This is a genomic window from Bradyrhizobium sp. UFLA06-06 (assembly GCF_054820065.1).
In genome coordinates this window covers 1-57,671 of record NZ_JADFUD010000042.1, presented here as the reverse complement: position 1 = coordinate 57,671, position 57,671 = coordinate 1, and the positions used below count along the sequence as shown (strand labels likewise).

Genomic DNA, 57,671 nt, shown 5'->3' with positions numbered 1-57,671 from the left:
AAATCAAGCGCGCCGGATGGGACAATGCCCTCCTCATGGCCGCCCTCAGCCATATGCGATAGCCCTGCGGTACGGCGGGCCGGTCGTTGCGCATCCCCGGCCAGCTCCACGACCGGCCTCCCCGTACCGACCGTCCGTCTTCTCGGCAGCAAAATAGATGAGGCAACGATCGCGTGTTCGGGAACATTCCTCCATGTGGCAATACGAAGTCTCACCTTGATCGCCGCCGCCCAAATTGGAATGCTGCGCGCAGAATGCTCGGCAGACAAACTATGCCGAGCCGATTACACGCCGCTCACGGTGAATCTTGCGGAAAACAAGCTTGTTCGGCATAGTTCGGCAGTCGGCATAAACCGCAAAGCTCAATGACGTCGATCCGCAAGCCTGGCTTGCTGACGTCTTCGCCCGCATCGCCGAAATACCGCAGACCAGGTTTCACGAGCTCCTGCCCCGGCAATGAAAGCGGGCCCGTTCCGGCGACCAATCGGCTCAACCAGCCTGAAAACTATCATTCGCTGGCCGTCGTCGCGCGCGCAAGCAGACGATCCGCGACCGCCGTCGGATGCTTACGAGGCTGCTCGCAGCGTGTCCCCATTAAACACTGGCTTCGGGAGGGACAACGTCGTGTGGTTTCAAGGGTCGTATGATAGACTAGACTGTCATCCCGATCATGATACCGATCGGGCAGAGGCTGTTGAAAATCCGCCGTCCGAACTCCGTTGAGTCTGCAAAATGTCCATCGCTGGGAGCTTCTCTCGGCCGAGTTACGGCCGTTACTGCGGCACCGGAAAGATCACAGCCCCTTGTTGTCCCAGCCGTTCAATTTCGTCAGCCGAGAAGCCGCCTTCGCGGAGAATATCCCGCCCGTGCGCGCCAAGCGTCGGCGCAGGGCCGCCCGGCTGCGGTTGGGTGGCGCTCCAGGTGGAAGGCACCTGCATCTGGCGAACGCGTCCTTCGACCGGATGCTCAACCGTCTTGAAGAAGCCGACGGCATTGAGGTGAGGATCACTAAGGATCGTTTCCAGCGTATGCATCGGCATAACCGGAATGTCGGCGCGCTCCAAGAGGTCGCGCCATTCCGGGGTCGTGCGGGAAAGGAAGATGCGGCCAACTTCTTCGTAGACGTCATTGATGTGTTTGTGGCGCGCAGCGTGGTTCGCAAAGCGCGGCTGCGCGAGAAACTCGGGCTGCCCGTTTCAAAGAAGCTCCGCCATTGCTTGTCGTTGTAGATCAACACGCAGATGTAGCCATCGCTGGTTTTGTATGGACGCCGGTATTTGGAAAGCAGGCGCGGATAGCCGCCATGATCGAGCGGCGGATCGTAGCTCAAGCCGCCGAGATGATCGCTGAGTACGAATTCGGTCATCGATTCGAACATCGGCACATCGATGCGCTGACCAAGGCCAGTGCGGACTTGATGCATCAGTCCGCCGAGGACGGCGTTGACCGCCATCAGTCCTACTGCGCGATCGGCCATAGCGATTGGCACGTATCGGGGCGTGCCGTCGCCAGCGGTGGCGATGAGCGTAGGAATTGTCGGTGCGCCCTGGATGAGATCATCATACGCGGGCTTTGCAGCATAGGGGCCGGACTGCCCGTACCCGAAAACGCCGACATACACGATCTTTGAATTGATCGCGGCAAACGCCTCATAGTCTAGCATTACAGTTGCAATTTTTGCCTGAGATGGGCTTTGCGCGCGGTGGCCTAATGAGCTCTGCGCCAGGACGACCATGCGAGGATGTGGGCGTGCGGGATGCGCCGCTGGGCAAGCTTCATGGCGATGCGGCGGATTTTCTGGATCGACCAGCGGATTAAGAACGATGCTTCGATCGAGGCCGCGGTCGCGTTTTTTTGGGCAATGGCCCGGTGTTGGCCCGATGACGGATGACGGCCATCATGGCGAAGGCAAGCATGACGAGTGAGACATGGCGATGCCAGCTATGCCAGGAGCGAGTTTCGTTGTGGTCGAGACCGAGCTCGTTCTTGGCGGTTTCGAAGCTGTCCTCGATGGCCCAGCGATGACCTTCCACCGACACCAGCTTCTGCATGGACGTGCCCTTGGGACACCAAGTGGAGAAGAAGGCCAAGCTGCCGTCGGTGATGTTGCTGCGGATCAGAAGACCTCGCGTCCATTCCCCGGCAAGATCGTCGTTGTATTCACTGGCGTCGAGATCGGCCAACTCAAGATAGGCCCAGTCGTGCCAGCGCGGACCTTTGGTCCCTTCGCTGGACGACAGGCGGCGCCAGGCCTTCTTGGGAAGGCTCTGCGCGATCGCGGAGGCGGTGCCGGCGACAGGCTGCGGCTTGCCCCAGAAACGAAACACGTGATTGGAGGCAACACCGAGAACATAGCCTTTGCCTGCCTTGCGCAGCAGCGCTTCGATCCCACCCGTGCCATACACGCTGTCCGCCGCCACGAACGAGAACGGCACCTTTGCGGCGATCGCGCGAGCGATCATTTGACGCGCCATCTTGGGCTTCGTCGCAAAGCCCGCATCGTTCGGTACATGCGCTGCCTTCAGGCGAGCGGGGTCGTTCGTCCATTCCTTTGGCAGATAGAGCGCCCGGTCGACGAAGGCATGGCCATGCCGCGACACATAGCAGGCGAACACTCCAATCTGGCAATTGGTGATCTTGCCGGCCGAGCCAGTGTACTGGCGTGCGACGCCGCACGAGGCCTTGCCCTGTTTCAAAAAGCCGGTCTCATCGATAACCAGCACCGCATCCTCATCGCCAGGCGTTTCCAGCGCGTACTCACGTACAATGTCGCGCAACGCGTCGGCATCCCACTGCCCCCGACCGAGGATCGCCTGCTGGCGCCACGGGCCTGGATCGCCAGCCGCTTCCGCCCGCATCCAACCCGTCTTGCGCGGCTCGTTGCCCAACAGTCCATCGAGAAACTGCCCCACCGAGGCCGCGACCCGCTCCTGCGTAAACAGCGGACGGATGCGTTGCTTGGTATCTCGCAACGACGAAGCCCACAGCGTCAGCGTATCTTCAACCGACGCACCACCAATCATCAGATCCCGAATCATGGTCGCCCATGGATTCAGAACCTGCATGAAAATGCAACTGTAATGCTAGTCCGAGCCGTGCCATCGTCTGGGGACGCACATTGTACACGACCGCATTGGCCCGCCGCGCGAGCCGCAGCAACGCGTCGCGACCCTCCGGCTTCTTCAGGTCGATGGCGATGCTGCGCTTGCCGCGATTGGTGTTGAGGAACATGCCGCTCATGCCCGGGCTGCGGCCCAGCCCGATCTGCCGGACAACATCGCCTTCGGGGCTTTCCACCTTGATAATGTTCGCGCCCATATCTGCGAGAATCTGCGTGGCGTAGGGCCCCAAGAGAACGGTCGTCAGGTCGAGAACTGTAATGCCGCCAAGTGGATCCATGAGGGCATCGTCCCGAGTTTATTCACATATCTGCTAATGATGGTCGGAGGCCGCGAATTCCGGAGCAAAAGCGAGCACGCCGAAACCACGCCAGGGCTTGCTTAGGGATTGCCTTCATTCGTTGGAATGACGGAGATGTCGCTCATGCTTATTGTTACGCTGAGGAGATCGCCGGGCCTCGGATGGCGCCCGAACGGAAAGCGCTCCTGCATCGTCAGCTGCTCTCCGTTGACGTCAAGCACGATCCGTGTCGCCCCACCGTAATAGTGTGCCTGAAGGACGCGGGCTTGATAGGATAGCCCAGCAGCGCCATCAGCCGACAGCTTGACGTGTTCCGGCCGAATCACCGCGGTCGCAGGCCCAACACTCCAATTTCCAACGAGACGCAGGCCACCCGTTGAGGTGAAAGTGCCATCAGTTCCTACCATTCCCTTGAGCAGAGAACACCAACCGATAAATTTCGCCACGAAGGAGGTCGATGGTGTTTCATATATCTCACCGGGTGTGCCGACTTGCTCGACCTGACCAGCGTTCATGACCACAATGCGATCTGACATCGTCAGCGCCTCTTCCTGGTCATGTGTTACGAACAGAGTAGTAACATTAATGCGCCGGATCACCTCACGCAGCTCCTCGCGCATGCGCACCCGCAACTGTACGTCCAAATTCGAGAACGGCTCGTCGAGAAGAAGCACTGCAGGCCGCATCGCCAGCGCACGCGCGAGCGCAATCCGTTGCTGCTGCCCGCCAGATAGCTGATTTGGAAGACGCTGGGCCAAGTGAGGTAGCTCGACAAGCCTGAGCATCTCCTCAACGCGCTTCTCGCGCTTTTCGCGCGGCCACCTCAAGTTTTCCAGACCAAATGCGATGTTTTCAGCAACTGTCATATGCGGAAACAAGGCGTAGCTCTGAAACACCATTCCAGTATCCCGCCGATAAGGCGGTTGATGAGTCATGTCGACGTTGTTGATACTTACGGTGCCGGAGGTCGGCTCTACAAATCCGGCGACCATGCGCAAAGTCGTCGTCTTGCCGCAGCCCGATGGGCCAAGCAAGCACATCAGTTCGCCACGACGGGCCTCCAAAGAAACATTCGCGACAGCAATCGTTTCACTGTAGTGCTTGGAAACGGAGCGTAATTCCACGACAAACTCGCCGGCGTCTCGGGCAGTGTTTTCACACTCTTTCGATAGAGGCAGCATCTCCACTCCTCGCTACGCTAGTCTTTCCGCGCCGATCAAGCGCTCGATCGCCAAGATAACGACCAGTGTCACCAAAATCATAATGGTCGACACGGCAGCAACGAGCGGATCATAGCTGGTATCGACATACGCAAAAATCTGTACAGGCAGGGTCACGTTACCGCCGTAGGTGAGAAACGCGGAAACAGTTACGTTTCCAAACGATGTCACAAAGGCGAAGATCGCAGCAGATAGCAAGCCAGGCAGAATGAGCGGCAGTGTGATACGCCGAATGACTTGGAAGGGCGTGGCCCGGAGGTTCATCGCCGCTTCTTCGAGCATACGGTCGTGCAGAGTAAGGCTCGCGAGAATCGTACGCACGACGTATGGCATGGCAATCACCAGATGCCCGAGCAGCAACGGATAGATCGTCTGCGTAAGATCCAGCGACGCAAAAAGCTGCAACAGTCCAATACCGAGTACGACGGCAGGGACAATCAATGGCGAGAAGGCAAGCCCTTGCAAGAATACCTTCCCTGGAAACGAAAATCGGTTGATTGCGAATGCGCCGGCAAAGCCAATCACGAGTGCGATGATGGCAACGAGCACGGCAACGTACGTGCTGGTCCAGAGCGCAGTCATGAATAGTTCATTGTCCCAAGCCGTTTGATACCAGCGCAGCGAAAAGCCGGTCGGCGGAAAATTCATAGTGTCGCTGCTGGTGAACGATGACACAATCACCAGAATCGCTGGCAGCGCGAGCATCACGTACACCAGCGCTCGAATAAACGAACCGGATACGGCCATCACATCGTCAATGCGATCAGAGCGCATGGCGTCCTCCTCTCATGACGAAACGTGATGCAGCTAAGGCATTGAGCGCTGCGGTGAATCCAAGGCCGCCCACGAAGAGCACGAATGCCATCGCCGCGCCGGACGGCCAGTTTAGTTCGGTCATGATGCGTTCGTAGATGAGGCTCCCAAGCATCGCGACGCGACCTCCGCCGATGAGACGAGGTGTGACGAATGCTGAAATCGACAGCACGAAGACAAGGTTGAAGCCAACCAGAATGCCAGGAAGCGCGAGTGGAACGACAACCTTCTGGAAAGTAACGAACCGGTTGGCTCGCAGATTTGCAGCCGCCTCTTCGAGCACTGGATGAATTTGAGTCACCACGCTCATAACAGACAAGATCATGAACGGAAGAAACTGCTGCACCAAAACGACTAGCACGGCAGGCCGCGAAAAGAGGAGAATTTTCGGAGAAGAGAAAATGCCAAGACTTACGAGAAGTGAATTGACCAATCCGTTACGGCCAAGAATGATCAACCAGCCGAATACAACGACCACGAGGCTGAGCGTGAGCGGCATGATGACGATAATCGTCCGCCACCGCCGCGCCAGTGACGGAAGGCGGGCGAGCGAATATCCAGTTGGGAAACCGATTAGCAGGCAGATTACGCTGACGACAAATCCGTCGACAAACGTCTCCAAAAGTACTGATGAGTAATAAGAATCCGAAAAGAAATGAAAATAGTGGCTCAGGGTGAAACCGCTTCCCTCGAGAAGGTGGTTACCAGCTAGAAAACTCGCCCGCAGCAATCCCAGCAACGGAACCACCAGAAAACCAGTGAGAAGCAAGACCATTGGGGCCAGCATCAGCACTAGGTTTAGGAGGCGGCGATTGAGCAGAGACTGCTTCACGATATACCCTTCATACTCTGTCGGTCCTATCAAACGTACACCGCGACGACGCGAAGCCTCAACGATCCGCGTAACACCAGGCACCACTAAGCGTCCCTCGAGACAAAGCGCGCAGCCGCCTAGATCCGGACTATCTTATTGAACCGTTCGATCCACTCGCTGCGTTTTGCCTGCAGCTGCTCCCAATCGATTTTCTTTTTTAGAGCATTACGCTCGGACGAGTTGAAGAGAAGATCTTTCCGAAGTTCTTCCGGCAAGTTGACGTCGGTCGATACACCGTACCGAAGCGCGCGTGGTACTGCGAGCATGCCGTCATCGGAGAGCAACTGCTCCGCATACGCGTAGGCGGCCTCCTGATACTTCGCGCCCTTGAGGATGTTGAAATAGTCTATCGACGCATAAATGCCTTTAGGTGGGACAACGGTTACGATGGGAACGCCCTTGGTGCGCAATTCGTGGGCCCGACCGTCCCAGAAAATACCCGCATAGACCTCCTCGTTTTGAAACATCTGTACTTCCGCAACGGTTGTCTGTGCGAGCGCGACAATGTTGGACTTGGCGGCCTCCAGCACCCTAAAGGCCGGTTCGGCATTCGAGAGTGAGCCGCCATTTTCCTCGGCCAGCCCCAGAATCATCAGCAGGCTGGTGCTGGTCGCCGGGGCCATAGTGACGACGCGGCCCGCCAGATCAGCGCGAGCAATATCCGAGTACGATGTAAGTGGCTGCTTGATGTATTTTGAATTGTACACCGGAATGACGGCTGCGACGCTGAATGGCACGCTGTAATCGCCGAATTCGCGGAATCCGGGAAGGATTCTTTTGACGTTGGGAACGTCTGACGCCTTGACCTCTTCGATGACGCCGGCCTTGATGAGCTCGGGCATGTAGGGGCTACTGGCCATGAATATGTCGAACGGAGGATTTTCCTTGTTCGCGTACAGCTTGATGATATCCGCCGATGTTCCGCCGACTATGACTTGAACTTTTAGCCCATACTTCTCTTCGAGCGGCGCGGTCACGCCCTTTTTGAGAGCTTCGTCGTAGATGCCGCCGTGTCCGTTCACACGCAACGTTATGCCGGCAAATTTTTTCGACTGAGCATGGACATAGGGTGCAGCCAGAGCACCGGCTGCAGCCGCTGTCGCGAATCTTAAGAGAGTCCTTCTTTTCATTTCCCCATCTCCTCTCTTTTCCCCGCAAAGATGACAGTCACCTATGTCTCGTCCGACCAAATAGCCACTGCGGCACGCTCGAGAATGTTTCCACACTCTTCCTCGGAGGATTGCGATTGGCACATCGAAGCGCCACGCCTCGCTAGCGGTCGCCGCTCAGCCGCCCGAGCAAGAATCAGGCCGCGCACTGTGTGCGCAGACATTCGAGCTCCAGACCCATGAACTGCAGAAATGGAGCATTAGCCCAGGGAAATGATGCCAGCTCGCCGGTAAGACGAGACTGCGGCGATCGAAATTCTGGCGGCCTGAACTCGTCCTCAATAGGCACCTCAAACCTGGCTAGCAGCATCAGCCTTGTGGTTTTGCTCGATTGGCGCACCGATAACAGCCGTGTACTCGCGCGATGGACAGTCAGCGATACGTCCATGACGCAGCGAAGAGCCCCTACGATTCCTTCAGCGCATCTCACACCGAACGTTGGTCAACTAACGAGTCCATCCCTTGCGCATATTACCGGCACCGCAAATTTGAATTTAACCGATATGTTCGCTGGAACAGCAGAAATCTGGTGCCAATCGGCAGAATGTGAGGTTTTTCGTCATTTAGTCCTGCTGTCGCCTTTGCTCAAGCGCCGGCTCGCGGTCCTCTCAGTGCCGAATGCCGATACTCCCAATCGAGCCGATGCTCCTCCTTTTCCAGCAACCGTTCCAACGTGCCGAAATCATCCTCGATGATGGATTGATTAGAATGACCGCCAGCGCTCGGGCAGCGACAGAACGATGCGAGCGGACGACCCACCCGCTTCGGCGTTTCTGATGAACACTGCATTGGTGTTTCCGAAACCGCGCTCTGCCGAGGACTTTGCCATTGCGGCGAGAACATGGCATTTTCCGGACCGAGGCTGAACGGTAGCGTGACACTCCGCTCGATCGGACTCCAGCGAAGCTGGACACGGCGAACCCCTTTCACGAGCTCCTTGAAGGTCGAATTTCCGATCAGCACGACAATGATCAAGCAGGACGGCAAGATCGCTCGCCCCTACCCCATTGGGCAAAACTTGCGTAATGCGAACATCTCATCGGCGGCTTGATCGAATGTGGAGGGCCTTCTCGCCCACTTCGACAACTGCGTCTGGAGCAGGCGCTACGAGCGGCAGCGGCGGTCGAATCGCCGGTGCCGGCGGCAGCGGGACGGCCGCCGGAAGAAGCAGAACATCAACAGCTGCAAATTTTCTCGCTTGGCTACTTCACAAACAACTTGCGAGGCGTCGAGGTCAAGGGCTCGTGGCCGTTTTCAGTGACAGCAAAGGGTTGCGTAATGCAGACGCTCTTGTCATCCAGCCAGAGGGCAGCCATCATGTGGAAGCACATTCCCGGCTGAAGGACTGTGTTATCTCCTTTGCGTAAACTTGCCGTCCGCTCCGCTGAGGCGGGCGGATAGCCTATTCCTTGCGGATAACCGAGCCTCGCCTCCTTCTCATATCCATGACGCGCGAGCGCCTGCGCGTAGGCGGCCTGGACCTCGGAGCAGGTGCGACCCGGACGGACACTTTCAAGTCCCACATTCAAAGCTTCGATCGCGACCTCCGAAAATTTCTGGTAGGCTGGGTTCGGTTTCCCGACCACAACCGTGCGGGCGAGATTGACCTGGTAACGCAGCCGAACTCCGTGAACTTCCATATAGACTGTCGTTGACGCCGGCAGCGGCTCGTCGGTCCACTGGGGGTGTGGCGCTAGAGCGCGTTCGCCAACGCCAAAAAACAGGCACGAGCTATCATAGCTTCCCCCGAACTCCGGCGTGCCCGATATCTGTTGGTGATAAATGGCAGCTGCGATATCGCATTCACGCACGCCTGGTTCGATCGTATCGACGGCCCGCTTAATCATCGCGTCGGCGATGCGACCGGATTGGCGCATGCAAACGAGTTCGGCCGGGCTCTTCACAATGCGGATCCAATTGACCAGCAGGTCGGCGTCCACAAACTCAGCAAGCGGCAGGGCTCGGACAAGATCACTATGAGCGCGCGCGGAATAATAGTAGCCTCCCATCTCCACGCCGATTTTTGCCTTTTCACCACCGAGCTTCTTTACGATGTCGGCCACGATGTCGTACGCCGATAAACCAGTATGTGAATTTACATACTCATCCGGATAGGTTCTGATGTTATCGTCAGCAAGATACGTGCCCATGACTGCTTGGGGCCGTTCCATGAACCGCGCGAACCAGATCGGTTCCTCGTGATTGAGCGCCACGATGACCATTTGTGGGGTATAGAACGAGAGGCTGTCGTACCCGGTTAGATAATTTTGGTTGGGGGGCTCCGAGAGGAGAAGAATATCGATGCCTCGCTTGGCCATCTCTTTTTTCACGGCCCCTAGACGTGCGGCGAATTCGGCTCGTTCAAAATGCAGTTTCTTTTTCATATTGGTTGATCTCCAGGTATTGACTGACTGAATTCATCGCCGCAGACATCGCACGATCCCTCGCGCGACGATTTTCGTCTCATGGGACATTTTCGTCTCATTGGACGGAGTAGCGTGGCACGCGCCTGGGCTGAACGTCTATGCAGCAACCCTTCTGCTGCGAGTGGCCCTGCCACGGCAAACGTTTGTTCAAGAACGGGAAATTACCCAGCAGCTTTCTCTTCAAGCAATTGTCGATTCTTTCGCTAGCTCGTCCATGATTTGTTTGGTCGCTCGATACGCCAGATCAACGATCTCGTCTATTTCAGATTCGGATACAACGAGCGGCGGGGCAAAACCAAGGATGTCTCCATGCGGCATTGCTCGGACAATAAGTCCGCGATCACGAGCAGCCTTCGAGATGCGGGCGCCCACCTTGACCTGCGGATCAAATCGCCGCTTCATCTGACGATCAGCCACGAACTCGACCGCGCCGAGTAAGCCTACTCCCCTCACCTCTCCGACGATCTCCAGCTGTGCGAACCGTTCCTTAAGTCGCTTTTGGAAGTGCGAGCCGACGATTCTCGCGTGGTCGCTCAGTCGCTCCTTCTCAACAATATCGAGGACAGCGTTGGCAGCAGCGGCCGCAATCGGATGGCCAGAATAGGTATACCCGTGTGAAAACGCGCCGACCCGATCGGCGGCCTCCTCCATCACCCTGTAAACTCTTTCGCCAACGATGGCTCCCGAGAGGGGCATGTAGCCGGATGTCAGCCCTTTGGCTACCGTGACCAGGTCAGGCTCGATCCCGTAGAGCGTGCTTCCGAAGTCAGCTCCGGTTCGACCGAATCCGCAAATGACCTCGTCCGCGATCAGAAGAATGTCGTACCGACTGAGCACGGCCTGAATTTCGCGCCAGTATCCGGTAGGCGGCGGTGTGATACCCCCCGTACCCAGCACAGGTTCGGCGATGAATGCGCCAATCGTTTCGGGCCCCTCTCGCACGATCAGCGCTTCGAGTTCAGCTGCACGCCGACGAGAAAAGGCCTCCTCGGTTTCCCCTGGCTCAGCCCCCCAATAATGATGTGGTGTGCCGGTGTGCAGAATGCCCGGAAAGGGAAGATCCATGTGATCGTGGTAGAAAGACATGCCGGTCATCGAACCGGAAATCACTGAACAGCCGTGATAGCCGCGCTCGCGCGAGATAATCTTCTTCTTCTTAGGTTGCCCGCGGAGATTGTTATAATACCAGACGAGCTTTGCTTGGGTCTCGTTGGCATCCGATCCGGACAGCCCAAAGAATACCTTGCTGGGCTTGCCCGGCGCCATACGTACGAGACGATCCGAGAGGGTCGCCAGCTCCTCGCTCGTGTGGGCCGCGTACGTGTGGTAGTACGCCAACTTGTAAGCCTGCCGCGCGATGGCCTCAGCCACCTCGGTACGACCGTAACCGATGTTTACACAATACAGACCAGCAAAACCATCGATGTAACTGCGCTCCTTTGCATCTTTGATCCGAATGCCGTTGCCGCCCATGACGATCGTGGGATCACCGATCTTACCACTCGCGAAATCCTTCAGCTGAGTAAAGGGATGCAGAACACTCGAGCGGTCTCGTTCAGCGATGGTCGCGATATCATTCATGCCAGTTCTCCTAAGCCACCAAATCGCCGAAGCAAACGTATTTCAGTTCCATATATTCCGCTAAGCCGTGTCTCGAGCCCTCGCGACCAAGCCCGGATTGTTTCCAGCCTCCAAACGGAATGGGCGGCCCCGTGAATGACGCCGTATTGATGCCGAGCATGCCACACTCGATTTGCTCGGAAAGTCGAAGCGCTCGACGTAGGTTGTCCGTGTAGACATATCCGGCCAGCCCCATTTCGTTAGCATTGGCGCGGGCGACGACTTCTTCTTCAGAATCGAATGGAGTGACAGCAGCCACCGGTCCAAACGTTTCCTCGCGCGCAATGAGCATGTCTTCAGTGACATCACAAAGCAGAGCCGGAGGAACGAAGTTTGGACCGAAATCAGCGCCTTGATCAGCGGAAAAACGTCGCGCCCCTTTCTTAACCGCATCATCGATTTGGGCTCTGCACTTGTTGGCGACGGACAATCTGGTCATTGGGCCGATATCCGTTTCAGGCTCTAGACCGTGACCAACTTTGAGCCTGGCCATTGCCGCAGCAAATCCTTCGACGAAGGCGTCGTAGATGCCTCTTTGGACGTAGATGCGGTTAGCAGCCAGGCAATCCTGCCCCGAGGTTGCAAATTTCGCCGCCATTGCCCCGTCCACAGCCTTCTCAAGTTTGACGTCGTCAAAGACGAGGAAAGGGGCATGCCCCCCGAGTTCGAGCGACACCTTCTTTACTGTGGCGGCCGCCCCTTGCAGAAGCAGACGCCCAACTTGCGTAGAGCCCGTGAACGAAAGAGCTCGTATTCTTGGATCGCGCAATAGAGGCGCCGAAAGCTCGACCGGATCACCGACTATCACTTGAAACACCCCCCGCGGGACCCCGGCCTCTTCAGCCAATCTAGCCACGGCAAGAGCAGAGAGTGGCGTCTCGGGAGCCGGCTTCACAATAATCGGGCAACCGGCTGCAAGAGCGGCTCCCGCCTTTCGTGTCATCATGGCGACTGGAAAGTTCCACGGAGTGATGGCCGCCGCGACACCTATTGGCTGCATTCGGACTTGAAGCAGACTTCCAGGTTTGTGGCTGGGGATCGTCTCTCCATATGCGCGCTCCCCCTCTGCAGCGAACCACTCAAGAAATCCAGCACCGTACACAATTTCATGACGCGCCTCAGCGAGCGGCTTGCCTTGCTCGCTCGTCACCAGGATAGCGAGTTCTTCCGAATGGTCGCGCATCAATGACGCCCAGGCCCTAAGAATCGCCCCGCGCCGGCCTGGCAATAGCTCTCTCCAGCCTTGAAACGATCGCTCAGCTGCCGTAATCGCCAGATTCATTTCCGCGGCACCGCAACGAGCAACATCCGCGATCACTTCCCCAGTAGCAGGATCGACCACAACGTCCTTTTGCTCGCTCGCAATCCAGCGGCCGTCGATGAGCGCGGTCCCGGCTAAAAAATCGTGACGACGCAGACTTTGCAGGTACTCGCTAGCAAGACCAACCAAACGTGGACTTTTGCGTCGAACAGTTTGACGGTCCATTTGAAAGTCCCACGCGGTCATTTGTTGAAATTTCCCCTACATTCAGGATACTGCTTCGCAATGATATTTGCGTCGCATTTTTCCTGCCGCTTAGAGGTTTTCCTGCATCACGCAGGCTTTTTGCGACGGAAATCACCTCAAGGCTGAAAGCCAACATGCAATATGATCGGTTAGACGCCCGGATCCTCGAGATCGTGCAAAAGAACAATCGCCTCACTTCCGAGGTGATCGGCGAACGTACCGGGCTATCAGCTACGGCGTGCCAACGACGACTGAAAAGGCTCCGTTCGGAAGGCATCATCGAGGCCGATGTCTCAATCGTCTCGGCGAAAGCCGTAGGACGACCTATTCAAATGCTTGTGCTGGTGAGCTTGGAGCGCGAACGTTCAGACATAATCGACAGGTTCAAGAAGGCCATCAAATCGTCGGCTGAAGTCGTCAATGGATTTTACGTAACCGGCGACGCCGATTTTGTTCTCTACGTTACTGCGCGTACCATGGAAGATTACGAGCAGTTCACCCGGCGATTTTTCTATGAGAACTCAGACATTAAGGCGATCAAGACGATGGTCATAATGGACCGCGTAAAAGCTGGATTTGTCGTACCGATCGAGACTCCGTCCGAGGATTGATGAGGGTACCGCCTCACCGCTCGGCCTTGCCAGCCCAACGACGAGAAGGGCGCGACGTTCCACGCGTGCCGCTATGTTGCGTAGTCCGGCTCCTTACGGTCGAGAATGCGCTTTAGCGCATCGAAATGGCGCTGCGCCGATGCAGTGCCTTGACGAGAGACCGCCGCGAATTCGCGCTCAGTTTTTTCAACCACATGCTCCGGGAGCTTCTTGAGCCTCTGCCCCGTCCACATAGCATAGATCTGCACTTGCGCGGCGCGCTCGATAAAGTAGAGCCGATCATAGGCGTCGGCAACTCTTTCGCCGACTGTAGTGATGCCATGATTGGCCATAAACAGGACAGTCTTGTCTCCAATTACCTTTACTAGGCGTCGGCCCTCCTGTGGTTCGAAAGCAGGGCCGGTATATTCATCGTCATAGGCGATCTGCCCGCGCATCCAGACTTCGGTCTGACCGATGTCTTTGATCCGGGGGTCCTCGAGGCGGGTCAATGCGCTCGCAAAAGGCATGTGCGTGTGAAACACGACTTTCGCGTGGGGCAGCGCCTTATGGATAGGCGCATGGATGCAATAGCAAGAGCGATCAACTTTGCCGTCGCCTCGCTTAACCTCGGCATCATCGATGCCGACCTCCATGAAGGACGACGCCCTGACCTCGGACCAATGCAGTCCAAAAGGGAGTTGATAATACCGGTCGCCGCGACCGGGCACAAGCAGGGTGAGATGATTGACGATACCCTCACTTAAGCCGTGCATGAACGCGAGCCGATGTGCCGCAGCCAGATCAGTCCGCGCCTGCCATTCCTCTGCGTTAAAATCAGAAGCCGTTTGTGGCGAAGCTCTGAAGTGCATGGAATCCCCCTGTCGGGACCTCTGGTTTGTTTCAAGCGACGCGAAGATATTGCGACTACGCTGTTTGAACGTAGCTGGAAGAGCGATCTGTTTTCCTGCAACCTGGCGCGATGTACGCAGACATTCAGCGACTTTGTAGCTACTGCGCGGTATTCCGAACATCGATGAAAGCAAGATCGAGATTACGATTTTCGATTTGAAGGCTAGATTCAGTGAGCTGGAAGAATCCGATGCCAGGCAAGATCAATGGATGTCCGGAAAAGCGCAGTAAGTGAGCGTCTCATGGACCGCCTGTTCGACGAGGTCGGCGGCTTTGTCATCCGGTTGGCCCGTAAGTCCGCAACGACGAGCCTTGCCTTTTCATAGGCAGCAGGACGGCTCTCCTGAGCGTGAACGGCCTTGAGCATATTGGCTCACCTCACGAACCTTAGTCGACGGTACGCGGCTGAAGATATTGCGATAAAAATGGACCGTGCAGCGTGCAGCTGATAGCGCGCATCCGGAAGATACTCGGCAACGCTTTCGACAAGGCCGCGGCCGGCGTCGGAAATCACCAACTGCACGCCCTTGAGGCCGCGATCGACGAGATGCCGCAGAAACGACGACCAGCCGGACTTGTCTTCCTTGACGCTTCACAGATTGCCGAGGATCTCCCGGACCCCCTCAGCATTGACGGCCGAGGCCATCAGCAGCGACACATTGCGAACCTCACCCGCCCAGCTGCGATCCCGCGGACCATCTCGCCCAGGTGATCCCGAATCCAAGCCTCATCAATCTAGTGTCCCGAGTCACAAGTTCGCAATCGTAGATTGCGCAGTAGATTCGCGTCGCTGTGCCAGAGATGGCGGCTGCAACAGCGACGGAGGATCTGATGGCGGCCCGGCAACTTGCAACCCTGATATTGAGCGATGATGAGCGTGCCGAACTACAGTCACTGACGATGCGTCGGAAGACGGCGCAGGCGCTGGCTCTGAGAGCGCGGATCGTGTTGACCTGCGCGGAAGGCGGTCAGAACAACGAAGTGGCGGCCAAGCTGGGGCTGGGCCGGCAGACCGTGGGCAAGTGGCGGCGGCGTTTTGTAGAGCGGCGCGTGGCCGGGCTGCACGACGAGCCGCGTTCCGGGGCGCCGCGCACGATTGACGATGCCCGCATCGAAGCCGTGATCGTGCGGACGCTGGAGAACTGCCCCGAGAACGCCACCCATTGGAGTTCCCGCGGCATGGCGAAGGCCAGCGGCCTGTCGGTGTCGACGGTGCAACGCATCTGGCGGGCCTTCGGGCTCCAGCCGCATCGGCTGGAGACGTTCAAGCTCTCGACCGATCCAAACTTCGTGGCCAAGGTGCGCGTCGTGTGACTCTATGTCTCACCGCCGGAGCATGCCATCATTCTGCGTGTGGATGAGAAGTCCCAAATCCAGGCGCTGGACCGCAGTCAGCCGATGTTGCCGATGCGTCCCGGTCAGCCGGCCCGAAGGAGCCATGACTACAAAAGGCACGGCACCACATCGCTGTTCGCCGCCCTCGACATCGCGACCGGACGGGTCATCGGCAAATGCTACGGACGGCACCGTGCCGCCGAGTTCCGCAAGTTCCTCGACGAGATCGAGGCCGCCGTGCCGCGTGAACTCGACGTCCATCTCGTCATGGATAACTACGCCACTACGCCACGCACAAGACCCCGCTGATCCGGCGATGGCTGGCTAGAAGGCCGCGTTGGCATGTGCACCTGACTCCGACCAGTTCGTCATGGCTCAATCAGGTCGAGCGCTTCTTCGCGCTCCTCACCGATAAGAAGATTAGGCGCGGCGTCTATCGCAGCGTCGCCAGGGCTGACATCACTTCGTTCGTCGACCGACACAACGCCGATCCCAAGCCGTTCCGATGGACCAAATCCGCCGATGACATCCTTGCTTCCATCGAGCGCTTCTGCCGATACAATGCCCCAGCAGAACACGACGCGACGTTGCGAACTTCCGGTTCACGACATTAGCTGTGATTTCACTCGTCGACCTCAAGCGCCGTATCGACAAAAGCGAGCTTTCGCCTGACGTCGCACTGCCGCAATCGCTCGAAACGATCGTCACTCATGGTTCTGTTCGAGCAGGATCGGGCCGACGAGACGCACGATGGCCTCTTGATTGAGGAAGATGCCGGTCACCTCGGTTCGCCGCTTGATCTCGCCATTTAGATGCTCGAAGCAGGTCAGCCGCTCCAGGTAGATGTCTTGCAGTCTCAGAACTGCGCCATGCCAGGAGCCGTAGCCCGATCAACGGCTTGGGCAGCCTCTTTCACGGACGACTGCTTGCACCTGCTTGCGTGTACCGATTGAGCGGTCGCTTGAGACCAAGATTCTCTCTCAGAGTCTGTCCCGAATACCGGGATCTGAATTTGCCCCGCTGGCGCAATTCAGGCACGACGAGCTCCACAAAATCCTTGAGTCCGTTACCAGTCGCCGGAATTACGTTGAATCCGTCAGCCGCATGTCGATCAAATGTATCCGCCATAGTGTCAGCAATCTCGTCCGGTGTACCAACAACCATTAGATGGCCATGGCTGTCTGATATCAAACGGATCAGTTGCCTCCAAGTGAACTTCTGGCGCGCCGCCAGGTCCAGGAGCACCTTTTGACGGCTCTGCATGAGATTCGTCTGCGGCAAAGTCTCCGGAACCAATGAGTCTAGATTGGTGGAACGCAAGTCGGTGACAAACCCGAGCCAACGATCGGCCGTGGCAATCAGCACGTCAATAGGTGTATATGATTGTAGTGTCTTAAGCTTATCAGAGGCTTCCTCCTTCGTCCTCCCGACGATCGGAATAATGCCCGGCATGACTAGAACCTGATCCTCGTGCCGTCCGCATGCGCGCGCCTTCTCTTTAAGAGCCGCATAGTATCGTTTGCCGTTTTCCAAAGAAGGTTCTGCGGTGAACACGACCTCACCGATTTCTGCACCGAATCGTATTCCTGCCATGGATGCGCCAGCCTGAACCAAAACGGGATACCCTTGGGGCGGCCTTGCGACATTCAATGGACCTCTGACTGATAAGTAGTTCCCTTGGTGATTAAGAAGATGTAACTTCGTGGTATCAACAAAAATACCGCTTTCCTTGTCGCGAATGAAAGCGTCGTCTTCCCACGAGTCCCAGAGCCCCTTGACAACGTCTACAAATTCTCTGGCTCGAGCATAGCGCGTGTTATGGTCTGGAAGTTCTTTCTCACCGAAGTTCGCCGCTTCGAACTTAGATGCTGAGGTGACAATGTTCCAGCCCGCACGTCCCCGCGAAAGATGGTCAAGTGAGGCGAACATACGTGCAAGATGATAAGGTTGACAATACGTCGTCGTCGCTGTCGCGACCAGGCCTATATTTTGTGTTCTCGCGGAAAGCGCCGACATCAGCGTGATTGGCTCGAACTGATCGTTTCGGCTTGCACGAGCTATGGCCGCGTTATCTTGCTCAGCTACGCTTGGGCTATCGGGCAGGAAGACGAAGTGAAATGCCGCGCCTTCAGCAAGTGCGGCCAGATGAGCATAGTGGCTGATGTCAACTCCACCACCAACTAGTACGCTCGGGTCGCGCCATGCACCTTCGTGGTATCCCGCCTGAATGAGGAATAGTCCGAGCTTCATTTCGTCATTGCGCCGCATGCCGCGTCTCCCTTTGAATTGGACTATCCTCGCCCACCTCATTCAGCTGGTCGGTTGTGCTCCGCCGCGACGGCTCATCATTCTATACCGCCGCGAATCCCTTCCACCGCACAACGATGTTTCAACGAGCCCCCCAATCGCCGGTCGCTCGCTATGCACGTCGGCCAATGCTGCAGCCAGATGTGAATGCCAGATAAGCGTTGAAATCCGTCGATGTCCGAGACGAGGTTGAAGCGATCGCCTGTATCTTTCCGAGTTCGATAAGGGCCAACTCGAGGCTCCGCAGGTTCGTGTCCAACGAGCGCGAATGATGGAAAATAACGGAATCTCCGTGTCAGGAGGCGCGCATTGTCGAATGCTGTCGGAACCGATAGCGCCGTCAAGGTTGCGGTTGGAGCAGGCTTGAGCGCGCAGGATTTCCGCACGCGACGAGCCCGCCCATCGATCAGGGCCGTTGGCGACGACACATTGTGGTTGACGTTGCATGCCGAACTCGTTGCAGGTGACGTTTGACCGGCGGACGCTCATCATTCGATAGGTGACGTGTTCCTTTGTTTAGATCAATTACTAGCACTGGTAGTTGACCAGAGAGGATGGCTTGCGGCGATCCTGACAATCACAACATGTTCACGTCGTGCGGCAGACTCCAAATGCGCTCGCGTTCTATCGGTCAAATCGCCACATCGAGCTCATCGCGCTGATCAATGTTGATCATGCTGTCGTCGTGGTTCTTGCGGAATCCGCGCTTAGTCGCGGGCACGGCGACAACCCCGACAGACAAAAGTGATCAACTGTCGGGTTCATGGCTCTTTCTGGTCTCAATGCAGGAGCACCGATGATGGCGCTCGAGAGGTGTGGCATCTCGATGTGAAGAGCGCGGTGCGTAAAGCCTGCAGGGACGACTTCGAGATTGCCAAGAACCTTCGTCCCGGCAGGGGCCGCCTGTTCCGCCGACGGCGGATCTGTGTTGGTTTAAGACTGGTTCATGCGGTGCGCATCTCTGCCTGGAGCTCGGTGCCATCGGTCCAGATTGCATGGAGGATGGTAGCCATTTTGCGAGCGACGGCACAACCTTCGCTATTGTTCGCCGATGCGCGTTTGGCCAGCTTGCAGCCCCAGCACTTGAGCGCAGAGCCTTGCCTGACAATGGTCAGCAGGGCGTTCGCGGCCTCGAACAGATAAGTTCGAACCTGGTAGTTGCCGCGCTTGGAGATGCCGCCAGTGCGATCGATCTCGGCGGATTGATAACGTCTTGGTGTCAGGCCGAGATAGGCACCAACATCGGCGGAACGTCTGAAGCGAGCGGGGTTGTCCATGGTAACGACGAAGGCCAGAGCGGTCAGGGGACGATGGGAACGGTCATCATTCGCCAAACAGTTTGCTCGCCTTTCGCCATCGCCAGGAAGTTGTTGATCAAATTTTTTAGTTTGCTCGGTCAGACAGGACTGGGCAAGGAGCAGCGGCGCGAACCATCTTGCAAATCCGGCACTTCAACGAGGACGGCGTTTACTTTGCGAGCCAGGTTGGTCGAACCGGCCTTGCCGAGCACTATTCCCAGCCCCTTACACAGACCACGCATCTTGTTGTCGAGGTCGCGCCGCAGATTCACCAGCTTGGTTCTAGTCGCCAGCATCGAACGGGTTTCCAGCTTTCCGCCCCCTTCCATCCCATGCGGGCCTTTTCGGGCCACCCCCTTGGCATCGTTCTGATCCGATTTGTTGATGTGCATCGATAACGCCAGATCACCCGAAAGCCCAGCGTCCTGAGTTGGCGCCAAAGCCAATTGGACAGCGAGCCGGTTTCAAAAACGATCCGTTCAGCATTGCCGGCTGCCGCCGCAAGGTCACGCCGCCGTCTGGTCCAAACGCAAATGCTGGCTTCTTCCATAGGGATGTCCAGATCAACGTACTGCTTAATAGCGCTGCTCCCTTTCGATAATCTGCTGAGGCCGATCCTACCGACCCTCATGTACTCAAGCAGACGTCAGCCGCGATTACGCCGTGTGAAGAATGCCGATCGGCTTGAGAGAGGGGCAGAAGTTGCCTCCATGAGGTATTCGATTTTGCAGAACATCCGGGTCTTGCAGGCAGGCCCGCCGTGATCCGACTCTCGAACGTGCGATCGCCAGGCTCGACAAGTTCGATCTGGACGATGTTGCGTACGTCACAAATGACCAGGCCGAAACCAGCGTGCAGTTCGAGCTTATCAGCGCCCCACGAAGGCTATTCGCCGATTCGCCAGTGATATCTCGTCGGACCCATTAGCCCAAGCGCAGCAATTCGCCGCTCTGGTCGCATTCGTCGTGGACCGTGAGGTGCCGTTGCAGATTGTCTAAGCATTCTAACCGCGCATCAACGCGCGGCTATCTCAAGTGGTGGTACAATCTCATCTGTAATCGGGTTTTTGAATGGGTTCTTGGCGCGAAACGCTTTAAACTCTTTCCTGGCTGCGGTCAGAAGGCCGATGTCGCTGAAAATGTCGACAGCAACACCGGCCATGGCCTTCGCTGCGTGTGTCAATCCCTTGTGTGCCGCCGGCATCTTGCCCTGCGCCACAAGTTGCCAGGAATGTACGGGCGTTCCTACCGCAAAACAGGCCACCCGACACTGCACCGTCGGTACAACCCAGCTGACGGTACCTACATCCGTCGAGCCGACCAGATGTTCGCTAACGTAGTCCAGAGGAAAGATTCTTTCACTCAACGATTCACCTTCTTGTGGGCTCATGCCATAACGAGCGTACGCTGTCCGAATGTCCTCAGCAGAAAATGTCTTCTGGACTTGCGCGGCATAGGCATGATCAGCTGCATCAAAGCTCGGCCCGCCAAGCCTAAGGAGATTAGCCTGCATAATCTCCTCGAGCGGACGGTTACCAACAAGATTTGCCTCGCCCGAGAGCTGCTTCACTTCCACGCGCGTTTCCGTCATGAGTGCGGCGCCTTGCGCAATGTTCTTTACCCTGCCGACTAGATCCCACATGTCGTTGAGGTTGAGAGCCCGAATGAGCTGGCGCACGGAAGCGCGAGCCTGCACGACGTTCGGCGCGTTACCCCCAGTGTCAGTGATCGCATAGTGGACGCGCGCTGAAGATGGCATGTGCTCTCGCATGTAGTTTACGCCGACATTCATCAACTCGACCGCATCGAGCGCGCTTCGTCCGAGATGCGGCGCTACCGCCGCATGGGACGCGCGGCCATCGAAAGTGAAATCGATCTCCACGCAAGCCAGCGATGTCGGCTTGAATACTCCCGTGAAATCGGCCGGGTGCCAAGAGATTGCTATGTCGACATCAGAAAAAACGCCAGCTCGCACCATGAACCCTTTACCAGAGCCATTTTCCTCCGCAGGACATCCATAGTAGCGTACGCGGCCCTTCTGGCCTGTTGCCGCCAGCCAGTCCTTGATTGCCGTGGCTGCAAGTAATGCCGCCGACCCGAGCATATTGTGGCCGCATCCGTGCCCATTGCCTCCAGGAATTAGCGGCTTGCGAACCACAACGCCGGCTTCCTGACTCAACCCGGGAAGTGCGTCGAATTCTCCCAGAATGGCGACGACTGGACCATCTTTGCCGGCTTCGCCCATTAGCGCTGTCGGTAAGCCGGCAACATTAGTTTGAACTCGAAAGCCCTGCGCCCGCAAGATTTCCTGGTGCGCCGCCGAGGCAGCACGTTCCTGAAAGTTTAGCTCCGGTTTTTCCCAAATATCGTCACTGAGCTTATGGAACGCGGGAGCCTTCTCCTCCGCGATGTGCCAGATGGCATCGGAATTTCTCATTTTTCGTCCGTCCTCGGCTTTGCCCACTTTCGAACCCGCGGCGCAAGAGAGTAGTCTTCCCTGTTAATTCGCTTCTTAAGCTGCAATACTGTAACCGCTCATCAAGAGTTTCGCGTTCGTCACGGCATCATACACGGGCAAACCCGTCTGCTCGCGCACCTCCTGGGCCACAACTGGAAATCCCGTGCATTCAAATAGTATCGCCTCGACGTCCTCATTTCGCGTACGTAGGAGCGCGATGGCGGCAAGCACATCTTTGGTCAGCTGCGGTACCGTGTAGTCATTCTCAGGCCGCGACATTGCTTTCCATGTTTCAGAATTTTCAATACCGGCAACCACAACGCGGTCATAGGATCGAAGTCCGGCAAGTTTCAGCAGATCGGAAGTCAGTGGTCGGGAGTCGAAGGTCAATATGCCAATGCGGCCCTTGATCGTCACATCTAGATAGGGCAGGAGCAGCAAGGAGGACATCGACACTGGTACTGACAACGCCTGTGCCATTGCCTTCTGGTACTTGATCGTAAATCCGCAATTGCTCGTGATCGCGATTGCGCCGTCACGCACCAATTCTCTCGCCGCGCTTATGTACGCGGCTTCCATTTTGTCGTCTTCACCGCCAAAAACGACATTCTTGGTCCAAGCACCCGAAACCTGGCGGCAAATCGTCGAAAATGAAAATGTAGCAGGATTGCTGAGCGATCCGGCCATGGTCTGCGGCCTATTCTGTAACTGCAATATACCGAGCGCGCCGCTTTTCCTTGTCATGTCACTTTGCTCCGAGCATTTCGATTTCCATGACACTTTCATCAACCGAAGAGTGTCATCTCTCGCCCCAAATATTAATCGGGGCCCAGATCTAAATCTAACCGATATAAGGCGTCGCTGGCAGAGTTTCTGCACCCGATCGGCCGAACACGAGGCTTTCATCTCATCGACTGTCGGGAAGGCGAAAAAGCAGCACATTGAGACGCTTGTTACGCCAAGAACACCACGGTCGCCGGGGCGCCAGCCGTTAGCAGCGCTACGCGCACTGTGAAGATTGCACGAACACGAGGCGCTACTGAGCCCCCCACTCATCTTCGAAGTATCTTATTGAACTGCTCGATCCGCGCGCTGCGGGTTGCGATCCACTTGTCCCACTCGACTTTCCTTTTCAGGGCATTGCGCTCAGGCGAATTGAAGAGGAGGTCCTTGCTGAGTTCTTCGGTCAATTTCACATCGGTCGTTACGCCATACCGGAGCGCCTCGGGCAGCCCTAGCATGCCTTGTTCGGAGAGTAGCTGCTCAGCGAAGGCGTGTGCGGCTTCCGGATGCTTCATTCCCTTGACAACGTTGATATAGACGGGGACCGAGTAAATGCCTTTGTGCGGGACAACGGTGACGATGGGAACGCCCTTCGTGCGCAGTTCATGGGCGCGGCCATCCCAGAAGATGCCCGCTTGCGCTTCTTCGTTTTGGAACATCTGCAGCTCGGCGACGGTTGCCTGCGCAAGCGCGACAATGTTCGGCTTCGCGGCGGCCAATATCTTGAATGCTGGCTCCATATCCGAAATCGAGCCGCCATTTTCCTCGGCTATGCCAAGAAGGTATAGGCTGGCGGTGTCGAGGGTCGGAGCCGGAATGACCACGCGGCCGGCCAAATCCGCCCGGGCAATATCCGAGTACGAGGTAAGCGGCTGTTTGATGTATTTTGAGTTGTAGACGGGAACGACGGACGAGACGCTGAATGGCACACCGTAATCGCCGAATTCGCGAAACCCGGGAAGAATCCGATTGATGTTTGGAACGTCCGACGCCTTGACCTCTTCGATGACGCGGGCCTTAAGGAGCTCGACCATGTAAGCACTATCCGCCATAAACATGTCGTATGGGGGATTGTCCTTATTTGCGATCAGCTTAACGAGGTCCGCTGCTTGAGTGCCGGCGATGAATTGAACTTTTAGCCCGCATTTCTCTTCGAGCGGCGCGGCCACACTCTTTGTAAGAGCTTCATCCCATGCACCGCCGTATCCGTTTACACGCAATGTCGTGCCGACAAATTTTTTCGACTGAGCCTTGACGTGGGGTGCGGTCAGAACGCTAGCCGCAGCCGCTGCAACGGATTTAATAAGTGTTCGCCTTTTCATTCCCTCCGATTTCCTCTGTTTTGCTCCTCTTAGTGAAGAGGACGAATACTCCCTTGACAAACGGGTCCCATGACAACCTGGGCAACAATTTCCAATCTCTTTGAGTTTGAGCGAGCCGGAAGGCGGGGATCAACTCACGCACCTCGCTGCCGCTGGCTATTAGCCTCTTGAGCCTCATGCCGAACATCTTCGATGCGGAACTCGCAACCTCAGATGCAAACAGGACACGCGGAAACAGCGCCGCACGCAGGAACTATGAAATGCTCGCCGCGATGAGCGCCAGAACCGAGCCCTAACCGCAGTGAGGCGTTCAACACCTATGGTGGGATCTGCAGAGCTCAATCACCTCTCGCCTATTTTGAATCTGGAGCGTTTAGCCAGCTTCTCTCCCAGAGAGATTACCGGGCTCAAGATCCGCATTTCACCAATATGAGGTCAACGCCGCAGAATTTCTGCGCTTGTTTGGCGTAGTGCGCAGCTTTTATCACACCGTTCTTTAACCTATCCCCGCTCAGGCGACCGGGTTTGGAATGATCCGCCCAATGGCGCAATGTGCGGCGCCACTCACTCGCTTACAGAGTTTCTGGCGCCTCGCGTTCTCATCGGCATCAGCAGATACATCCACGCCGGCGCTATGGCCATTGACCCCGATTGAACCGCGACGCTTCGGCGGCAGCGGGACCGCCGCCGAAATACAGCGCTGTTATGGCTGCGAGCGACACTTGGTCCGCTATTTAATGAACAGGATACGCGGTGTCGAAGTCAGGGGTTCGTGGCCCGTTTCGGTCACGGCAAACGGCTGCGTGATGGCGACGCTCCTATCGTCCATCCACAGACCAGGCATCATATGGAAACACATGCCTGGCTGAAGGACCGTTTCGTCTCCCTTGCGAAGATTCGCAGTGCGCTCCGCTACCGAGGGTGGATAACCGATTCCAATCGGATAACCGAGCCTTCCCTCTTTCTCAAGTCCATGACGGGCGAGTACTTGCGCGAAGGCACCGTGGACCTCTGAGCAGGTGCGACCAGGACGGACACTTTCGAGGCCCGCATTCAGGGCTTCGATCGCGATCTCGGAGAATCTCTCGTAGGCGGGGGACGGCTTTCCGATACAAATCGTACGGCTTACATTGATCTGGTAGCGAAGCCGATTCCCGTGAACTTCGACATTGATCGTTGCAGAAGGTGGCAGCACTTTGTCTGTCCACGCGGAGTGCGGCGCGAGAGCGCGTTCGCCAACACAAAGATGCAGGGCCGAGGAATCGTAGCTGCCTCCGAATTCAGGTGTACCCGAAATCTGCTGGTGATAGACGGCAGCCGCAAGATCGCATTCGCGTACACCGGGCTCTGCGGTGTCGATCGCCCGCTTTAGCATCGCATCGCCGATGCGACCAGCTTGACGCATTAGAGACACTTCTGCTGGACTCTTCGTGAGGCGGATCCAATTGACCAGCAAGTCGGCGTCTACGAACTCAGCCTTCGGCAGTGCTCTGACAAGATCAGCATGCGCGCGCGCGGAGTAGTAAAAGCCTCCCATCTCCACGCCAATTTTTGCCTTTTCATTACCTATTTCCTTTACAACGCCCGCCATGAAGTCATACGCCGACAAGGTGGGCGAGTTTACATACTCATCCGGAAAGGCCCTGACGTTATCCTCTGCCAGGTAAGTCGTTATTTTTGCCGAGATGCGGTCCATGAACCGCGTGATAAAAATGGGTTCGACGTGATTAAGCGCCACGATCGCGATTTGTGGAGTATAGAAAGAATAGGCGTCGTAGCCAGTTAGATAATTCAGGTTGGGAGGCTCAGACACGAGCAGAATATCGATACCGCGCTTGGACATCTCTCGTTTCACGGCCGCAACGCGCTCATCGAATTCGGCCCGCTCAAAGTGCAGTATTTTTTCCATGCTGATGTGCCTCAAGCTGGTGATTATATGGCTTCGGGCCCGCAACCTTCCCAAGGCGTGCGGACGTAGTTATCGGACTGGAACTCATCCACGAGCTCCCACGGTATCCAAACCCTCAGGCTATAGTAGCACCTCGCCGTTTTCCTGCTTTAAGAACGCAGACACGCACAATTTCTGCGTGGTTTTCGAGTTGCTCGTTAGATGGCGATCAATGAGCCTCACAAAGCAGCTGATGCAAGAGGAGGTACTTGGCCCGGCATCACTCGCTGCCGTGTGCACGGGTCGCTCCCCTCTCCACTGAGCGAATGTGAACACCCCTTCGAAGTTGCAAAGAGGTCCTGTGGGCGATCGGCTATTGGCTGCTAAGTTTGCAAGCCGATGTGAGCCCTATTTTCTGCGCCAGTCACCGGCTGTTTTGAGCGTGCGCCGTGGCAGCTTCGCCAACATTGGTCAACCGAGTAGCGGCGCGAGACTCGGCCGAGATGTACGTCAACAAGAGGCGTGCCGTTTCGAAAACTCTCAATACATTCTGCCCTAACCAAAAATCTAGCGCGCCCCCCGTTGAATTTACCTATTTATTCAGGATACTGGTGTCACAAAAAGATTTACGTCGCGGTTTTCTGCCGTTGGGACGATTTCCTGCATTCGGCGGGCATTTTGAGCGAGATCCGCCCGGGAGGCGATTATGCAATACGATCGGATAGACGCGCGCATCCTCGAGCTCGTGCAAAAAAACAATCGTCTAACTTCCGAGGTTATCGGTGAACTGGCCGGGCTCTCAGCTACCGCTTGTCAACGACGACTGAAGAGGCTCCGTTCGGATGGCATCATCGAGGCCGATGTCTCGATCGTCTCCCCGAAGGCCGTGGGAAACCCCATTCAGATGCTTGTGCTCGTGAGCCTGGAACGGGAGCGCGCCGATATCATCGACAGGTTCAAGAAGGCGATCAAATCGTCAGCTGAAGTGGTCAATGGATTTTACGTCACCGGCGATGCGGACTTCGTACTCTACATTACCGCTCGTAGCATGGAAGATTATGAACAATTCACTCGGCGATTCTTCTACGAAAATCCGGACATAAAGGGGGTCAAAACGATGGTCATAATGGACCGCGTTAAGGCCGGCTTTGCCGTACCAATTGAGATTCCGTCAGAGGGTTGACAACTGGTGTGCGGACACCGAAAGAGTGACTCGATTCCTCTATAAGAGCGACTCGATTTCCGCCTTTAAGAGTGAATCGATTTTATAGGTCGCTGATGTCGCTCAGTTATTTCGCCGGATTTTTTTGCCCGCCCAAGCGAGCGCGAAGGAGTCGAGGGGAGTCGTTTTCGACTTTGCGCGACGTCAAATCCGGCTAGGTGGTGCCCTTCGCGGATTTCTTCGCCGGCGATTTACGCCGAGTGGGCTTCGCCGGCTGCGCATTGCCACCTTGATGTCGCTTCCGCCCCCTCTGCGTCGCGACTGCCGGGGAGATCCGGTTGCCGGGGATCTTCACTACCAGCACGCCGCGACGAACGCCGTCATCGAGGAAGTCGCCCACGGCCGCCCTGTGCAAGGCGCTGATGTGCTGTCCGGCGCTTCGGGTCCTTGTCAGATCCAGCGCCATCAGCATTCCCAAGGGGACGTTCGTGTTCTGGTACGCCGCGGTCTGCTCTCCGTAACTGTCGAGCAGAGCATCGAAGGAGCAGTCGTCCGACTCCCGCTTGATCTCGGTGATGATCCGGACGCGCCCCAAATCATGAAAGACATCCGCGCGCCCCGCAGCCACTCCCCTCACTTCGTCGTGCGTACCCAGCTTCGAAGAGCGAAGGAATCGTAAATAGTCCTGCTGTAACTCTTTCTCGAGGGGCGTGCTACCGTCCGGATTCTCGAACAGGTAGCGCCCATGGGATCTTGGGCCGCCGTTGCGTCGAGGCGGAACTCGAGAAAGAGCAAGGTTTTCAGGGCGAGCGCCAGGAAGTCCGCCCTGACCTCATCATACTTCGCGAACGATTCCACTTCCGCGAATTCGATCCTTACTGCCTCAAGACACTCCATGATCGCATGAGAGATTTTACTGCTCTCGATCTCATGGATCCTAGCTACCGCAATAGACGCGGCATCGAATGCGCCGAACTCCTTTGCCCTTTCTTGTAGTGCGGCGAGCAGCGGGCTTCCGCTCGTCGCATCAAGAGGGTTTGGCGGCTGCCGTCCCGCGATGTAGTCATCGACGAGGCCTATCAGCTCGGCCGCTGCCGCCGCCTTGTCGGACGTTGCATTCTCGGACAGCCACCGCCGCAGCGCCAACGCGTGCGCTTGGTTGTGCAAGAGGTTGGACTGGATTCGTGGAGAAACGATTGCCTCGACTCCGCCGGCCCGCTGTCCGCCCAAGATCGTCCGGCTCGCCGTGTACACAGTGAGCAACTCTTCTTCGATGATCTTGATGCCGTCGAGCCAGACGGCTTGGTCGATCTCGTCAGCAAGGCGCGCCAGGCGCAAGCCGAGCGAAGCCCACGCGGCGATCTGAGCACCACGCGATCCCAGCAGGGGATTGTCGTCGGATCCGCACACGTATGCGGAATGGGCGAACGCCTCCCGCTTGAGCGCGACTACCCATTCGCCCATCTCGGAGGCGGGACGGCGCTGATAGAAGCCTTCCAGCAGACTGATGGCGATCGAGAAGGCCTTTGCGTCAGACCGGGCCTCTCTGGCCGCAGCGGCCGAGTCGAACGAGAGGCGAGCGACGCCCATCAGCTCTTTGGCTCCCGCGGGGTTTCTCTCCTTCAGCGCCTCGCCCACATTGTACAGACCCAATTCGAAGTTCGCGTCGTCCGCGGCTTCTTCGACCTTAACGACGTCCCTAAGAAACTCGATGATTCCTTCGTGAGGCTCTTCGGAATGAAGAAATCCACCGACCCTGGCCGCGTGCGCCAAATAGAACGGATCATCATCCAGACGTGCGCTCGCAATTGACGACGCAAGCCTGAGCGCCCGGCGCGGCTTGTTGCGCTTCAGTATGAGGGCGCCGAGAAGCGCGGCGGTGCGCACGGTGACGGTGGCGCTGCCATCTTGAGACAGACTAAGCCAGTGGTCGAAGATGCCTTCCTCCAGATCGTCCGACAGTCGGTTCGTCTGAAGCACTTCGACAAGAGAGTTAAGCCTGAAGTCGTCGTGAACGCGCGCTATCACCCGCGCGGCAAACTGCTGGGCCGCCGGTTCATCACCGGCCTCCTCCAAAGCGATTTCGACGAACTCGGCGGAAAATCTGCTGGCCGAAATCACGTCGACGGCCGAAGCAACGACGGAAAGTCCGCCGAAGTCGGCCAACGTCGGCGAATGCCCCCGCTCGAGCAGGGTCGTCATGGTCTGTTCTAAGGGTTCCATCGCGTCACCAGAGATACTCGTCGCCCTCAGCGTAGCGCAAGTTGCTGCAAGGGACACGCTCTCGGATGGCCGGCTTGTCGATCCCGGTAATGAAAATCTGCAGATGAGGCAGCTCGGTCGCGAGTTCCGCCAAGCCCGCGATCAGCTTCTCATAGTCCGGTGCCACCATCTCGTTGGCGCCGGGAGAGTCGACGAGAAGCAGGCCGGGATGACGACCAACGCCCTGGTCTCGGCGATCTTGAGGATCGCAAGCGTGGCCGCCACCTTGAGACGCACCTTCTCGCCGGCCGTTTGGGCCGAGAAGTAAGATTGCTGTCCGCCCTTTATGAGCTTCATGCGCGTGGCGCCATCGATAGAGAGCCTTTCGAGGTTCTCGATGCCGAACCGCCTGGCATAGTTGGTCGTCAGTTCGGAAACCCGCGCTAGTATCGCCTCTTGATCCGGCTTCATCAGATCCTTGGCAACGGTCTCCGCCGCCGAGAGGATGTCACGGTCGTCGCCTTCGATTTCGCGAGCCATGGCCACCGGACGACGAAGCTCCTCGATTTGAGCCTCCAGCCTGATGCAGTCGCGTTCGGCTTCCAGGTGCGGCTGCGGATCTTCAACCGCCTGCTCTGCCTCTCGGCATGCGCGCTCCGCCGCAAGCAAACGCGCTTCCTGATCGACGACGTCTCGATCGGCGGACTGCGCGCGGTCGTCTTGCGCTTCCCACTCAGACTTCGCCTCCGCAACCGCGCCGACGAGTCGCTCCTCTTCGGCGGCGACGAGACCCTCGGCCTGAGGTCTGTCCGGCGTGCCGCAAACCGCACATACATGCTGCTCCTCGGTCTTTTTCCGATGCTGTTCCGTGATCACCTCGTCGCAACTCGGACGGCATTCCGGCTTCAGAGCACGGAAGATGAAACCTGCGTCTCTCGATTCCTTGAACTCCCGGAGTTCCCGTCGGGCGCGGTCATAGCTTTCCTTTGCCGCCGATGCGTCCGCGTCGACCGCCGTTCGCACGATCTTCAGGCGGCGCAACCGCTCTTCACAAGCGGTATATCTGACGTTTGCGGTCCGAACCGCCTGGCGCAATTCCCGCGCGCTCGGCTTCGACTGGATCCGCTTCCTGGCTTCTTCTAGGCTTTTCTCCAGCTCGGCGATCCTCGCTTCGGCCTGCGTGCGGACACGCTTCTGCATCTCGTCAGCCTGCCGCGTCTCATGGCTCAGCCGACCGACCGCCGCGGTCAGATCATTCCGCGTTCCCACCAAGGGCATGCCGACGAACATTTGCATCATCCGCAGCGGCATCGCGGCGAGTGGCGTAGATCCGAACAACGCGCCGGGATCGGGCTCGATCGTCATGGCGGTCGAGAGCCACGGCCAATCGTGATCCTGGTCGATCGATTTCCCGTCGCGCACGGTGTGATTTGTTAGCCTTTCTAATCCAAGTTCACTCATGAAGAACTCGGACATCACCTCTTCGAACTCGTCCTCCGACGCGAACATGCGCACCGGGATTTCCCGCTCCTCCTCGAACCGTATCAACTTGCCCTCGGACCTCACGGCATCGGAGAGGCGAACCTCATATGACCGCTCGTCCAAGGTGAATCGGAGGCTTACAACGGCGAACCACTCCGTCATCTCGGACGGGAGGGAGCGACGTCCGGTCAGACACCATCTCATGATGTACAGGAGGGTCGTCTTGCCTCGCAGATTCCGGCCGGACAAGATGGCGTGCAATCCAGGGCCGAGATCCGTCCACTCGAAATCAATGGGCGTCTGCACGCCTACCGATTTCTGGCCCTTGAAGACGACCGACCGAATGGTCAGCCTTCGTGGGATCGCGATTTCGGCCCTAGGCTTAATGTTGTAGCGCTCCAGGACTCGCCTGACGTCGGCGGGGGTCCGCTTCGACTTCGACGCGATGTTTTCGACCCAGTCTCCGCTCGTCTCCTTGGGCTTCCGCCGCTCAGCCATTCGCAGCCTCCAATGCATCGGCAAGACGCTTGCGAACGCGTTCCGCGATCGTGGGAATCAGATCTCGGCGCCTGGTCTCATGGTATTCCTTCTGCTCATGCTGCCGCTGCTTCAGGGCCGCGCCGCCCCTGCCGTCGGCCATTTCGAGCACTAAGCGCACCCTAGATTCGTACCAACTAAATTCCGGCAGTTCGGCAACGATCCGCTTGACGAGCTCGAAGGCTCCTTTGCTCACGAGGAAATCGCGATGATTGGCGGCCTTGCCCAGCGGCTTCGTCCTGGGGGTCACCAGCCCGCGCGCCTTTAGGTGTGCGATCGCGGTATCGATCGGTTCATAGGCTCCGAAATAGCTCCGCAACATCGGGACGCGGCGGAGATCCGGCTCTTCGTCTTCGAAAATCCGGCGAGCCGTATCAAGATATCGTTTTGTACCGGTCGCTTCGTATTTCGCGAGGAGCTCGTCGGCCAGGTAGTCGGGATAGCGAATCCAGAAATCGAGTGCTTGGAGCTTCACTTCCCCATCGAAGACGCCGACGTCGTTCGGAAAACTCTCGTCCGAAAAGGATTCGCAGCCCCTTACCAAGATGAAGAGGAGCCCGAGTGCATTGCGATAGTAGTCAGCCTTCGCCATCGAGGTTGAAATCGGCCATGGTAGAGGTGACGCGCCGTTTACACGAGCTTGCAACTTGCTGATCTCATGGGTTGAATCGTAAGACAAGCCCTCCATGCGTCGCATCATGGAAGCTCGCAAAAAAGTTTCGAGGCCAAGCTTGGATCAGCATCTGCCGGCTGGCCCGATTTCTCAGCAAGCTCCTTGGTCATCAGGTGCGGTTGCGGCCCCCGGGGCAGGTTTTCCTCCAGGTAGCGGAAAATGCGCACGCCGCCACCATCCACATCGCCCCAGTGAAGAAACGGCACGTCGGCCGGCACAGTCGCCAGAATCTTTGCTAGAAGCTCGATGACCCCCGCCGCCGGGAAGCCGCCGGCGTAGACGACCAGGCTGCCGCCCTCTATCTCACGGACTTGCCGATTGAAGCTCGCATAGTTCTCGATCGTCAGGATCGCCGTCGGACGCTCCGTTTCAACGGCGAATCAATGCTCGCGCGATTTCGCCGTTGGCCGAAACTGCGCTTCCTATTCAAGGTACCCTGCAATCACGGTTAATGCGATTTTGATATTACCAGGCACCTAGGCCGGATTTCCTCAATAAGAGGTCTATTCCGCCTGATTGCGCGCCTGCCGGACTAATGGGAAACTTTCACGACCGGCTTCGAGCGGCGCTAGAGAGTTCAAGTAAACAGAACAAGGGGCAGGTCTAGCTTTGCAGTGCCTTGATGCAGCGCGCCGGTCTGCGCTCGCAGAGAGCCGCGAGCAGGTGCTTGAACGCCGGCGATCCTGTCTGTGCTGCTCGGGCGATTGAGAGAAGACGACGATGCGAGCACTTCTTCCGAGATTCGGGGGCCGATCGCGAGTTCCTCCACCAATGTATCTATTTCGGGAGCCTAGAGCGCCGGGAAGCCTGTGGCCCTGATCTTCGACGCGCTCAACAAAAAGCTACTCTCTGTCTGCAGCGCAAAGCGCGCATTTTGTTCACGAATGATCGATCGACAGGACCAAGAATGTCTGGGAAGGACGTCACAACGCCCCGATTTGGATACTGACCTGCTGGCTATCGTTTAGGAAAGTTCATAACGTCACGGCCCACTCGGCAGGCAGCCTTTTGGAAGGATACAAACGTTACCGCAGACCATCCGGATAATGATCCCGAGACCGCGCCGTCTCGCCGCAAGCTCGCCCCGAGCAACGAAAATGCATCCAATTTGTCTTTCTTGGCAGCCTTGTCGCTGTGCTCAATATGTGAAAAGTCCGCGTGGCCCCGATCCCACGCCTTTAACGCGCGCTCATAACCAAATATGTCTACCTCCTGGCGCGCCTCGAAAAGCTTTACTGCGGCACTATCGTCGCACCGGCCGGGCAAGTTGGGGCGCAATGCTCCGGTCAGCCGGTGAAGACGACAGTCTTCTTTCCATTCAGCACAACTCGATCCTCGAGATGATGGCGCACGGCACGCGCAAGTACGCGCCGCTCGATGTCGCGGCCTTTACGGATGAGATCGTCCGGCGTGTCACGATGCGAGATCCGTTCGACATCCTGCTCGATGATCGGTCCCTCGTCGAGATCGGAGGTTACATAATGCGCTGTCGCGCCGATCAACTTGACGCCTCGCTCATGAGCCTGGTGATAGGGCTTGGCGCCCTTGAAGCCTGGCAAAAAGGAGTGGTGAATGTTGATGCAGCGACCTGCCAATTTCGCTGAGAAGCCGTCCGACAGAATCTGCATGTAGCGCGCGAGAACAACTAGATCCGTACTGGTCTCCTGTACCAATTCCCACGTTCGCGCCTCCTGCTCCATCTTCGTCTGCTTGGTGACCGGCAAATGGAAGAACGGCAGTTCGCCCAGATCGGTAGAGACCAGATGTTCGCGGCTGTGGTTAGAAACAATTGCCGTTACCTCCATTGGCAATTCACCGATACGCCAGCGATAAAGCAAATCGGCCAGACAATGATCGAATTTGGAAACCAGGAGCATTACACGTTTTTTTGCGGAGCTCCGCCGCAACGTGAATGTCATGGCGAAACGCTTGGCGAGTTCCTCGATTGATGCAGAAATCTCCGCTTCTGAGGTCGCTTGCTCGAGACGACCGAAGACAACGCGCATGAAAAAGTGGCCAGTTTCAGTATCGTCGAACTGCTGAGCATCGAGGATGCTGCAGCCAGCGTCGAACAGAAGGCTAGAAACCGCCGATACGATCCCTGGACGATCGGGGCAGGACAAGGCAAGGATCATGGAATGGTCGCACATAGCAGTCACCGCCCCGCGCCGGCGCCTCGTAAACTACACAGAAAAGCAGGATGTAAGAGTCATCCCTGAGACCGTGCTCTAAGCAGCTCCGGAGCGATGAGGCCTTCAGAATTGCGCCATTCGCCCTTCACTCGCGTGCGATTGGTATCGTAGAAGGCGCGAAGGGAGGCGATGGCAGCGTGTCTTTCGCCAGAGATCTCGATTTCGAAAGTCCCTTGTGACAGCCATTCGGCGCTTACCCCGCTCTCGGAGTGGAGATACCCCATGCCGACGCCACAGCCCAGGGTGTGGCCGAAGCCGGCAGAGCGCAGGTAGCCCACGAGCAATCCATCGCGCCAGACTGGCTCTGTTCCGAACATGAGCGGCACCGCACGAGGTGCGGCTAGCTGCACAAGGCGCCGGCGCGGAACCTTGCCGCGCTGTGATTCGAGCACCGCCCGTCCGATGAAATCCTCAGCCTTATTCCAGCCGATCGTGAATCCCAGTCCCGCTTCGAGCGGCGAATCTTCATCACTCACGTCCGCACCCCAGTCGCGATAACCCGCCTCCAGACGCAACGTGTTGAGTGCCACGTAACCAGCGTGGCGCAGATCGAGATCGCGTCCGGCAGCGATCAGCGCATCATAGATCCCTAGCGCCTGATCGGTTGGGATGTGTAGCTCCCATCCAAGTTCTCCGACAAAGGTCATGCGGAAAGCGAGAGCCATGCCATAGCCGATCTCGATTTCTCGGGCCGTCGCGAAAGAAAATGCAGCGTCAGAGAAATCCGCCGGGCTCACGCGCATGAGCAGTTCTCGCGAACGTGGCCCCATGACGGAAATGCATGCGTAGCCCGACGACACGTCAGTGACAAACACGTGACCCGCACTTTTGGCATGCATTCGCAGCCAGGCGAGATCCCGCATCCGCTGCACAGCCGCGGTGACCACCAGGAACTCCTCATCGTCCGTTCGTGCGATCGTGACATCGGACTCCATACCCCCTCGCTGATTGAGCCACGGCGTGTACACGATACGGCCCACGGGAACGTCGACGTCGTTGGTGGAGAGGCGCTGAAGAACGGAGAGCGCATCACGGCCCTGCACCAGCAGATGCGCGAAGGAGGTTTGATCAAATAGCGTGACCCCAGAACGGGTTGCCTCGTGCTCGGCACCGCTCGCCTCGAACCAGTCGTCGCGAGCAAATGTGGCATGGGCATTCGCCGGCGCTTCAGAGGCGCCAAACCATTGCGCCCGCTCCCACCCAGCAGCCTCGCCGAACTTCGCGCCGGCAGCTGCCAGCCGATCATGGAGCGGCGAGGCCCGCACGTTACGGGCGGTGACAGGCGACTTGTGAGGCCAGTGCAACGCGTAAAGGAGCCCAACCGCCTCGCCCGTTCGATCGCGCAAATATCGGCGATTGCGCTGGAATGGCATCGCGCGTCGGACGTCCATTTCCCAATAGTCATTGGCGGGCATGCCCGTTGACATCCACTCGGCCATGACTTTGCCGGCGCCCCCGGAAGACTCGATGCCGCACGAATTGAAGCCCGAGGCGACATAGAGGCCAGCGATATCGGGTGCAGGCCCTAATAGAAACCGATTGTCGGGCGTGAAGCTCTCGGGGCCATTAAAACTCAGCTGCAGCCCCGCATTTTCGAGCACCGGCATCCGCCGCAGGGCATTCGCGAGGTGAGGCTCAATATGTTCCAAGTCGTCAGGCAGCGATTCGAAGCTGAATTCACGGGGGATACCCTCCATGCCCCAAGGCTTGCCGTTATGCTCAAAGAAGCCTACCAACAATTTTCCCGTATCTTCTTTTGCATAGAAGCACGCGTCGAGGTCACGCACTGTGGGAGTTTCGGGCGACAAACCCGCAATGGACTCCGTCACAACGTAAAAATGCTCGGCCGCATGCAACGGCACGGTCCAATTAAGATCGGCAGCCAACGTCCGGCTCCACATCCCCGCGCAGATGACGACTTTTTCGGTGCGGATGTCGCCGTGCGCAGTTTGGACGCCGGCGATTCGACCCTTCTCGACCACGATGCGCGTCACTGGCACGCGCTCCAAAATTTTTGCCCCCCCTTGCCGAGCGCCAGCCGCGAACGCGCGCGCCGTGTCCACCGGACTGGTCTTGCCATCGGAGGCAATCCATGCCGCGCCAAGTACATCTGCCACATCGAGCAACGGTACACGTCGCTTGGCCTCGGCGGCGTCGATCATCTCGACATCTAGACCAAAGGAGCGCCCCATCGACGCACCTCGCTTCAGCTCCTCAAGCCGAGCGGACGTCGTCGCGACCGTGATCGACCCACATTGCCGAAAGCCGGTGTGCTGGCCGGTCAGTTCCTCGAGTTCTCGGAACAACCCCGCAGTGTACTGGGCCAGCTTCGCCATGTTCTCGCTGGCTCGAAGCTGAGTGACCAGTCCCGCCGCGTGCCAGGTCGTACCGCAGGTCAGCTGATCGCGTTCGAGTAGCAGAACGTCGCGATGCCCAAGTCGCGTGAGGTGAAAGGCAATAGACAGACCGATAATACCACCACCGACAATGACGTATTCCGCATGGGAAGGAAGCTTGCTTTGCATTAAACGACTCAGAAAAATGACTGCAGGTGGACCTGGGAGCGGCCCAGGATCAGCGTGGCGAAATGCTTAATGTGATCGGTTCGAGATTGGCTAGGCGACTCAACACGCAACATTCGACCTGGATGCCGTTTCCGGCGCATGCGCGATAAGCGACTCGTCCGACCTCGAGCGGCTGTGGCTCGCTCTTGCGCTTGATAAGTGATGCCACTTCGCGCGATAAGGTGTCCGGAGTGCACGAAACTCTGCAAAATTTGCCCTCCCTCGCACGCGTCTTGATCCGTGCATTGTTCCGCAGAACACGCCAATCATTCGCGCGTATACTATCGGGCCTGAGATCTGAAACTAAACAAGATAGACCTTCACGGAGCTGAAATTCTGCGCCAGATCGCCAAAACGCGATGCTTTTGTATCGTCAACGTCGGCGCTGGCGTGAGCAGTTGACGCGTGCGCGCGCGCGCGAGAGAGAGAGAGAGAGAGAGAGAGAGAGAGAGAGAGAGAGAGAGAGGAAGACTGGAAGACCTAGAAGCGGCCTTGTACGCGAATGACGGTCCAATCCCCATCCAAACGAGAGCGACCCAAATATCAGGGACCGCTGAATCGGCGGAAACGGGAGTTCACAAATTGAGCGCGGATCGCCGACAATAAGCCGAATGCCGATCCTGTAATCCGAGAGGCTGTTGGCGCCTTGCCCCCGCGGTAGCAATTATCCTGCCGACGGGATTATTACACACTCGAACGAGTTGGACCTGATACTGCTATCAGTCCAAGCGGAATCGTCTTGGAAACGGCAGCAGCAACTGCTTAGCGGCATCGGCTATCAATTAGCTCAAATATCACAAAGGTCGCGTCGCCCCCATGTAGCGTCATGAAGTGGCTCCGTGTCTTTCACAGACACGCTTTCGTACGTCCTTGTCGGAGCCAGCATGGCCAAACGTGGCCTCAGGATTGGTCACCAACGACAAGCCGCGGCGCGACACCGCTGCATTTACGGTATTGGTGAGCAAGTAGGCGACAGTCATGGGCCCTACACCGCCAGGGACAGGAGTTATGTAGCTTGCGCGCTTACTCGCTTCCGCGAACGCTACATCCCCGACAATCCTGGCAGCACCGGTCGAATCGATCGCACGATTAACGCCGACATCAATGACAATCGCACCCGGCTTGATCCAATCACCCCGGACCAGTTCCGGGCAACCGGCGGCAGCGATGACAATGTCGGCTCTTCGACAGAGATCCGGGAGGTTGCGCGTCTGGACCTGCGCCCCTGTCACAGTGCAACCGGCATCGCCGAGCATAAGTGCCAGAGGTTTTCCGACGATATTCGAGCGACCGATGGCGACGACGTCAAGCCCGCTCAAGTCATTCACGACAGTCTTGATGAGATGGATAACCCCAAGTGGAGTGCAGGGGGCGAGAGCTGGTCGACCCGCCGCTAACCTTCCAGCATTGTAAGGATGAAAGCCGTCCACATCCTTGACTGGATTGATGGCCTCCAACACGCGCCAACGGTCGATGTGCTCGGGCAGCGGAAGCTGAACGAGGATGCCATCGATGGAATCGTCAAGGTTGAGGTCCGCGATCAACTCAATTAGCTCGACTTCATCGACGTTGTTCGGCAGCAAGAATTGCTGAGACTTAAAGCCAACGGCCTGCGCCTGTCTGGCCTTCGCTTTCACGTAAACCGAGCTGGCCGGATCCCTACCGACCAGCACCACGGCCAAGCCTGGGGTAACATTGCATTGGGCTTGAAGCATGGCCACGGCCTGCACGACGCTAACCCGCAGGTCCTCGGCAATGGCATTCCCGTCAATTCGGATAGCATTCATGAGTGATTTCTAGAGTGTCCATCGAGGTAAGTTGGTGAGTCATCGACGAGAGGACGCCAAGGATTACTAAATCGCTGCGCTCCAACGATCGCCGGTCGCCCTGTGCGACGTTTCGCTTTTGCTGCATGAACACGGGGCACTCATCAACTGTCAGAAACATTCGACCTCAACTGTGCCAAACGGATTATCTAGCGAACACGCGCCCGCAGAAACCGCTAGCGTAAATTCAGATTAAGGTCATCGCCCATGTACTTCGTGAGCGTGACCATGTACGTGCAAGTATCCGTTGTGCCGTCATCGACAGAGTTAATCTGTCTCCTGGTGATGACCTTCTCCTTTCGCTCAAGAAGCGCCCGATCGGCGCAGAGATCTCCAAGACTCGCGACGACAACAATGGCTGGCTTTGCGCTTAGGACTATTCCCATCCCGTGCAGAGAGTACCGAACACCTAGAGTCGAAATTCCACATTGTCTTCGGCGTCGACTTCGAAATTCTGCGACTACTTTGGAGAATTCGTCGTCCTTTTCGTTTGGTCCTCATTTTCTTGCCTATGTACGCGGGCAAGGCGCGGGAGACGGATGCCGCTTCCAGGCGTGGCTCAAAGAACGGGCCTGCGACGGCGCAAACCGCTGCTCTCGAATCTATTCACTCCCTCGAAGAACTTAATGACCTTCGTGTCTGCGGGAATCCGGGCGCTGTGCACGACACCAGATGGAGTACTGCTCGCTCTAAATGTGACAGGAACAGCATGGCAGGAAAGACAGAGGGCGGTGGCTCAGTTTCGTCTCGATTGACAGCGCGACACCGCTGCCGATGCACGCGGGCACGAGTCCTTCGAATCCGGATCTCGGCCGTCGGCCTATCTCCGGCTTGCCTCCAGGTGCCTCAACGCGTGTATGCTTCGTATTCGCTTACGACGCTGGTAAGAGCGTGCCCCTTATTTGACACCTCGCCCTCGCATTGAGCGAGTGTGACGCCAAAATATTGCGGCACGAGTTTTCGCACATGGGAGGGAGCAGCAAGCGTCCCAATACAATTCGATGAAAGTGTTCAATCGGATTCGACTCGTAGCGCAATGCCGTTCTTGGGATAAGGCCACTAAGCGCATAGTGCAGTCTACACGAGAGTAGTCGCCGCTACTGGCGTGAGCTGCGACGAATCGTCGTCTGCATCAAGGCTGGCAGGTCACTCCATCCTCATATTGCGCTACCGACGCAAAATTTCCCAGTTCAGCGTTTAGTCTAATGCCTGCCCTCATCAGAGATTAGTGGTGATCGTATCGATGGGCTAGCCGCGTGGGTCGAAATGGGGAATTGATCAAATGGTCAGAGCAGGCTTGTCAAAGTAGATAAGCTCGCGCGAGCCTCGGGAGCGCCATCCGAGGAGCGAGATCATCGTCTTGACAGTGCGCAATTTGCGGGCCCGGATCGGCGAATACCCGAAACCACGACAATTATCTGAGCACACCGGACACAAATACGACAGTTGCTGACGCCACGCTCTCTTGTCTCGCGGAAGAAAGGGCATTCACTTCCGGTTACTGCGCAATTCCACGCAGGATGAAGCAATCGCGCACCTTCAATCTGGCTCTCTCGCGCCGCTTTGGGACGCGGGTCTGATACCCGGACGTGTCTGCAAGCGGGAAATTCGGAGTACTCACCGCCTAAAACCGCGCCAGGTCCGACATTTCGAAGAATCTCGCCGTTCCCGCGCTCTTTTAGTCGAATTTCTGCGCGAACGGTCATTACGATGCCCGTGCGGCGGGTGCCTAACCAGCCAATTCTGGGGGGAGCGTTCATTGGGCGATCGAATCTGATCGCGTGTCACTTCGACTTACCGTCGCAGCTTCGGACAGAGCCCGAATACTCGGCGAATCGGTTGGAGCTGCAGCTTCACTTGCACAGTGAGGGAGACTTTCGTGGTTAACCCGATCTCAATCGACCGTCGGCGCGCAGTCGGCTTGATCACCGCCTCAATTGCGGCCCCCTTCGTGATTCGGCCAGCGGGCGCGCAATCGGCTTTGCCCGATCAAAAGATTCCCGACATCCTGAAGGGCTCGGGGGAGCTGCGCATCGCCGGCTACGGCGGCATCGGTCAGGAGGCGCAGCGGAGAGCCTATTTCGAGCCTTTCGAGAAAGCGACCAGCATCAAGGTGCGCGACTTCACCGACGCCGATGGGGCCAAGGTCAAAGCGATGGTTGACACCGGCAATGTCGAATGGGACCTGGTAGGGGCGGGTCGCGGCACCATTATGAGCCTGATGAAGACCGGCGACTATTTCGAGAAGATCGACTACTCGCTGATCGACGATGGAGTCGGCAACGAATATCGCTTCGAATATGGGCTGGAGATGACGGTTTGGTGCATCGTGCTGGGCTACCGCACCGATGCTTTCAAAGGCGCCGCGCCCGCGAACTGGGCGGATTTCTGGGACATCCGCAAGTTCCCCGGCCCCCGCGCCATGTGGGGCATCGGCCCTGGCGCTCCGGAGATGGAGATCGCGTTGCTAGCGGCCGGCGTGCCGTCGGACAAGCTATATCCGCTCGACGTCGATAAGGCGTTGGCCAGCTACGAAAAGATCAAGAATAGTGTGGCCAAGTGGTACGCCACGGGTGCTGCACCCGGGCAGATGCTGACCGATCGCGAGGTCGTGATGACCACCGCCTTCAGCGGCCGCACCGTCCCGCTGCAGCAGCAAGGCTTGCCGATAGGGGTCTGTTGGAATCAGGCGATCGCCAAGCGCGATGCCTGGGCTATCCCCAAGGGAGCCAAGAACAAGGCCAATGCCATGAAATTCATCGCCTATTCGACGATGGCCATCCCACAGGCGCGTTTCTCAATGGCCGCGCCCTACGGGCCCGTCAATACGAACGCCAACGAGTATATCCCGCCCGCGCAATTAAGGCTGCTGCCGAGCGCCCCCGAGATTAAGAAGCAGCTGGTGTCTTACAACTACGATTGGTGGGTTGAGAACCAAGCCGCGGCCAATGCTAAGTTCGCCAACTGGCTGCTCGGTTAGCGCGTCCTTTTTCGATCCCGAGTGCAGCGGGCCACTGCTGGGGAATACCGCAGTCTATGAAACAAGCATCGAGCCTTGTGACTTCGCCGCAGCAGGATAGTTGTAGCCGCGGCGCACGGGTGTCTCTCACCGATCTGAAGAAGAATTACGCAGGCGTCGCGGCCATCGCCGGTGTCTCACTCGATATCTGCTCGAGTGAATTCCTCACCCTGCTGGGACCCAGCGGCTCTGGTAAGACCTCGACGCTCATGATGATCGCGGGCTTTGAGGTTCCGAGCTCGGGCGATATCTCGATTGATGGGGTATCAGTGATCTGCGAGCCGCCTTATCGCCGCAACATCGGTATGGTGTTCCAAAACTACGCCCTCTTTCCGCACCTGACAGTGGCCGAAAACATTGGTTTTCCGCTGAAACAACGTGGAGTGCCGAAGGCAGAGCGAGAAAGGCTAGTCGGCGAGGTTTTGGAGCTTGTGCGCCTTGCGGGCTATGGGGGGCGGTATCCACGACAGCTGTCCGGCGGGCAGCAACAGCGCGTGGCGGTAGCACGCGCCATCGTCTTCAAGCCACGGCTACTCCTGATGGACGAGCCCCTCGGCGCGCTCGACAAGCAGCTTCGCGAGAACCTGCAGCTTGAGATGAGGCGCCTGCACGCCGACCTGCGCATCACCTTCATCTACGTCACGCATGACCAGGAAGAAGCGCTGACCATGTCGGATCGCATCGCCGTCATGAACGAGGGGAAGGTGGCGCAGATCGGCCGGCCGGAGGACCTCTACAACCGGCCTTGCAGTCGCTTCGTTGCGGGCTTCATCGGCGAGTCCAACTTCATGCCGGCCGTGGTGCGGGGCGTCGAGAACGATATCGTGGTAGCCGAGTGCGCGGGGGTACCAGTTCGCGCCTTCTCCTCGATGCGGCCAGCGAGTGGTACCAAGGTCACCCTGACGACGCGGCCCGAGCGCCTGCGGTTCGCCAACCGGGTTGCAGAGTGCGGTCCCACCGTCAACCGGATGAGCGTCACCGTGACCGAGGCGGTGTTCACCGGCGAGCGCTGCCGATACCTCGTGAAAGCCGATGACGGGACCTCGATGGTGCTGAAGGAACCAACCAGTGCCGCCGTCTCTCGCCGTACTCCCGGCGAGCGCGCGGAGATCGCTTGGTCAGCCGCCGACACCATCCTTGTGTAGGACTCGGCATGACTAAAGTAATCATGGTCCCGCGGACGGAACGGCTCAGCTGGAATAGGCCGTTTCGCCAGACAGCCCCCCTGCTTCTAACGGTACCGCTCTTGCTCTTCATGCTGGCGTTCTACGTCGTACCGGTCGTAGCGATGCTGATGCACAGCATCAACGATCCCGTTTGGTCTTTAGATCACTATGCGGCGCTGACGGGAGATGTTGTCTTCCTGAAGACGTTCTGGACCACACTTAGTACCTCCGTGGTCGTCACGTTCGCAACGCTGGTGCTTGGCTACCCCGTCGCACTCGCCCTGGCGCACGCCCGCTCGGCAGCTCCCCTCATCATGATCTGCATCATGCTGCCGTTCTGGACCTCTGTGCTCGTGCGCAGCTATTCATGGATGGTGCTGCTCGGCCGGCACGGCCTGATCAACGAGGCCCTGGTGGCGCTCGGGTTGATTGAGGAACCGATCCGGCTGCTGAACACGACACTCGCAACCGAAATCGCAATGAGCCACATCCTGCTGCCCTACATGATCCTGCCGATCGCCAACGCGCTGCGACAGATCGACCCATCGCTCGCGCGCGCGGCCTCGGGCCTGGGCGCCTCGCCTTTGGGCACATTCCGCCAGATCACCCTGCCGCTGTCGATGCCCGGCGTGTTGGCTGGCCTGCTGTTGGTGTTTGTGCTGGCGCTGGGGTTCTACATCACGCCCGCCCTCGTGGGCGACGCGCGCGACGCCACGCTCTCCATGCTGATCGCGCAGCAGGTCGATCAGTTGAAATGGGGCTATGCGGCCGCACTGTCCGCGGTGTTACTAGCGAGCGCGCTCGCGCTGATCGCGGTGGCCCAGTGCCTGCCGGGCGTTGGCAACGCCTATCGGATAAACCTGCGATGAGCGTTGCGCGAGTTCTAGCGGCCCGCCTGCTGCCAACGACCATGGTCGGGTTGATCCTGTTATTCCTCGCCTTCCCGATCATCGTGGTGTTCATCGTCTCCTTCTCCTCGGCGCCGTATCTCACGTTCCCGCCGCCCGGCTTCGGCCTGAGGTGGTACAGGGCGTATTTCGGCAGTGCGAACTGGCTGGAATCGACCTGGCTCAGTGTCTGGGTGGCGGGAGCCGTTGTTGCGCTTTCCACTACCCTCGGAACGCTTGCGGCAATCGGCATTGTCCACCTGCCGCGGCCTTTGCGCATGGCAACGGTCGCGCTGATTCTTTCGCCGATGATCGTGCCGGTGATCATTGTCGCAATCGGCGTCTATTATGCGTACGCACGCTTTGGATTAATCGGCTCGCCGGTGGCAATCGTTCTGGCGCACACGTGTCTTGCCGTGCCATTCGTCGTAACCAGTGTTAGCGCCAGCCTCGCCGCCATTGATCCCAGGCTCGAACAGGCGGCGCTCAGCTTGGGGGCCACGCCTAGCGGCACGTTCTGGCAAGTGACCTTGCCACTGATCCGGCCAGGCGTGCTTGCCGGCGCACTGTTTGCGTTCATTGCCTCCTTCGACGAGGTGGTCATCGCAATGTTCCTGTCGGGTTCCGGCGCGATCACTTTGCCGCGGCGCATGTGGGATGACATACGCTTCGAGATCAATCCCACGATCGCCGCCGTATCGACGCTCACGGTCGTCTTAGCGGCGTTGCTGCTCACTGCGCACTTCCTGCTCAAGAGATCTGATTAAACCCATCGCTCCCAATCCTGACCTCGCATGCAGTCAGCATCCCAATACATTTCTTCCGATCAGGGCTGGATCGTGCTTTTCAGTGAAAGCTCGGGATCCCTCGAACAGTGAGCTGCGTCCATTTAATAGCTGCGAACGAAAGTGGCCCCATCCAAGTCGCCTATTATACGTAGAAGGCGTCACGGCTCCGACGAAGTGCCGCACGTCGTGCGGGCAGATTCGCTCTCCTGCAGCTCTATTCGCAATTTATAACGTTGAGAGCGTCGTGGTGAGATTGAGCGGCGGCTGCCTGACGTGGAAGACCTAAGAGATGCCTTGTTTGGAGACATTCTCAGATCCTGCTGTGATTTTTTCCGCCATGACACCTATCGGGGCAGAGCGACGGCTGGTTGGCACCGCTTTGCAGGATGCGATCGTAGCGAATTACAGCGGAAAGCGTTTTCCGGAACGGGCACCTCACGATTTTCTCGGACCATTACTAACGCGCTCCAGGATCAACCATCGTTAGCGAAGGGGGCGCCTACATGAATGATTCGCCCAAACCCCAGGCGTGCCGCGCCGATAACATTGCGGCGCCCCTGCGCTATGTTACTTTTCGACGCGTCTGGCTGGCCAGCCTGTTGTCAAATCTCGGGATCTTGATCCAAGGAGTGGGGGCGGCTTGGTCGATGACGCAGATGACGTCGTCGGCCGACCGGGTCGCGCTTGTGCAGACCGCGCTTATGCTGCCGGTGATGTTGATTTCGATACCGGCCGGCGCCATTGCCGATATGCACGACCGCCGCCTCGTCGCTTTGGGTGCCCTCTCAATTGAGCTTTGCGGCGCAATCGCGCTGGCAATTTTCGACTTGGCGGGTCTCATGACTCCAAACTTTTTGCTGTTGTCTTGCTTTCTGATCGGTAGCGGCATGGCGTTAAGGGCGCCAGCCTGGCAATCCTCCGTCAGTGAGCAGGTGCCGACCGAGGCACTGCCCGCCGCAATTACGCTTACCGGTATGAGCTACAACATCGCGCGCAGCTTCGGACCCGCGATCGGTGGCATTGTGGTTGCGAGTGCTGGCGCACTTGCCGCCTTTGCAATCAGCGGATTGCTGTACCTGCCACTCATGGTCGCGCTGTTCCTATGGAAGCGCGCGCCAGAGCCATCGCGCCTACCACCAGAGCAGCTGACCCGCGCCATTGTTGCGGGCGTGCGCTACATCACAAATTCGCCATCAATCAAGATCGTGCTGACCCACACGATACTGATTGGTGCCATCGGCGGCTCGATCTCGGCACTCATGCCGCTGGTCGCGCGTGATCTGCTGCATGGGGGTGCGCGGACTTATGGCGTTATGCTTGGCGCGTTTGGTGTCGGCGCCATTGTCGGGGCGCTCGGCATTGACGAGGTACGCAAGCGCATGACCGGCGAAGCCGCTGTGCGCGCCTGCACATTGTCAATGGGCGGCGCGGTAGCGGCTGTGGCGCTGAGTCACGCTCCCATTCTAACCACGTTCGCATTGGCTTTGGTCGGCGCGGCTTGGACGATGTCCGTGACGCTGTTCAACATCGGCATTCAGCTCTCGACGCCGCGCTGGGTAGCGGCTCGTTCGCTTGCGGCGTACCATGCTGCGATTTCCGGCGGCATCGCCATTGGCAGTTGGGGTTGGGGCTGCCTCACCGATGCTGCCGGCGTGGAGATCGCGTTGCTCGTATCTTCTGCGCTCATGCTCCTTTTCCCCCTGCTTGGACTCTGGCTGCCTATCCCGCGAATTAGGGGGGATCGCCAAGACGCCGAAATGCTAGCCGATCCAGAGGTACAGCTTGCGCTCACCGGCCGCAGCGGCCCGGTGGTCGTGGAGATCGAATATCGGGTATCGCAGGAGAGCGCCCGCGCATTCTACAATATAATGCTGGACATCCAGCTTTTCCGCCAACGTACCGGCGCGTATGGCTGGTCGATTGCTCGTGACATCGCCGATCCTGAACTTTGGACCGAGCGCTATTACTGCCCGACATGGCTCGATTATTTACGCCAGCGCAACCGCTCAACTCAATCGGAACGCGCGCTCGATCGCCAAGCGGCAGCTTTCCATATGGGCCCCGAACTCGTGCGCGTCCGCCGCATGCTGGAGCGCCCATTTGGATCGGTGCGCTGGTCGGCCGAGACACCCGATCGTGGCACGGGCACATGCGTCCGGTGATCGCGAACGCCGAGATGAAAGATCTTCGTCAAACGACACTAAGGGTCTGAAGCATCTGACTAGACAGGACACCTGTGCTGCCCGCGATGAAGGTGGCATTGTCGATGCCGACTGCTGCGACCGCACGTACCAGACCTGCGAGCTTTACTCTGATGTAAACCTCTTTGGCAAACGGCGTGCTCCATCCGAACATCTCGCCGAAATTGCCTAGTACAGCGGGTATGCAATGAGCAGTTCAGACAGATAGTTTTTGAACACGCCCGCCTCCTTCGAGCGGCTCCAGCTGAGCTGGGCCCGATCGTGCGTAGCGTTTGCGTGAAATCGTCGCCCTTAGCCACCGCGCTGAAACGTGGCAAGCCGATCCCAGCTGTGTGACTGTGATTTTGCAGCAGGGCCGGCCGCCGATGTCCAACAGGTAGCGCCTAGGAACCCGGGGTTCGTACAGCGAGCACCTACTTGCCGAGAAATGTTGCTGTCAGCTGCCCAGACCATTTGTCGAGCCCTGTGACTGCACGGATCAATACGCCCAGCGCTCTGACAGTCCGCTTCCAAAGTGAACAGAAGAGCCAAAGCAAAATGTCTGCAGCACTTTTCTAGCCGGCCGCCCCTTCCGCTGAAGTCACGGACTCGCACGAAGCATAAGCGTCTGAAACAAGCTTATAACAACCACATGCCCTTTGCTCGAGGCAGTTGCGTTCGTCAATCTCCAAGAGACCGCGCCTCTTGCGAATCAACCTCTGTTCTTCGAATTGGCTTAGAGTCTCAGTAATCCCGGCCCGGCGCAATCCCAAGACCGACGAAAGATAGTCATGGGTAACTGGAAGCACACGAGCGTCCACGGCGTCGCTAGCCAGACAGAGCCAACTCGCGAGCCGCCTTTCGCGGCCGTGCCGAACCCCGCATAATCCTGTCTGAGCGCAATGCAGGGCGAGCGCTTGATCGTACCTGGAGAGATGTTCCCGCATTTCAGGACGATCGTTCATCACGCGGCGCAAATCCTCCACACGAATCCTGTGCGCGCTTCCGGGAAAGAGCACAACAGCCTGATGCGTCGAAGTTTGTCTACCCATCAAAAGCGAAGCACCAATCGCGCCACGATACCCTATTACCGCCACCTCCAGGAGGCTCCCGGTCGCGACAATCCTGAGGGAGACGAGCCCCGACTCGACAAAATAGACATGATCAAGGGGCCTTTTCGGCTCCTGTAACACCGTCCGTTCTTTCAGGACGATCGGCTCAAGGAACTGTCCTATGGCCGCCAGGTCTTGAGGAGAACATTTCGCGAGAATTGCGTTTCTGACGAACGACCGAGGGCCGCGACCTGCCGTTCCAAGGCCGCGAAACATTTGCTGTGAATCGGACACCCGTTTCAGGATGGCATCCGCGGGGCGATCAAGCCCTTCCAAGACATCGGGCATTCGGTCGCTCATAGTGTGGTCCGTCTCTTGGCAATTGATCTAGCCGAACGACTAACTTTAGCGATTCTGCGATCTTGATTTGCGCAATGAGCCTCGTGGCGACGCCCAAATCCCGCTTCAAATCGTCCCTTTCGGCGGATTCAACGCATCGAGCGTCGGCGGCGGCCTGGCCGCCTTAGGCGACGCGCGGAGAAGCGCCTCTATGGATACGGATGGGGATAGCGTCCGATCCAGCGGTCGACATGGTCCAAGCAGGCCGATGTCGACCACGTTGAGAACGGCAAGCTCAGGAGCATCCCGGACGCCCGCGCCAGATCTTGCGAGGCGATGCAGGCTTCCACCTTGCACCATCGCCTCCACTCCGACAACGACCGTCGCCGCCACCTGCGCCGAAGGATGCCACATGGCGACGAAAGGGTCTCCTACCAGAGAGAGTGGTTAGCACTCGGCCGTCTCACCGCTCCGGCAGCCCACAGCAAGGCGCAATCGAGATCGACCATTCAGGCGAGGCTTGATGCGGATCCCCAGCGATGTAGACGCCGCGCCGCTTAGGCTGCAGTCGCGACATTCGCAAGCTACGGCAGCGATGATCCCGGATGATTCACCCAGATGGATCGCGCCCCCGCCAAACCGCCTGATTGCGGGAAGATCTGAGCAACCGTCGAGCTTCACGCATCCGAAGTTGTTCCCGTCCAAGATACTGGCTTGATCATCCGATAAGGGCGGACACGGCGTTTGCGCATCCCCAAGAGAGGCTAAATCCGGACCCGCCATGTCCGTAATTATGGATTATGCATAGGCCCGTCTCTAACACCTCTCGTTCAAGCCTGATGCCAGAGGGCCTTACTGGTCGCACCCCGACGACGAGTTGTCGGGGCCGCTCGCTTGCACTATTCCGAACCCAAGGAACGTAGCGGCCGGCGCGGGCTACTACGTCTGACCACTTAATGGTTTCGACGAGGTCATTCAGCCCAGCCTCCGCACTCCCGCCAATCATGACCTCTCCCCCCCTGGGTATCACGTAGGCCATGCCATCTGGATGGTCGTCGTCTCCAATATATTCGATGGGCGATCCGTCATCGGATGCAACCACAAAATATTGCCCTTTGTACGGTTCAAAGGCTTCGTCGTTGACAAGGGTTGCGGCCCCCAGTCCGGTGCAATTTACGACAATATCGTGTTGACAGCTGAGATCATCCAAGCGCTCGACGTGTTGTCGCCTGAACTGCACGTTCCTCTTCTCGGCCTGCTCGACCAGCCAGTTCAGATAGCAGGACATTTTCGCCGCCGGCGCCTTCAATCGGTACCCCCATTTAACAGGGGCATTCGAAAGTGAGCTAATGGAGCCATGGAGCGCGCCTTCCGGCTCATTAAACCTCCGCAGTTCGTCATCTGTTAAAAATGCGAACTCGGGTGGAATATGCGACCAACTGGGTACATGCCTCCGCTGGGCTCTAAAGAGCTCAACGCCACGAATGATTTCGACGCGGGATTCTGGATAAAGACGGGATATATCAAGCAATCGTTGCAGCGTCACTGAAGACCACTCAAGCACTTCCGCGGTTTCCGGGACGAGATACACGTGCCACACAGCCGTGGCTTTGACCGAATCCGTATCGGCTCCGAACTTGTCAGCGACGATTTGCACCTCATACCGGCTAGCTAGTACGATTGCAGTGGTAAGACCTACGACACCAGCTCCCACGACGCAGATCGACTTTGTCATCGGGAAGCCCTCGTATTTAAGAGCACACGCTGAAACGCCTTGAACAATTTTTCCGCGGCCGCAGGACGATCTTTGCGCAACTCCGTTGCTGTCTGCGTCACAACATGATCCGGAGGCGTCAATGGAGATCCTCCCAGCGATTGAGCCAGAATCTGCACTCTACATGCAACTTCCATATAATGCTGCAAATAGACCGCTTCCTCGATGTTTGGGGCCACGACGAGGAGCCCATGGTTGCGCAGCAGGCCAACTCCTCCTGTCTCGAACAGTCCCATGAGCGCAGGGTCAATCTCTGCCTCACGGAACAGTCCCTGATACTCGACACAGATCGTTTCAGGAATGAGCTCGATGGCTGTCTGCGAGACTGGAAGAAGCCCTGCGCAGGTCGTACCGACAGCTAACGCATTTTCGGAATGCGTATGTATTGCGCTACCTGGTCGCGCCCGCACCTTATGGATCAGCCGATGAAGCTTATATCCGTCGGCATTCACACCCAGCTTTTCTGGATTGAGCTTATCAATTTCATCGAGAGGAACCGTGATCCAGTCCGATGGCCTCATTTCAACGGCGAGAACGCCATCGGGATTCATGGAAACAAAGATGCGCCCTCGAGCGTCGCTCCATGCGGTTGAAATGTGATTAAATATTGCATCGACGTAATTCAGCTTTCCAAGTATTTGCCATGCATCTGTCAGCTTGGCGTTGACAAGGTGCATGTCACTTCCCTCGCTCAGCGACGCAAAGCCTTATTCCAAGATCTTCATAGGCATTGTATGGAGGATCAAAGCTTCTGAAGGTTATTTCTGCCGCTTCGATCTCGGACGATAGCCACGAGGACCCGCGCGCAACCCGATCATCCAGACCACAGACGTCTGCTTCCTGTCGGAACGACTCTTCAGAGTATGGCTTTGCTTTTGAAAGCGTCCATTCCCAGACATTGCCGACGATATCATGAAGAGCACTCGAATTGAACGGAAAGAGCCCTACAGCGCAGGGCCGAAGGGCTCTCGCCTCCTCGCTACTTTCTGCCGCCCGCAAATGAGCGTTCTCGTAAGGGGCTCCCTCAGTCCAAGGATAAGGATTGTCTCCACTCTGTTGCCGGGCCCCGCTCTCCCATTCGGCTTCTGTCGGCAGACATACCTGCTGACCTTTGTCCAGTTTTCCCTCCTTGCGAAGCCGGGTGTCGATCCAGCTCGCATAAGCCAGCGCCTCCCACCAATTCACTCCGACAACAGGTTGATTGGGCCTGTTGTGTGAAGGGGCAGACCAGTACATCGGGGACGATCGCTTTATCATTCGCTCGCATTGATCCGGGAAGTCTTTAGCAATCAGGCGCTGCCCAAGCACTTCGCTCGTGAGGTGCGTCGGCGCGACGTCCCGAGCCCGGTTCAGGACGGCATTGCGGACGTCATCATCACCGCTTGCCCACGCCCATCCTTCGGCACTCTGCCAGTGCTCCTGCTGCTTGTAGCCGCCATCATCCAGGAACTGCTTGTATTCGGCGTTGGTCACCAAGAACGCCGATAACGCAAAGCGGCTTAGCACGCCCTTGATCGGTGGTGAGGCAGGAACGCTCGAATATTTCGTTATTCTCGTGATATGGTTGGTCGATCGCCCAATCTGCCTGGGTCCGGTCTCTACCCAGAATAGCCTCGAACTGAACTCGGCCTCGAGTCTCGGATCGCCTAACGTGCCCAGAAGATCGCCGATCCGCATCCTCTTCGAGAACGGCAGCGAACGCCTGCTCAGCCACTTCAGCAGCTCGGATTGGGTCGCCAGGATCCTTTGTTTGAGGTCCCGCATCAAGTTCTGACCATGCGTGACGGATACCACTTCGCTGAGCATTTCTGCTCTAGCCAGAGCAGCTTCGATCGTGCGGCTTGAAGGCCCACCTCTCAATTCACCAACGAAGGCGTTTATTTCGTTCTTTCCTTCTTCGCTTGCCGCCCGCAGTCCGGCCCAATACCGGATCGGCGGATGCCACTTCTCGAGCAATGCGTAGCCGCGTCGCTGGGTAACCGGCCGCTTCGCCAACGCATAACCGGCCAGCACCTCGCGAAACACGTTGTGCGCGAAGTCGTATTCATTTCGCCGCAGCGGCGGCAAGATGCCATGTCCGCGCCGAATATGGGCCGCAATGCTCGTGATGAGATTTTCCCGGGTTTCGAAGGGCGTCGCTGCCGAGAGCCGGCACGTGTCTTTTGAGACACGCCGAAGGTCTTCGTCAGTCAGGATCTTTGTCCCGCCCCGTACGAGGCGTTCTTGCGCCGTGAAGGCGGCTTCCGCAAGCGCGTCCAGAATCCAGCTGCCATGGTCGGTAACGAGAAGTCTTTGATCGCCGAACAGGTGCTTTTTCATGAACAACCGGTCAACAGCTCTGAGGCACAATTGACTCACAGACGACGGGATATCCCGGCTCTCGTCCGAATAGATCGTTTGCAGGATGTTCAGCATCAACGGCGTCAAGCAAACAGCACCGAGCTCGGAGTTCGTCGAGATTGCACTGGCCACATCGAGTTTGCGCCTCTCCAGATCTACTGTGTCAAGCCCTTCTTCTGCACGAAGTCGAATCGCAACATCGTGCCAGCGAACCACTGCTTCCCTTGCCTGTTCTGGCGAGAAATTAGAGATTTCGAACAGGGCCGCCGGCCTTATCTTGGTTCGATCGTCCTCGTGCCAGTCGACCACGCGGCTGGTCACAATTGTGCTAAGGTGGCCGGTACGAAAGCTTTCGTTGTTTGGGATGTTGACGCTTCGTATCAAAGCTGCAGCCTCAATCCGTGTTGGGATCTGGTCGTCGGCTCGTTGCGTCATTGGAAGCTCGTCCAGGCCGTCGAAGATCAACGTGGCGGTCTTGAGAGATTTCTCCAATTCGAGGAGCGCCGCTTCGTCCAGCACGAGATCAACAGCTCGCAGTGCACACTCTACGATCGCGCGCTGATTGGTCCTGTCCTTTAGCTTCAAAGACGCGAGTGGCACGTAGAATGCAAAGCGGTCCAGCTTGCTTGCGAGAAATTCTTGAGCAAATCTGGTGGTCAGGAACCGAGCAAGGGTCGATTTGCCATATCCCGGATGGCCAATCACAACCGCACATTGCTCTGTGGTCGTCCAAAGAGCATTTATATCCCTGTCTCTTATACACATCTGACGCTGCCGACGAACGATGTGTATAAGAGACAGGCCAAATACTGCGCTTCGCCGTCGGCAAGTGATCTTCGAACGGAAGACGATGATGGCGCTACTCTGATCACTTTCTCTTCAGGAGTTCGCTCCCTTCTCGGGCCATCCATCTGTTCCTCGCAATATCCTCTACGAATCTCGCATACGCGGAAATTGGCTCAGCGCTGTCAGACTCCCGGTCGCGGAGCGCCGCCAATAACCGCCTTCCCGAGACACAAAATACAGGACCGGTTCTGGGATCTGGCTCGGCTCCCGATCGTCCAGCAGCGGCACATTGAATGTGTTCTGGTTGGGCAAAATCGGCCTTTGCGTATCCACCAAGGGCCGGCCCTCAGCTTCGACCCGCCAAACGTAGATCGGCGCCTTTGTCAGGTTCTGTATTTCGAGATCCCATTGGCGGCCCCTCACCAGATCTGTGACATCCTCTTTCACGACCTGCGACGTAAGCCAAAAATAGACCGCCGTCTGTTCATCAATCGATTTCTGTTCTTGTTCCTTCCGATTTTTTCCAAACTGCCAGACGAGCGACACCAACGCGGTCATGACACCGAGAAACGTCGCGCTACCGGATACAACCTGGCCCCAGGAGCCGAATTTTTGATAATCGATTGCGCCGAGCCGAATGCCCCAGTAATTGAGCGTAACGAGCATCAAACAGGAGAAGAGCAGCAGCAGGACAGCTACCCAAAGCAATGCGAACACGATCTGGTCAGTCGTGCTGCGCCGCAGTTCAGGGCCACGCATTTCGGTCACCTGACCCTATAGGTGTCCTTGCCAAATCTGATCATGTTGATGATCGATGCGACCGCCCGATTGGCCATCGCATCCCGCGCATCGCTCGTAAGCGAAGCAATATGGCCGGTTATCATCAGGCGTGACGGTATGTGCAACTTCGCAGCACCGGCGATCTCGGCCTGCTCGTAGAATCCATCGAAGGCTGCATAGCCGAGCTTTCCTGACGAAAGGGCGTCCAACAAAGCTGTTGGGTCGACGATCTCAGCGCGCGCGCTGTTGATCAGAATGAGCCCGGGCCTGAACCTGTCAAACTGCCTTTGCCCGATCAAACCGCGCGTTTCGGGATTGCCTGGCGTCATGACAATCAGAACGTCGACACTCTCCGAAAGCTCGTCAAGCGGCCGGTAAGTCAGCCCAAGGCGCGCCTCCTCGGCTGGCTTTCGCGTCCTTGAGAAGTAAGAGACGGAACAATTAATGCCCCACCTCAGGATTTCAGCAATACGAGTGCCAATACCGCCGAGCCCCACGATTCCCACATGCAGATTCGCCAAATCTCTTTGTTTTTCTTCCTTCCCGGAATTTCCCTCAGAATACGCCAGCGCATATTGATGGATACGGCGAGTCGAGTTCAAAAGCAGGCCCATCGTGAATTCGGCAACGGCATTGCTGAGAGTACCGGGCGTGTTGGTGACTGCGATCCCGCACCTCTCAGCCGCATCGGCATCGATAAATGATTGGTACCCCATTCCAAGGAAGGCAATTATCTTGAGTTTCTTTGCGCCTTGAAGTGCTTTTGCTGTTGCAAACTCATCTCCGCCCAAGAGGTATCCCGCCTTGTCTGCCAGGACTGCCGCGAGTTCATCCTCGGATAACAGATGCGTCGGATTCTCGACCACAAACCCCGCTTCAACCAGCGGCTTTAGCAATTCCTTGCGGACGCTCGTGCCAGTTACCAAGATCTTGTCTGACATGGTCAGTTCCTTTTTGTTAAAGGCCCAGTTGCGCTTCGCGCAGCAGCTCGTCATAGTAGCGCACCCTGGCGCTGACGCCGTCCGACGCGCCGGCCAGATACTGGCGCGCGTCATAACCTAGCTTTTCAAGCGCGGTCGCCGCTTCTGCAATGAGGCGGGTATGCGCCTCGTCTTCGCCAATGTTCGCCTGAAGGAAGCTTTTGTAGTCTGCTGATGGCAAAGCAGCATCGAAACACGCCTCTACCGCTCGATACTCGGCGAGAAGCATTTGCTCATTTCCGACACCAAGAGCTCCAAGCGCTCGCATTGGGGCAGCCTCGGTTTGCTGCAAAGCCTCGATGAAAGATGCGACCGCTTCGGTTACTTTGACCGGTCGATCTGATAGCCCAATGGACCTGCACAACTTCCAAATGAGCCACGGGTGGGAACGATCTGCGATCCCGGCGCGGACTGAGCTGTGTTCGCCATCGACGACCGGCATCAGGAGTGAGCGAACGTGAACATTCGCAATCTTGGCAATCACTCTGAGCAGGATCTGCGAAAACGGGTTGGTGACGATAGCCTCCTGGCTCGCCCAAAGCGCTAGAGCATCTGGGTGATTCTTTGCGTACTCGAAAAAGGGATGCACCTCTATTCTGGCGCGCCGCTCAATCGCTTCCGCTTCGGCGACAAATGGGGCTATCGGCCAATGGACAATCGGCTGGAAATATTTGTCCACCGGAAACACCGTCCTTGGCAAAACATCGCTATTCATAGCTTCCTTCAGCATTCCTAGCGCCCCCTCCGTGCGACCTCATAATATGATCAAAGTATGTATTCACCGCGATTCCATCGTCTTTCGCAGTACTCCAATCTGCTCAAGACCCAGAAGCACGCCCGCTTTGACGGGTTGCGAGCTTGGGGGCGCACGGCGCTATTCATTAAAGAAGCATCAACGCAATGGCGCGGCGGCTGCACGTCCATTGCAACTAATGCCACCTATTCGGCCGTTATCGCCTTCCTGGTACAGGCCTTACCCATCCCGCCGAGCCAAACCCGGAGATATTCGCAGATGGCTGCTTGCAAGACGTTGCACAGCCCATTTTTATTTTAGTCACCAGATCAAGGCCCTACCTGCAGTTCGCCGTTCAGCCGAACTCTTGTAATTGGAACAGCGACGAGAAGTTGCGAGACAAACGGCCAAATCGCGCAGGAATTCAGCGATTTTTTAGGCCCCTGCGCAGCATCGAGGCCAACACCATTGTCTGCAACGTCGCGAGCTCGCGAGACCGCGGTCCGTCGGGCCGCCCATAAGGATGTCGTGAGTCGAACTAGCTGCTGATAACGAGCAGGCAGCGCGCAAGACCAGATTCCAGGGCGAGTCCACCGCGTTCTAGAGGATGAAAACCCCCGAGTCCGACGCGCCCCAAGCGCGTCAGCTAATCCTGTTTTGGAGACTTCGGCATCAAACAGCCGCACACTGAGGCGCAGCGCATTTTTTATCTTCGATGAAATCCTCATAAATCCGACGTAGAGCAGGTGACGCCGTGTATCCTGAAAACGCCGATTTGCTGCCAACAGAATCCCGCCTATCGAGTTGATCCGTCGTCGGACCTGATCAAAATACATCCTGCCATTTGTCGGGGACAATGGCAGCCTCATAGATGTTGTCGATCAGGTCTTCGGTAATCCGCAACATGATGCTCCGCTCCTCATATCCCCCAGAAGATATGACGGCCCATGCGTGACACACACAACGGATCGAGTAGCGGTTCCCGCACTGAATAATCTCCCATACAGCTTTAGGGCCAACGACGTCGGTCGTTTGATCGCGAGAGTATCTGTCAAGCGTTCTGAATCAAGCCGGGTAGCATGATTGTGCGAAACGATCCAATTTGAAGCGGGCGGAGCACACTCGGGTGAGAAGTGCGATAGTTCGTCCGTCACGTACCGTACCGGTCAGAGCAAAGCTCTCAATGTTGCCATTGTATCGACGCGCGGAGGGCGCACCTCTATTCTTCGTGCAGGACTAATCTGGTCGAGATCGCGCAGGCCGCGACGGAAGGGCGGAGAATGCACTACTTTTCAAAATGCCCCCGTTGAGGAAACAGCGGCTCTGACGATGCTGTCCATAAATGTCAGAACTGCGGGACTGTTTTTTGTAAAGAATGCGGAAAGTCGCGGCTCGGAGATGTGTGCCCGCACTGTGACGATGGCTCCGCGCCACAAGTCGGCAAATTAGATAGAGCGCGATTCTGCAATTGCCCCCGTTTCTCCCGCTGATCGAGGTGAAACGCGAATGCTCCGTCGTGGCCACGAGGATGGCGACCAGCCTAGGCTTGCTTCTCAACGGTCAGGGCTGCAGAACTTGGGCGTCGGGAAGCATTGAGTGCGCCGCGCGCCGTTGATCAAGCAGCTTGACCTCAATATCAAGGGGGCAGCTAGGACCTAGGCAAGCGGCTCTGCTGTGCAGAGAGCACGACAGGGCCGCCGCCAAGGCAGCAGGGCCGAGGGCAACGGCACTGCGAAGTCCACCTAGCCTGCAAGAAGTAAATATACACGGAATCGACAGCTCTAAGGTTGATCTTGATAGCGCAGGCGTATCGTTGGAGTCTCTCAGAGAAGTCTCAATCCCGTTGAGCCAGATGGCCCTACGTACGATCTGTACCGTATTGGCGATCAGCGTCCATGGTCACGTCCTAAGTCATATCAGATTCATCGCATCTTGTAGCGAAGTTGTCACGACTTCGAGCCCGGGCGTCGTCCAATTTGGCGCGCAACATGCCCGCATGTTCAAACATCGCATCAAAGATGATAGAGTTGAGATGCCGGTCGGTGACGACAATTCGCCGAAGCCGTATGGTTCTCTGAAAATTCCCGACTGTTTGAAAGCCGCTGTAGAGTTAGTCGGCTGGCACACTCGGCTCGCCAAGAAAATGCCCGTTGCGTTACACGGCGCCACAAAGCAGCAGGCGTGGAGCACACGTTCAACCTCACCCCAGACAGCCGCCTTGTCTTTCAGCGCATTCGCTCCAAAACTGCCGGCTTGCATTACTCAACC

General features: G+C 57.5%; 42 protein-coding genes and 7 pseudogenes (1 of these 49 running past the window's edge). 11 read left to right on the top strand and 38 right to left on the bottom strand.

Features of this window, described 5'->3' with window-relative positions; all coding sequences use genetic code 11:
- Together IF803_RS29125 and IF803_RS29120 are read left to right on the top strand one after the other, a co-directional pair.
- A pseudogene (locus IF803_RS29125) lies at nt 1-62 on the top strand (ISAs1 family transposase); it begins 1,021 nt to the left of the window's first position.
- Nucleotides 63-352: 290 nt separating this feature from the next.
- Nucleotides 353-460: pseudogene (locus IF803_RS29120) on the top strand (transposase domain-containing protein); the annotation flags it as partial.
- A 313-nt stretch (nt 461-773) separates the two neighbouring features.
- On the opposite strand, the gene IF803_RS29115 reads toward IF803_RS29120, so the two are convergent.
- The 12 genes and pseudogenes from IF803_RS29115 to IF803_RS29060 all read right to left on the bottom strand — a co-directional run bounded on the left by IF803_RS29115 (nt 774) and on the right by IF803_RS29060 (nt 12,992).
- Nucleotides 774-1,133, bottom strand: coding sequence for a CoA transferase (locus IF803_RS29115; protein WP_461194445.1), 360 nt, complete (start codon nt 1,131-1,133; stop codon nt 774-776).
- Nucleotides 1,134-1,255: 122 nt separating this feature from the next.
- Nucleotides 1,256-1,663, bottom strand: a pseudogene (locus tag IF803_RS29110) (CoA transferase); the annotation flags it as partial.
- 151 nt (nt 1,664-1,814) lie between these two features.
- Nucleotides 1,815-3,038 (bottom strand): IS701 family transposase, encoded by a 1,224-nt coding sequence (locus tag IF803_RS29105; protein WP_461194435.1) that lies wholly within the window; start codon nt 3,036-3,038, stop codon nt 1,815-1,817.
- Between the two features lie 46 nt (nt 3,039-3,084).
- Nucleotides 3,085-3,399: pseudogene (locus IF803_RS29100) on the bottom strand (CoA transferase); the annotation flags it as partial.
- Between the two features lie 101 nt (nt 3,400-3,500).
- Nucleotides 3,501-4,601 carry an ABC transporter ATP-binding protein gene (locus IF803_RS29095; RefSeq protein WP_461194434.1) on the bottom strand — a complete coding sequence of 367 codons (1,101 nt, stop codon included), beginning with the start codon at nt 4,599-4,601 and terminating at the stop codon, nt 3,501-3,503.
- Between the two features lie 12 nt (nt 4,602-4,613).
- Entirely contained in the window at nt 4,614-5,414 is an 801-nt protein-coding gene (locus IF803_RS29090) for an ABC transporter permease (RefSeq protein ID WP_461194433.1), read from the bottom strand.
- Complete coding sequence (locus IF803_RS29085; protein WP_461194432.1) at nt 5,404-6,285, bottom strand: ABC transporter permease; 882 nt, start codon at nt 6,283-6,285, stop codon at nt 5,404-5,406. Before IF803_RS29085 ends, IF803_RS29090 begins: the two co-directional genes overlap by 11 nt.
- A gap of 119 nt (nt 6,286-6,404) precedes the next feature.
- A complete protein-coding gene (locus tag IF803_RS29080) occupies nt 6,405-7,457 on the bottom strand; it encodes an extracellular solute-binding protein (protein ID WP_461194430.1) in 1,053 nt (350 codons plus the stop codon).
- Nucleotides 7,458-8,081: 624 nt separating this feature from the next.
- Nucleotides 8,082-8,471 (bottom strand): hypothetical protein, encoded by a 390-nt coding sequence (locus IF803_RS29075; RefSeq protein ID WP_461194429.1) that lies wholly within the window; start codon nt 8,469-8,471, stop codon nt 8,082-8,084.
- A gap of 227 nt (nt 8,472-8,698) precedes the next feature.
- Complete coding sequence (locus tag IF803_RS29070) at nt 8,699-9,880, bottom strand: M24 family metallopeptidase (protein ID WP_461194428.1); 1,182 nt, start codon at nt 9,878-9,880, stop codon at nt 8,699-8,701.
- 222 nt (nt 9,881-10,102) lie between these two features.
- Complete coding sequence (locus IF803_RS29065; RefSeq protein WP_461194427.1) at nt 10,103-11,503, bottom strand: aminotransferase; 1,401 nt, start codon at nt 11,501-11,503, stop codon at nt 10,103-10,105.
- Between the two features lie 10 nt (nt 11,504-11,513).
- Nucleotides 11,514-12,992 carry an NAD-dependent succinate-semialdehyde dehydrogenase gene (locus tag IF803_RS29060; protein WP_461194444.1) on the bottom strand — a complete coding sequence of 493 codons (1,479 nt, stop codon included), beginning with the start codon at nt 12,990-12,992 and terminating at the stop codon, nt 11,514-11,516.
- Between the two features lie 191 nt (nt 12,993-13,183).
- Between IF803_RS29060 and IF803_RS29055 the strand changes: the two genes are divergently transcribed.
- Complete coding sequence (locus IF803_RS29055) at nt 13,184-13,660, top strand: Lrp/AsnC family transcriptional regulator (protein ID WP_461194425.1); 477 nt, start codon at nt 13,184-13,186, stop codon at nt 13,658-13,660.
- A 71-nt stretch (nt 13,661-13,731) separates the two neighbouring features.
- On the opposite strand, the gene IF803_RS29050 is transcribed toward IF803_RS29055, so the two are convergent.
- Nucleotides 13,732-14,511, bottom strand: a complete 780-nt coding sequence (locus IF803_RS29050; RefSeq protein ID WP_461194424.1) for a class II aldolase/adducin family protein — start codon at nt 14,509-14,511, stop codon at nt 13,732-13,734.
- 413 nt (nt 14,512-14,924) lie between these two features.
- Nucleotides 14,925-15,107, bottom strand: coding sequence for a transposase (locus tag IF803_RS29045; RefSeq protein WP_461194443.1), 183 nt, complete (start codon nt 15,105-15,107; stop codon nt 14,925-14,927).
- 275 nt (nt 15,108-15,382) lie between these two features.
- Between IF803_RS29045 and IF803_RS29040 the strand changes: the two are divergent.
- Nucleotides 15,383-16,500: pseudogene (locus tag IF803_RS29040) on the top strand (IS630 family transposase).
- A 93-nt stretch (nt 16,501-16,593) separates the two neighbouring features.
- On the opposite strand, the pseudogene IF803_RS29035 reads toward IF803_RS29040, so the two are convergent.
- From IF803_RS29035 to IF803_RS29000, 8 genes and pseudogenes are all read right to left on the bottom strand, one after another.
- Nucleotides 16,594-16,704 (bottom strand): annotated as a pseudogene (locus IF803_RS29035) (transposase); the annotation flags it as partial.
- A gap of 94 nt (nt 16,705-16,798) precedes the next feature.
- On the bottom strand, nt 16,799-18,154 hold the full coding sequence (locus IF803_RS29030; RefSeq protein ID WP_461194423.1) for an LLM class flavin-dependent oxidoreductase: 1,356 nt from the start codon (nt 18,152-18,154) through the stop codon (nt 16,799-16,801).
- A 983-nt stretch (nt 18,155-19,137) separates the two neighbouring features.
- Nucleotides 19,138-19,527, bottom strand: coding sequence for a transposase (locus tag IF803_RS29025; RefSeq protein WP_461194422.1), 390 nt, complete (start codon nt 19,525-19,527; stop codon nt 19,138-19,140).
- A gap of 62 nt (nt 19,528-19,589) precedes the next feature.
- Complete coding sequence (locus IF803_RS29020) at nt 19,590-19,883, bottom strand: hypothetical protein (RefSeq protein ID WP_461194421.1); 294 nt, start codon at nt 19,881-19,883, stop codon at nt 19,590-19,592.
- A gap of 622 nt (nt 19,884-20,505) precedes the next feature.
- Nucleotides 20,506-21,927 (bottom strand): M20 family metallopeptidase, encoded by a 1,422-nt coding sequence (locus tag IF803_RS29015; RefSeq protein WP_461194419.1) that lies wholly within the window; start codon nt 21,925-21,927, stop codon nt 20,506-20,508.
- 75 nt (nt 21,928-22,002) lie between these two features.
- Nucleotides 22,003-22,692 carry an aspartate/glutamate racemase family protein gene (locus tag IF803_RS29010; protein WP_461194418.1) on the bottom strand — a complete coding sequence of 230 codons (690 nt, stop codon included), beginning with the start codon at nt 22,690-22,692 and terminating at the stop codon, nt 22,003-22,005.
- A gap of 308 nt (nt 22,693-23,000) precedes the next feature.
- A complete protein-coding gene (locus tag IF803_RS29005) occupies nt 23,001-24,053 on the bottom strand; it encodes an extracellular solute-binding protein (RefSeq protein ID WP_461194416.1) in 1,053 nt (350 codons plus the stop codon).
- A gap of 730 nt (nt 24,054-24,783) precedes the next feature.
- Nucleotides 24,784-25,962, bottom strand: coding sequence for a M24 family metallopeptidase (locus tag IF803_RS29000; protein WP_461194415.1), 1,179 nt, complete (start codon nt 25,960-25,962; stop codon nt 24,784-24,786).
- A gap of 685 nt (nt 25,963-26,647) precedes the next feature.
- Here IF803_RS29000 and IF803_RS28995 point away from each other — a divergent pair.
- Entirely contained in the window at nt 26,648-27,124 is a 477-nt protein-coding gene (locus IF803_RS28995; protein ID WP_461194412.1) for an Lrp/AsnC family transcriptional regulator, read from the top strand.
- A 193-nt stretch (nt 27,125-27,317) separates the two neighbouring features.
- On the opposite strand, the gene IF803_RS28990 is transcribed toward IF803_RS28995, so the two are convergent.
- From IF803_RS28990 to folD, 9 genes and pseudogenes are all read right to left on the bottom strand, one after another.
- Entirely contained in the window at nt 27,318-27,731 is a 414-nt protein-coding gene (locus tag IF803_RS28990; RefSeq protein WP_461194411.1) for a hypothetical protein, read from the bottom strand.
- A gap of 5 nt (nt 27,732-27,736) precedes the next feature.
- The gene (locus IF803_RS28985; RefSeq protein WP_461194409.1) at nt 27,737-29,305 is read right to left on the bottom strand and encodes a hypothetical protein; all 1,569 of its coding nucleotides are present in this window, start codon (nt 29,303-29,305) and stop codon (nt 27,737-27,739) included.
- 25 nt (nt 29,306-29,330) lie between these two features.
- Complete coding sequence (locus tag IF803_RS28980) at nt 29,331-29,495, bottom strand: hypothetical protein (protein ID WP_461194408.1); 165 nt, start codon at nt 29,493-29,495, stop codon at nt 29,331-29,333.
- Nucleotides 29,468-31,285: a hypothetical protein gene (locus IF803_RS28975; protein WP_461194407.1), complete on the bottom strand. Its 1,818-nt coding sequence runs from the start codon at nt 31,283-31,285 to the stop codon at nt 29,468-29,470. The genes IF803_RS28980 and IF803_RS28975 overlap by 28 nt, the downstream gene beginning before the upstream one ends.
- Nucleotides 31,278-32,024 (bottom strand): hypothetical protein, encoded by a 747-nt coding sequence (locus IF803_RS28970; protein ID WP_461194405.1) that lies wholly within the window; start codon nt 32,022-32,024, stop codon nt 31,278-31,280. Before IF803_RS28970 ends, IF803_RS28975 begins: the two co-directional genes overlap by 8 nt.
- Nucleotides 32,021-32,350, bottom strand: a pseudogene (locus tag IF803_RS28965) (Wadjet anti-phage system protein JetD domain-containing protein); the annotation flags it as partial. The pseudogene IF803_RS28965 and the gene IF803_RS28970, both read right to left, overlap by 4 nt.
- A 933-nt stretch (nt 32,351-33,283) precedes the next feature.
- Nucleotides 33,284-34,147, bottom strand: coding sequence for a formyltetrahydrofolate deformylase (purU, locus tag IF803_RS28960; protein WP_461194404.1), 864 nt, complete (start codon nt 34,145-34,147; stop codon nt 33,284-33,286).
- A 59-nt stretch (nt 34,148-34,206) separates the two neighbouring features.
- On the bottom strand, nt 34,207-36,714 hold the full coding sequence (locus IF803_RS28955) for a GcvT family protein (protein WP_461194403.1): 2,508 nt from the start codon (nt 36,712-36,714) through the stop codon (nt 34,207-34,209).
- An 863-nt stretch (nt 36,715-37,577) separates the two neighbouring features.
- Nucleotides 37,578-38,540: a bifunctional methylenetetrahydrofolate dehydrogenase/methenyltetrahydrofolate cyclohydrolase FolD gene (gene folD / locus IF803_RS28950; RefSeq protein WP_461194402.1), complete on the bottom strand. Its 963-nt coding sequence runs from the start codon at nt 38,538-38,540 to the stop codon at nt 37,578-37,580.
- A 1,918-nt stretch (nt 38,541-40,458) separates the two neighbouring features.
- Here folD and IF803_RS28945 point away from each other — a divergent pair.
- The 5 genes from IF803_RS28945 (at nt 40,459) to IF803_RS28925 (ending at nt 46,601) form a co-directional block, all read left to right on the top strand.
- On the top strand, nt 40,459-41,559 hold the full coding sequence (locus tag IF803_RS28945; RefSeq protein ID WP_461194400.1) for an ABC transporter substrate-binding protein: 1,101 nt from the start codon (nt 40,459-40,461) through the stop codon (nt 41,557-41,559).
- Between the two features lie 56 nt (nt 41,560-41,615).
- On the top strand, nt 41,616-42,743 hold the full coding sequence (locus tag IF803_RS28940; RefSeq protein ID WP_461194399.1) for an ABC transporter ATP-binding protein: 1,128 nt from the start codon (nt 41,616-41,618) through the stop codon (nt 42,741-42,743).
- Between the two features lie 110 nt (nt 42,744-42,853).
- On the top strand, nt 42,854-43,633 hold the full coding sequence (locus tag IF803_RS28935; protein WP_461194442.1) for an ABC transporter permease: 780 nt from the start codon (nt 42,854-42,856) through the stop codon (nt 43,631-43,633).
- On the top strand, nt 43,630-44,418 hold the full coding sequence (locus IF803_RS28930) for an ABC transporter permease (RefSeq protein ID WP_461194397.1): 789 nt from the start codon (nt 43,630-43,632) through the stop codon (nt 44,416-44,418). Before IF803_RS28935 ends, IF803_RS28930 begins: the two co-directional genes overlap by 4 nt.
- Before the next feature lie 524 nt (nt 44,419-44,942).
- Nucleotides 44,943-46,601: an MFS transporter gene (locus tag IF803_RS28925; RefSeq protein WP_461194396.1), complete on the top strand. Its 1,659-nt coding sequence runs from the start codon at nt 44,943-44,945 to the stop codon at nt 46,599-46,601.
- 593 nt (nt 46,602-47,194) lie between these two features.
- On the opposite strand, the gene IF803_RS28920 is transcribed toward IF803_RS28925, so the two are convergent.
- From IF803_RS28920 to IF803_RS28890, 7 genes are all read right to left on the bottom strand, one after another.
- A complete protein-coding gene (locus tag IF803_RS28920; RefSeq protein WP_461194395.1) occupies nt 47,195-48,019 on the bottom strand; it encodes a Crp/Fnr family transcriptional regulator in 825 nt (274 codons plus the stop codon).
- Between the two features lie 709 nt (nt 48,020-48,728).
- Nucleotides 48,729-49,745: an FAD-dependent oxidoreductase gene (locus tag IF803_RS28915; RefSeq protein ID WP_461194393.1), complete on the bottom strand. Its 1,017-nt coding sequence runs from the start codon at nt 49,743-49,745 to the stop codon at nt 48,729-48,731.
- A complete protein-coding gene (locus IF803_RS28910; protein WP_461194391.1) occupies nt 49,742-50,461 on the bottom strand; it encodes a class II aldolase/adducin family protein in 720 nt (239 codons plus the stop codon). The genes IF803_RS28915 and IF803_RS28910 overlap by 4 nt, the downstream gene beginning before the upstream one ends.
- 1 nt (nt 50,462) lies before the next feature.
- A complete protein-coding gene (locus IF803_RS28905; protein WP_461194389.1) occupies nt 50,463-52,889 on the bottom strand; it encodes an SUMF1/EgtB/PvdO family nonheme iron enzyme in 2,427 nt (808 codons plus the stop codon).
- 165 nt (nt 52,890-53,054) lie between these two features.
- On the bottom strand, nt 53,055-53,669 hold the full coding sequence (locus IF803_RS28900) for a hypothetical protein (protein ID WP_461194387.1): 615 nt from the start codon (nt 53,667-53,669) through the stop codon (nt 53,055-53,057).
- A gap of 5 nt (nt 53,670-53,674) precedes the next feature.
- On the bottom strand, nt 53,675-54,631 hold the full coding sequence (locus IF803_RS28895) for a 2-hydroxyacid dehydrogenase (RefSeq protein WP_461194386.1): 957 nt from the start codon (nt 54,629-54,631) through the stop codon (nt 53,675-53,677).
- A gap of 16 nt (nt 54,632-54,647) precedes the next feature.
- On the bottom strand, nt 54,648-55,400 hold the full coding sequence (locus tag IF803_RS28890; RefSeq protein ID WP_461194385.1) for an iron-containing redox enzyme family protein: 753 nt from the start codon (nt 55,398-55,400) through the stop codon (nt 54,648-54,650).
- 1,999 nt (nt 55,401-57,399) lie between these two features.
- On the opposite strand from IF803_RS28890, the gene IF803_RS28885 reads away from it, so the two are divergent.
- The coding region (locus IF803_RS28885) for a hypothetical protein (protein WP_461194384.1) at nt 57,400-57,671 on the top strand (272 nt) is incomplete at its 3' end.

Bases quoted from the DNA above. Each gene is read 5' to 3' on its own strand.
- IF803_RS29105 (WP_461194435.1), bottom strand. From the start codon at position 3,038: ATGATTCGGGATCTGATGATTGGTGGTGCGTCGGTTGAAGATACGCTG.
- IF803_RS29095 (WP_461194434.1), bottom strand. From the start codon at position 4,601: ATGCTGCCTCTATCGAAAGAGTGTGAAAACACTGCCCGAGACGCCGGC.
- IF803_RS29090 (WP_461194433.1), bottom strand. From the start codon at position 5,414: ATGCGCTCTGATCGCATTGACGATGTGATGGCCGTATCCGGTTCGTTT.
- IF803_RS29080 (WP_461194430.1), bottom strand. From the start codon at position 7,457: ATGAAAAGAAGGACTCTCTTAAGATTCGCGACAGCGGCTGCAGCCGGT.
- IF803_RS29070 (WP_461194428.1), bottom strand. From the start codon at position 9,880: ATGAAAAAGAAACTGCATTTTGAACGAGCCGAATTCGCCGCACGTCTA.
- IF803_RS29065 (WP_461194427.1), bottom strand. From the start codon at position 11,503: ATGAATGATATCGCGACCATCGCTGAACGAGACCGCTCGAGTGTTCTG.
- IF803_RS29055 (WP_461194425.1), top strand. From the start codon at position 13,184: ATGCAATATGATCGGTTAGACGCCCGGATCCTCGAGATCGTGCAAAAG.
- IF803_RS29050 (WP_461194424.1), bottom strand. From the start codon at position 14,511: ATGCACTTCAGAGCTTCGCCACAAACGGCTTCTGATTTTAACGCAGAG.
- IF803_RS29030 (WP_461194423.1), bottom strand. From the start codon at position 18,154: ATGCGGCGCAATGACGAAATGAAGCTCGGACTATTCCTCATTCAGGCG.
- IF803_RS29020 (WP_461194421.1), bottom strand. From the start codon at position 19,883: ATGCACATCAACAAATCGGATCAGAACGATGCCAAGGGGGTGGCCCGA.
- IF803_RS29015 (WP_461194419.1), bottom strand. From the start codon at position 21,927: ATGAGAAATTCCGATGCCATCTGGCACATCGCGGAGGAGAAGGCTCCC.
- IF803_RS29010 (WP_461194418.1), bottom strand. From the start codon at position 22,692: ATGACAAGGAAAAGCGGCGCGCTCGGTATATTGCAGTTACAGAATAGG.
- IF803_RS29005 (WP_461194416.1), bottom strand. From the start codon at position 24,053: ATGAAAAGGCGAACACTTATTAAATCCGTTGCAGCGGCTGCGGCTAGC.
- IF803_RS29000 (WP_461194415.1), bottom strand. From the start codon at position 25,962: ATGGAAAAAATACTGCACTTTGAGCGGGCCGAATTCGATGAGCGCGTT.
- IF803_RS28995 (WP_461194412.1), top strand. From the start codon at position 26,648: ATGCAATACGATCGGATAGACGCGCGCATCCTCGAGCTCGTGCAAAAA.
- IF803_RS28985 (WP_461194409.1), bottom strand. From the start codon at position 29,305: ATGACGACCCTGCTCGAGCGGGGGCATTCGCCGACGTTGGCCGACTTC.
- IF803_RS28980 (WP_461194408.1), bottom strand. From the start codon at position 29,495: ATGGTGGCACCGGACTATGAGAAGCTGATCGCGGGCTTGGCGGAACTC.
- IF803_RS28975 (WP_461194407.1), bottom strand. From the start codon at position 31,285: ATGGCTGAGCGGCGGAAGCCCAAGGAGACGAGCGGAGACTGGGTCGAA.
- IF803_RS28970 (WP_461194405.1), bottom strand. From the start codon at position 32,024: ATGATGCGACGCATGGAGGGCTTGTCTTACGATTCAACCCATGAGATC.
- purU (WP_461194404.1), bottom strand. From the start codon at position 34,147: ATGTGCGACCATTCCATGATCCTTGCCTTGTCCTGCCCCGATCGTCCA.
- IF803_RS28955 (WP_461194403.1), bottom strand. From the start codon at position 36,714: ATGCAAAGCAAGCTTCCTTCCCATGCGGAATACGTCATTGTCGGTGGT.
- folD (WP_461194402.1), bottom strand. From the start codon at position 38,540: ATGAATGCTATCCGAATTGACGGGAATGCCATTGCCGAGGACCTGCGG.
- IF803_RS28940 (WP_461194399.1), top strand. From the start codon at position 41,616: ATGAAACAAGCATCGAGCCTTGTGACTTCGCCGCAGCAGGATAGTTGT.
- IF803_RS28935 (WP_461194442.1), top strand. From the start codon at position 42,854: ATGCTGGCGTTCTACGTCGTACCGGTCGTAGCGATGCTGATGCACAGC.
- IF803_RS28930 (WP_461194397.1), top strand. From the start codon at position 43,630: ATGAGCGTTGCGCGAGTTCTAGCGGCCCGCCTGCTGCCAACGACCATG.
- IF803_RS28925 (WP_461194396.1), top strand. From the start codon at position 44,943: ATGAATGATTCGCCCAAACCCCAGGCGTGCCGCGCCGATAACATTGCG.
- IF803_RS28920 (WP_461194395.1), bottom strand. From the start codon at position 48,019: ATGCCCGATGTCTTGGAAGGGCTTGATCGCCCCGCGGATGCCATCCTG.
- IF803_RS28915 (WP_461194393.1), bottom strand. From the start codon at position 49,745: ATGACAAAGTCGATCTGCGTCGTGGGAGCTGGTGTCGTAGGTCTTACC.
- IF803_RS28910 (WP_461194391.1), bottom strand. From the start codon at position 50,461: ATGCACCTTGTCAACGCCAAGCTGACAGATGCATGGCAAATACTTGGA.
- IF803_RS28905 (WP_461194389.1), bottom strand. From the start codon at position 52,889: ATGTGTATAAGAGACAGGGATATAAATGCTCTTTGGACGACCACAGAG.
- IF803_RS28900 (WP_461194387.1), bottom strand. From the start codon at position 53,669: ATGCGTGGCCCTGAACTGCGGCGCAGCACGACTGACCAGATCGTGTTC.
- IF803_RS28895 (WP_461194386.1), bottom strand. From the start codon at position 54,631: ATGTCAGACAAGATCTTGGTAACTGGCACGAGCGTCCGCAAGGAATTG.
- IF803_RS28890 (WP_461194385.1), bottom strand. From the start codon at position 55,400: ATGCTGAAGGAAGCTATGAATAGCGATGTTTTGCCAAGGACGGTGTTT.